47 protein-coding genes and 4 tRNA genes (2 of these 51 running past the window's edge) are annotated in these 57,671 nt (G+C 51.7%); 34 read left to right on the top strand and 17 right to left on the bottom strand.

Annotated features, from left to right (window positions below):
* On the bottom strand, positions 1–1,507 hold the 5' portion of the coding sequence (gene dinG, locus ABNT34_RS05615; RefSeq protein ID WP_348729579.1) for an ATP-dependent DNA helicase DinG. 524 nt of this gene lie to the left of the window's left edge; only the first 1,507 of its 2,031 coding nucleotides appear in the window; it begins with the start codon at positions 1,505–1,507; its stop codon lies off the left edge, out of view.
* A gap of 421 nt (positions 1,508–1,928) precedes the next feature.
* Between dinG and ABNT34_RS05610 the strand changes: the two genes are divergently transcribed.
* The 3 genes from ABNT34_RS05610 to ABNT34_RS05600 all read left to right on the top strand — a co-directional run bounded on the left by ABNT34_RS05610 (position 1,929) and on the right by ABNT34_RS05600 (position 10,065).
* Positions 1,929–4,874 (top strand): TonB-dependent receptor, encoded by a 2,946-nt coding sequence (locus tag ABNT34_RS05610; protein ID WP_348729577.1) that lies wholly within the window; start codon positions 1,929–1,931, stop codon positions 4,872–4,874.
* 593 nt (positions 4,875–5,467) lie between these two features.
* The gene (locus ABNT34_RS05605; RefSeq protein WP_348729575.1) at positions 5,468–8,332 is read left to right on the top strand and encodes a TonB-dependent receptor; all 2,865 of its coding nucleotides are present in this window, start codon (positions 5,468–5,470) and stop codon (positions 8,330–8,332) included.
* Positions 8,333–8,466: 134 nt separating this feature from the next.
* Complete coding sequence (locus ABNT34_RS05600) at positions 8,467–10,065, top strand: sulfotransferase (protein ID WP_348729574.1); 1,599 nt, start codon at positions 8,467–8,469, stop codon at positions 10,063–10,065.
* 6 nt (positions 10,066–10,071) lie between these two features.
* Here the strand turns inward: ABNT34_RS05600 and ABNT34_RS05595 are convergent, their stop codons facing one another.
* Complete coding sequence (locus ABNT34_RS05595) at positions 10,072–11,940, bottom strand: tetratricopeptide repeat protein (protein WP_348729573.1); 1,869 nt, start codon at positions 11,938–11,940, stop codon at positions 10,072–10,074.
* Between the two features lie 90 nt (positions 11,941–12,030).
* Positions 12,031–12,408: a hypothetical protein gene (locus ABNT34_RS05590; RefSeq protein ID WP_348729571.1), complete on the bottom strand. Its 378-nt coding sequence runs from the start codon at positions 12,406–12,408 to the stop codon at positions 12,031–12,033.
* 284 nt (positions 12,409–12,692) lie between these two features.
* Between ABNT34_RS05590 and ABNT34_RS05585 the strand changes: the two genes are divergently transcribed.
* From ABNT34_RS05585 to ABNT34_RS05530, 12 genes are all read left to right on the top strand, one after another.
* Positions 12,693–13,064, top strand: a complete 372-nt coding sequence (locus ABNT34_RS05585; RefSeq protein ID WP_348729569.1) for a hypothetical protein — start codon at positions 12,693–12,695, stop codon at positions 13,062–13,064.
* 1 nt (position 13,065) lies between these two features.
* Complete coding sequence (locus tag ABNT34_RS05580) at positions 13,066–13,896, top strand: DUF692 domain-containing protein (protein WP_348729567.1); 831 nt, start codon at positions 13,066–13,068, stop codon at positions 13,894–13,896.
* Entirely contained in the window at positions 13,896–14,645 is a 750-nt protein-coding gene (locus ABNT34_RS05575; RefSeq protein ID WP_348729565.1) for a putative DNA-binding domain-containing protein, read from the top strand. Before ABNT34_RS05580 ends, ABNT34_RS05575 begins: the two co-directional genes overlap by 1 nt.
* A 315-nt stretch (positions 14,646–14,960) precedes the next feature.
* The gene (gene apt / locus ABNT34_RS05570) at positions 14,961–15,509 is read left to right on the top strand and encodes an adenine phosphoribosyltransferase (protein ID WP_348729563.1); all 549 of its coding nucleotides are present in this window, start codon (positions 14,961–14,963) and stop codon (positions 15,507–15,509) included.
* Positions 15,510–15,562: 53 nt separating this feature from the next.
* Positions 15,563–17,917: a DNA polymerase III subunit gamma/tau gene (gene dnaX / locus ABNT34_RS05565; RefSeq protein ID WP_348729561.1), complete on the top strand. Its 2,355-nt coding sequence runs from the start codon at positions 15,563–15,565 to the stop codon at positions 17,915–17,917.
* Positions 17,918–18,015: 98 nt separating this feature from the next.
* Positions 18,016–18,342 carry a YbaB/EbfC family nucleoid-associated protein gene (locus ABNT34_RS05560; protein WP_208932304.1) on the top strand — a complete coding sequence of 109 codons (327 nt, stop codon included), beginning with the start codon at positions 18,016–18,018 and terminating at the stop codon, positions 18,340–18,342.
* Between the two features lie 23 nt (positions 18,343–18,365).
* Positions 18,366–18,968 (top strand): recombination mediator RecR, encoded by a 603-nt coding sequence (recR, locus tag ABNT34_RS05555; RefSeq protein ID WP_348729558.1) that lies wholly within the window; start codon positions 18,366–18,368, stop codon positions 18,966–18,968.
* A 179-nt stretch (positions 18,969–19,147) separates the two neighbouring features.
* Positions 19,148–21,070, top strand: a complete 1,923-nt coding sequence (gene htpG, locus ABNT34_RS05550; RefSeq protein ID WP_348729556.1) for a molecular chaperone HtpG — start codon at positions 19,148–19,150, stop codon at positions 21,068–21,070.
* Between the two features lie 246 nt (positions 21,071–21,316).
* The gene (gene adk, locus ABNT34_RS05545) at positions 21,317–21,961 is read left to right on the top strand and encodes an adenylate kinase (protein WP_348729554.1); all 645 of its coding nucleotides are present in this window, start codon (positions 21,317–21,319) and stop codon (positions 21,959–21,961) included.
* 240 nt (positions 21,962–22,201) lie between these two features.
* Positions 22,202–23,194, top strand: coding sequence for a ferrochelatase (gene hemH, locus ABNT34_RS05540; protein ID WP_348729552.1), 993 nt, complete (start codon positions 22,202–22,204; stop codon positions 23,192–23,194).
* Positions 23,194–23,571: an MAPEG family protein gene (locus tag ABNT34_RS05535; protein WP_348729550.1), complete on the top strand. Its 378-nt coding sequence runs from the start codon at positions 23,194–23,196 to the stop codon at positions 23,569–23,571. The genes hemH and ABNT34_RS05535 overlap by 1 nt, the downstream gene beginning before the upstream one ends.
* Positions 23,565–24,332, top strand: a complete 768-nt coding sequence (locus ABNT34_RS05530; protein WP_348729548.1) for an alpha/beta hydrolase — start codon at positions 23,565–23,567, stop codon at positions 24,330–24,332. The genes ABNT34_RS05535 and ABNT34_RS05530 overlap by 7 nt, the downstream gene beginning before the upstream one ends.
* A gap of 47 nt (positions 24,333–24,379) precedes the next feature.
* Here the strand turns inward: ABNT34_RS05530 and ABNT34_RS05525 are convergent, their stop codons facing one another.
* Complete coding sequence (locus ABNT34_RS05525; RefSeq protein ID WP_348729546.1) at positions 24,380–24,886, bottom strand: Hsp20 family protein; 507 nt, start codon at positions 24,884–24,886, stop codon at positions 24,380–24,382.
* Positions 24,887–25,031: 145 nt separating this feature from the next.
* Positions 25,032–25,634 (bottom strand): thiol peroxidase, encoded by a 603-nt coding sequence (tpx, locus tag ABNT34_RS05520; protein WP_348729545.1) that lies wholly within the window; start codon positions 25,632–25,634, stop codon positions 25,032–25,034.
* A 136-nt stretch (positions 25,635–25,770) separates the two neighbouring features.
* Between tpx and ABNT34_RS05515 the strand changes: the two genes are divergently transcribed.
* Both ABNT34_RS05515 and ABNT34_RS05510 read left to right on the top strand, forming a co-directional pair.
* The gene (locus ABNT34_RS05515) at positions 25,771–26,805 is read left to right on the top strand and encodes a response regulator (RefSeq protein ID WP_348729543.1); all 1,035 of its coding nucleotides are present in this window, start codon (positions 25,771–25,773) and stop codon (positions 26,803–26,805) included.
* 2 nt (positions 26,806–26,807) lie between these two features.
* Positions 26,808–27,767, top strand: a complete 960-nt coding sequence (locus ABNT34_RS05510) for a diguanylate cyclase (protein WP_348729541.1) — start codon at positions 26,808–26,810, stop codon at positions 27,765–27,767.
* A gap of 45 nt (positions 27,768–27,812) precedes the next feature.
* Here the strand turns inward: ABNT34_RS05510 and ABNT34_RS05505 are convergent, their stop codons facing one another.
* The 4 genes from ABNT34_RS05505 to ABNT34_RS05490 form a co-directional block, all read right to left on the bottom strand.
* Positions 27,813–29,318 (bottom strand): SpoVR family protein, encoded by a 1,506-nt coding sequence (locus tag ABNT34_RS05505; RefSeq protein ID WP_348729539.1) that lies wholly within the window; start codon positions 29,316–29,318, stop codon positions 27,813–27,815.
* Positions 29,319–29,333: 15 nt separating this feature from the next.
* Complete coding sequence (locus ABNT34_RS05500) at positions 29,334–30,602, bottom strand: YeaH/YhbH family protein (RefSeq protein WP_348729538.1); 1,269 nt, start codon at positions 30,600–30,602, stop codon at positions 29,334–29,336.
* A 24-nt stretch (positions 30,603–30,626) separates the two neighbouring features.
* On the bottom strand, positions 30,627–32,549 hold the full coding sequence (locus ABNT34_RS05495) for a PrkA family serine protein kinase (RefSeq protein ID WP_348729726.1): 1,923 nt from the start codon (positions 32,547–32,549) through the stop codon (positions 30,627–30,629).
* Between the two features lie 230 nt (positions 32,550–32,779).
* Positions 32,780–33,364 (bottom strand): Fe-Mn family superoxide dismutase, encoded by a 585-nt coding sequence (locus ABNT34_RS05490; protein WP_348729536.1) that lies wholly within the window; start codon positions 33,362–33,364, stop codon positions 32,780–32,782.
* Positions 33,365–33,599: 235 nt separating this feature from the next.
* Here ABNT34_RS05490 and ABNT34_RS05485 point away from each other — a divergent pair, with 235 nt between their 5' ends.
* Positions 33,600–33,941 carry a Grx4 family monothiol glutaredoxin gene (locus ABNT34_RS05485; RefSeq protein ID WP_348729534.1) on the top strand — a complete coding sequence of 114 codons (342 nt, stop codon included), beginning with the start codon at positions 33,600–33,602 and terminating at the stop codon, positions 33,939–33,941.
* Between the two features lie 52 nt (positions 33,942–33,993).
* Here ABNT34_RS05485 and rnt read toward each other — a convergent pair whose 3' ends face one another.
* The gene (rnt, locus tag ABNT34_RS05480; RefSeq protein ID WP_348729532.1) at positions 33,994–34,662 is read right to left on the bottom strand and encodes a ribonuclease T; all 669 of its coding nucleotides are present in this window, start codon (positions 34,660–34,662) and stop codon (positions 33,994–33,996) included.
* A gap of 268 nt (positions 34,663–34,930) precedes the next feature.
* Here rnt and ABNT34_RS05475 point away from each other — a divergent pair, with 268 nt between their 5' ends.
* Positions 34,931–35,779, top strand: coding sequence for an OmpA family protein (locus ABNT34_RS05475; RefSeq protein ID WP_348729530.1), 849 nt, complete (start codon positions 34,931–34,933; stop codon positions 35,777–35,779).
* Positions 35,780–35,828: 49 nt separating this feature from the next.
* Here the strand turns inward: ABNT34_RS05475 and mnmC are convergent, their stop codons facing one another.
* Positions 35,829–37,709, bottom strand: coding sequence for a bifunctional tRNA (5-methylaminomethyl-2-thiouridine)(34)-methyltransferase MnmD/FAD-dependent 5-carboxymethylaminomethyl-2-thiouridine(34) oxidoreductase MnmC (gene mnmC, locus ABNT34_RS05470; protein ID WP_348729528.1), 1,881 nt, complete (start codon positions 37,707–37,709; stop codon positions 35,829–35,831).
* Between the two features lie 176 nt (positions 37,710–37,885).
* Here mnmC and fabB point away from each other — a divergent pair, with 176 nt between their 5' ends.
* The 10 genes from fabB (at position 37,886) to purF (ending at position 50,927) form a co-directional block, all read left to right on the top strand.
* Entirely contained in the window at positions 37,886–39,100 is a 1,215-nt protein-coding gene (gene fabB, locus ABNT34_RS05465; protein WP_348729526.1) for a beta-ketoacyl-ACP synthase I, read from the top strand.
* 147 nt (positions 39,101–39,247) lie between these two features.
* A complete protein-coding gene (locus ABNT34_RS05460) occupies positions 39,248–40,357 on the top strand; it encodes a 4-phosphoerythronate dehydrogenase (protein WP_348729524.1) in 1,110 nt (369 codons plus the stop codon).
* Between the two features lie 15 nt (positions 40,358–40,372).
* A complete protein-coding gene (locus ABNT34_RS05455) occupies positions 40,373–41,392 on the top strand; it encodes an aspartate-semialdehyde dehydrogenase (protein WP_348729522.1) in 1,020 nt (339 codons plus the stop codon).
* A gap of 255 nt (positions 41,393–41,647) precedes the next feature.
* Positions 41,648–44,668: a FimV/HubP family polar landmark protein gene (locus ABNT34_RS05450; protein WP_348729520.1), complete on the top strand. Its 3,021-nt coding sequence runs from the start codon at positions 41,648–41,650 to the stop codon at positions 44,666–44,668.
* A 137-nt stretch (positions 44,669–44,805) separates the two neighbouring features.
* Positions 44,806–45,579 carry a tRNA pseudouridine(38-40) synthase TruA gene (gene truA / locus ABNT34_RS05445; RefSeq protein ID WP_348729724.1) on the top strand — a complete coding sequence of 258 codons (774 nt, stop codon included), beginning with the start codon at positions 44,806–44,808 and terminating at the stop codon, positions 45,577–45,579.
* A 199-nt stretch (positions 45,580–45,778) separates the two neighbouring features.
* Positions 45,779–46,651 carry an acetyl-CoA carboxylase, carboxyltransferase subunit beta gene (gene accD, locus ABNT34_RS05440; RefSeq protein WP_031571724.1) on the top strand — a complete coding sequence of 291 codons (873 nt, stop codon included), beginning with the start codon at positions 45,779–45,781 and terminating at the stop codon, positions 46,649–46,651.
* Between the two features lie 6 nt (positions 46,652–46,657).
* On the top strand, positions 46,658–47,935 hold the full coding sequence (gene folC / locus ABNT34_RS05435) for a bifunctional tetrahydrofolate synthase/dihydrofolate synthase (RefSeq protein ID WP_348729518.1): 1,278 nt from the start codon (positions 46,658–46,660) through the stop codon (positions 47,933–47,935).
* On the top strand, positions 47,932–48,702 hold the full coding sequence (locus ABNT34_RS05430) for an SPOR domain-containing protein (RefSeq protein ID WP_348729516.1): 771 nt from the start codon (positions 47,932–47,934) through the stop codon (positions 48,700–48,702). Before folC ends, ABNT34_RS05430 begins: the two co-directional genes overlap by 4 nt.
* A gap of 203 nt (positions 48,703–48,905) precedes the next feature.
* A complete protein-coding gene (locus ABNT34_RS05425) occupies positions 48,906–49,409 on the top strand; it encodes a CvpA family protein (RefSeq protein ID WP_031571727.1) in 504 nt (167 codons plus the stop codon).
* A 6-nt stretch (positions 49,410–49,415) separates the two neighbouring features.
* Complete coding sequence (gene purF / locus ABNT34_RS05420) at positions 49,416–50,927, top strand: amidophosphoribosyltransferase (protein WP_348729514.1); 1,512 nt, start codon at positions 49,416–49,418, stop codon at positions 50,925–50,927.
* Between the two features lie 60 nt (positions 50,928–50,987).
* Here purF and ABNT34_RS05415 read toward each other — a convergent pair whose 3' ends face one another.
* The 4 genes from ABNT34_RS05415 to ABNT34_RS05400 form a co-directional block, all read right to left on the bottom strand.
* Entirely contained in the window at positions 50,988–51,587 is a 600-nt protein-coding gene (locus ABNT34_RS05415) for a Yip1 family protein (protein ID WP_348729512.1), read from the bottom strand.
* 134 nt (positions 51,588–51,721) lie between these two features.
* Positions 51,722–52,480 carry a tRNA isopentenyl-2-thiomethyl-A-37 hydroxylase MiaE gene (gene miaE / locus ABNT34_RS05410; protein ID WP_348729510.1) on the bottom strand — a complete coding sequence of 253 codons (759 nt, stop codon included), beginning with the start codon at positions 52,478–52,480 and terminating at the stop codon, positions 51,722–51,724.
* 16 nt (positions 52,481–52,496) lie between these two features.
* Positions 52,497–53,249, bottom strand: a complete 753-nt coding sequence (locus ABNT34_RS05405) for a UDP-2,3-diacylglucosamine diphosphatase (protein WP_348729508.1) — start codon at positions 53,247–53,249, stop codon at positions 52,497–52,499.
* Complete coding sequence (locus tag ABNT34_RS05400; protein ID WP_348729506.1) at positions 53,242–53,736, bottom strand: peptidylprolyl isomerase; 495 nt, start codon at positions 53,734–53,736, stop codon at positions 53,242–53,244. Before ABNT34_RS05400 ends, ABNT34_RS05405 begins: the two co-directional genes overlap by 8 nt.
* Before the next feature lie 163 nt (positions 53,737–53,899).
* On the opposite strand from ABNT34_RS05400, the gene cysS reads away from it, so the two are divergent.
* The gene (gene cysS, locus ABNT34_RS05395; RefSeq protein ID WP_348729504.1) at positions 53,900–55,279 is read left to right on the top strand and encodes a cysteine--tRNA ligase; all 1,380 of its coding nucleotides are present in this window, start codon (positions 53,900–53,902) and stop codon (positions 55,277–55,279) included.
* Between the two features lie 64 nt (positions 55,280–55,343).
* Here the strand turns inward: cysS and folD are convergent, their stop codons facing one another.
* The gene (folD, locus tag ABNT34_RS05390) at positions 55,344–56,201 is read right to left on the bottom strand and encodes a bifunctional methylenetetrahydrofolate dehydrogenase/methenyltetrahydrofolate cyclohydrolase FolD (RefSeq protein ID WP_031571740.1); all 858 of its coding nucleotides are present in this window, start codon (positions 56,199–56,201) and stop codon (positions 55,344–55,346) included.
* Positions 56,202–56,445: 244 nt separating this feature from the next.
* Here folD and ABNT34_RS05385 point away from each other — a divergent pair.
* The 4 genes from ABNT34_RS05385 (at position 56,446) to ABNT34_RS05370 (ending at position 56,851) form a co-directional block, all read left to right on the top strand.
* Positions 56,446–56,522: transfer RNA gene (locus ABNT34_RS05385), tRNA-Pro, on the top strand.
* 35 nt (positions 56,523–56,557) lie between these two features.
* Positions 56,558–56,634, top strand: a tRNA-Arg gene (locus ABNT34_RS05380).
* A gap of 29 nt (positions 56,635–56,663) precedes the next feature.
* Positions 56,664–56,739, top strand: a tRNA-His gene (locus ABNT34_RS05375).
* 35 nt (positions 56,740–56,774) lie between these two features.
* Positions 56,775–56,851 (top strand) — tRNA-Pro (locus tag ABNT34_RS05370).
* 221 nt (positions 56,852–57,072) lie between these two features.
* Here ABNT34_RS05370 and fadE read toward each other — a convergent pair.
* Positions 57,073–57,671, bottom strand: partial view of an acyl-CoA dehydrogenase FadE gene (fadE, locus tag ABNT34_RS05365; protein WP_348729502.1) — the end only. The gene runs 1,864 nt beyond the window's last position; only the last 599 of its 2,463 coding nucleotides appear in the window; its start codon lies beyond the right edge, outside the window; its stop codon occupies positions 57,073–57,075.

Below are 57,671 nucleotides of genomic sequence, written 5' to 3'. Positions count from 1 at the left end.
GTTCGTCAGTAAATGCGTCGTCAGTTGGTTCGGTCGTAAGCCTCGGAATATGAATAAGCCCGCGTTCCCGATAGGCAAAAGGCGAGGCCACTTCAAGCCGGCGTAAACCGGGGTGTTCGGTCAGGCCTAAATCGCGGCTGATGTGGTCAAAACTGCCCAGCGTTTTTAAAGTCGCGGAACAAAGCAACACCGCATGCGCCTGACTGAACAATAAATCTTCCAGCTGAAAGCTGACCGACAGCGGGCTGGCATGGCCGGAAATATGCGGGCCATCGGCCTCCAGCCAGCGCGCCTGACTGACATGTTGCTGGCTTTGCGACCAGCAAGCCCAAAGCTCTGCCTGGCTGCTGAATTTCTGCTGCAACTGACTCAGTTCCTGTTGCAAACCGGCCAGCTGTGTGGTGCTGAGTTTGCCATCGTTGGCGCTTTCCAATAGCAGCTGAAACAGTTTATCAATACAGGTCAGGACTTTTTGACTACTGTCGCGCAGCGGTTCGCTCTGGCGTTGCAGCAGTTCAGGCAGCACGGCATCAGCGAAACGTAAATGGCCTTCGCCTTTACTTTGCTGGCGGAACAACTCAGCGATTTGACGTTGTACCGGTTGAAACTGGCTGAAAAATTCGTCAGTGGCGTCGGCCAGTCTTAATAATTCGCTGATGGCGGCATGTTGAGATAAGGCCTTATTCAGCAATTGCTTCAGCTTTTGCACTTTGTCCTGCCACAGACTGGCTTCACTGGTGAGCAAAGCACGGGCAGAAAAATAGTCGCGACCGACATCGGCCAGATGGTGCGCTTCATCGATGACATAAATGCAGTCTTCCGGTGCCGGTAACACGCTGCTGCCAGCGTCTAAATCGGCCAGCAACAGCGCATGATTGACCACCAGCACCTGGCTATCATCAATTTCAGCCCGAGCCAGATGGAAAGGGCAGTTGCGGTGGGCGGCGTGCTGACGCGGGCAATGATAGGCATCGGCCTGGATCAGCTGCCAGCTCTGTTCAGGCAAAGCTTCTGGCAGAGAATCACGATCGCCCAGCCATTTGCGGCTTTTCCATTGTTCTTGCATCGCAGCAAACTGGCTGAGCTGCGCCTGGGCAAATAATTCGGGCTGCTGGATTTGCTGGGCCAGACGCTGGATACAGGCGTAGCGCTGACGGCCTTTCACCAGACTAAATTGAAAATCGAGCCCACTATGGGCTTGAAAAAACGGCAAGTCTTTGTTGACCAGCTGTTCCTGCAACGCCACTGTGGCAGTGGCAATCACCAGCGTTTTCTTTTGCGCCAGGGCCAGCGGAATTGCTGCCATCAGGTACGCCAGCGATTTGCCGGTGCCGGTGCCGGCTTCAACGAGGCCAATCCGGTCGTAATTGTGATAACTGCCGGCGACAATGTTCGCCATCTCGGCCACCAGCTGATTTTGTCCGGGCCGCGGCTGATAACCCGGCAAATTTGTTTTCATTTGTTGGTGAATAGCCCGGATCTGGGATTTTAGCGCGTCGCTCAGCATCTGAAGATCTGTATGAAATTACAGTGCTGACAGTCTAATGCGTCCGCTTATCTGGCTGCAAACAAAATTCAACGGCTGTAAAGATCGGACCAGCATTGTCACTGGAAATTTTTTGGGACAAAAGTAGTTTAAATGTATAAAAAAAGATAACAAAATTCCAGCGTGTTGCATGCTAACTCTCTGATCCATAATTAGTATTTTTTGTGGTCACGATGAGCTGGGGAAATGTTAATTACCGCTAAAACAAACCGAGCGACCATCTGGCTGCGATGAAGTTCCCGGTAAAAGCATTGACCGACAAAAAAAAATCCGATATTTATGCTGCCAGTATTGTGTTAAGTCCCGATACTTTTCGTTAATACGCCGGTATTAACTTTACAAATAGAATCACTTTCCATAAGTGGTCCAGGGAGAAAAATCGATGTTTACAAATACCAAAGTTACCCACGCGGTTCGGTTGGCACTGGTTTTCGGTGCTGCCTCCACAGCTGCATTGAGCACAACTGCCGTTGCTCAGGAAGCAGAAGAAGCAAAAAAAGTAGAACGCATTGAAGTAACAGGTTCACGTATCAAACGTACTGATATGGAAACTGCTCAGCCTGTTCTGGCGATCAGCCAGGAGGATATCGCTCGTACCGGTCTGGTCAGCGTTGGCGACGTATTAAAAGAAATTTCAACCAACGGTGCCGCTTTAGGTCTGCAGACTAACAACGGTAACACGACAGGCGTTAGCCGCGTCAACCTGCGTAACTGCGGTTCAAACCGTACGCTGGTTCTCGTAAATGGTCGTCGCTGGGTTGCTGACTTAGGCGGCGCAGTTGACGTATCAACTATCCCACTGGCAGCGATCCGTTCTATCGAAGTACTGAAAGATGGCGCATCTTCAGTCTACGGTACTGACGCAATCTGTGGTGTTGTTAACGTTATCACCAAAAACGATTTCGAAGGCGCAGAAGTTTCAGCCTACAATGGTCAGACGTCATTTGAAGACGGCAAACGTGAAACTTACTCAGCCACTTTCGGTACTTCTACCGAAAAATCAAACGTATTACTGAACGTCAGCTACACCAAACAAGAACCAATCATGGGCGGTGACCGCGAGATTTCTTCAGTACCAATCTATGGTCTGCCAGCTGAAGTTTCTGCATCAGGCGGCCGTGCATCACCAACCACGCCATGGGGTCAGTTCACTGTTAACGGTGTATCGTATACCCGTAAACGTGACGCTGCAGGCTGTGCGCCAAATCAAGTTTGCGCAGCTTCAAAAGTATCTGATTTCAAAGCGTATGACCCAAATACAGACGGTTATAACTTTGCACCTGTGAACTATATCCAGCAGCCTTCTGAAACGCTGTCTATGTACGCACAAGGTGCTTATGCCATTACTGATACGCTGAACTGGAAAACCGAGGTGCTGTTTAACGAACGGACTTCTGAAGCACAGTTAGCGGCTCAGCCATTAGGCGGTCTGGCGATTTCTGGTAACAACATCTACAACCCGTTCAAAGTAAACATCGTGGGTGGTTCATTCCGTCCAATCGTTTCTCCGCGCTCTTACGGCGCTGAAGTAGATACTTGGCGTTTTGGCTCCAGTCTGGATGGCGAGTTCGAATTAGTTGACCGCACTTTCACTTGGGATGCTGCTGCAACTTATTCAGACAACTCGTTAATCGCACTGAAAAAAGGTTTCTTCCACTCAACCCGTTTTGCTGAAGCCGTCGGCGCTAGCCGCATCAACAGCTCTGGCGTTGCTGAGTGTTTAACTTCAACTGGTGCTGTTATTGCCGGTTGTGTGCCGTTTAACGTCTTCGGTGGCCCGGAAGGTGTAACTCAGGCGATGCTGGACTACGTAACCGTAGCACCACGTGACCTGGCTTACTCAAAAATGTGGGACTACTCAGCCAACATCTCTACTGACCTGTTTGAATTACCAGCAGGTATGGTTGCTATGAACGTTGGTTCTGAAATCCGCCGTGAATCTGGTTACACCAGTCCAGAACCTTTGACTGTTTTAGGTCAAGTTTTAGGTGATAACGCTGCAACACCAACTGTTGGTGGTTACAGCTTAAAAGAAGTGTACGCAGAAGCCCGTATCCCACTGTTAGCGGATATGGACTATGTGAAGAGCTTAGATTTAGAAGTGTCTACCCGTTATTCAGACTACTCCAGCTTCGGTGATGTGACGAACAACAGTTACAAGCTGACGTATCGTCCAACTGACGAATTGATGTTACGCGCCAGCTTCAACGAAGGCTTCCGTGCACCATCAATCTCTGAATTGTACCAAGGTCAGAACGACAGCCGCCCAACAGCGACTGACCCATGTTCTACTAACTCCCCAGCTTACAAAAACATTCCTGGTGTTGCAGCCCGTTGTGCGGCAGCTGGTATTTCTTCAACTTTCATCCAGAAAGATCCACAAGTTCGGGCGAAAGTCGGTGGTAACCCAGATACTCAGCCTGAATCTTCAGAATCTACTTCTATCGGTTTCGTGTACAGCCCAGAGTTTATCGACGGTCTGAGCATGACATTAGACTGGTACAAAGTTGAAATAGAAAACTTTATCAGCTCTCGCACCGCGGCCAGCATCCTGAGCCGTTGTTATACCCAGGGTATCGCTGCTGACTGTGACCTGATCACCCGTGATTTCACTGGTACTCTGAACGGTAACCCAGGTGAGATTTCAAACATCACATCTCTGGGCATGAACTTCAAAGGTGGTCAACACGTTGAAGGTGTGGACTGGAACGTCGATTACCGTTTCGAGACTGAGATGGGTACCTGGCGCCTGAACTGGGATAACGCTTATTCCATCTATAACGGTGACTTAGGTAAACTGACTCGTGGTGATGTAACATTGGACGGTACTATTTCTGGTGGTAACGGTACAGGTTTCCTGACTGCTGGTGCTTCAGGTGGTGGTACTACTTTCCGTCTGAAGTCTAACCTGACAGCATCATGGTCAAAAGATGACTGGTCAGCGTCTATCACTGCTCAGTATCTGTCTAAGCAAATCGAAGATTGTAGCGGTATCACTTCTGCTGCGGCTGGTCTGAAACGCCCAGAACTGCGTAACCTGTGTTCTGATCCAGATTTCGTGGACACGGCTTATACCTTTGCGCCAGGCTCGACTAACGTAGTCGGAACACCAAATACTCCGTTCCCACGTAACGAACTGGACGCCACAGTGTACTTCGATGGTCAAATCGGCTGGACTTCACCATGGAACAGCGATATCACAGTTGGTGTACGTAACCTGTTTGATAAAGAGCCGCCACTGGCCTTTTCAGCGTTTGCGAACACCTACGACCCGAACTACCGTACTCCGGGCCGTTTCTACTACGTGAGCTTCACTCAGAAATTCTAAGTAGTTGAACAAAAGCAAAAGCCGGCGTTAGCCGGCTTTTTTTATAGTGCAACAGAATCCTAATTAAATGTGGCGATTAAAAAATCTGTCGGTCCGTACCCGGCCCTTATTTAATATGCAATAAGAAGTGTTCTCAGTCACAATTAAGAAATTTAGCGCTTTAAACTCAAAATTGTAACAACTTAGTGCATATTTAACCTGTATCGAAATTTTTACGCGGTTAAAATTCAAGCAAACAGTCATCGGACAAAAAAACTCATTCAGAGGCATGCAAAAGGGGGTAATTTACCAATTCTGAGTTTTTAATTATCACTTGAGTAACATAATCACCTGTTATTGTTTTCCTTTTATTCGAATCTCTGCATATTCCCTGTAAACGGCACGACTACTGGCTTGGCGAATAGTTCCCTGCATCTGAAAAACTCTGCGGGAATTTATGTAAAAGCGGTTGACCCGTTGAAAAAAATGCTCTTATTATCCAATGGTCAGTTTCCGCTCATCGCGGGAAAAATTGCCGAATCACCTAAGTGAAACGCAATATCAGTTGACTTACAGACAACAAAATCACTGCTAAGTGGTCCAGGGAGATAATAATGTTTAGTAACAATAAAACAGCAAATGCCGTGCGTATTGCCCTTGCATTCGGTGCTGCTTCAACTGCGGCTTTTACCTCTGCTGCAGTGTCTGCTCAGGAGCAGACTGAAGAAGCAAAAGATAAAGTTGAACGGATTGAAGTAACAGGTTCGCGGATTAAACGTGTTGACGTTGAAACTGCAAGCCCGGTGCAAATCACTTCATCTGAAGACATTAAACTGTCAGGCTTCACCAAAATCGAAGATCTGATGAACAGCCTGCCACAAATCGAAGCTTCAGAAACTTCTTTCCAGGCAAACGGCGCTTCTGGTAACGCGACTCTGGACTTACGTGGTCTGGGTGCACAACGTACCTTAGTTCTGGTCAACGGCCGTCGTCTGCAACCAGGCGGTATCTACAACGCCGGTGCTGCTGACGTTAACCAAATCCCTTCAGCCCTGGTTGAGCGCGTAGAAGTGCTGACCGGTGGTGGTTCTGCAACTTACGGTGCAGACGCTGTTGCGGGTGTTGTGAACTTCGTAATGAAAAAAGATTTCGAAGGTATGGAACTGACCTTAGGTGGTTCAGGCTACCAGCACGACAACGACAACAAATATATTCAGAGTCTGATGGACAAACGTAAGTTTGAGTACCCTACAGGCAGTTCAGGTATTGACGGTAAAACCGGCAACGTCGATCTGACCATGGGTGGTTCATTAGGTTCTAAAGGCCATATTACCGCTTATGCCACATGGCGTCAGGTTGACGAGCTGCGTCAGGCCGCCCGTGACTACTCAAGCTGTGCGCTGAACGACGCTGGTACTGCCTGTGGTGGTTCTGGTAACGCTGTAGTGCCAAACTTCTATTTCTATCCGGTAGTGAACGGCGAAACTGATTACGATCAGGAGAAATTCTGGACGCTGAACTCAAGCAGCCAGTTCATTCCTTCTTCTGGCAACGTGTATAACTACGCGCCAATCAACCACTTCATGCGTCCGGACGAGCGTTACACCTTAGGTGCGTTCGCCAACTATGAAATCAGTGAATATGTTCGTCCGTACTTAGAAGTGTCGTTCATGAACGACCGTACTGTGGCGCAAATCGCTGAATCAGGTACTTTCTACGCTGAAGAATATCATTTAGATATTAACAACCCTCTGTTCACTGACGCGCAACGTGGTCAATTCCGCACTGCGTTTGGTAACGATGTTGAAACCATCGCGGCATACATCGGTAAACGGAACGTTGAAGGTGGTCCACGTCAGTCAGATCTGGAACACACCTCATTCCGTATCGTGACCGGTACTGAAGGTATCATCAACGATACATGGTCTTATGACGTGTCATTCCAGCACGGCGTCACCACTTCTGGTGTTGCTTACCTGAACGACTTCTTCGGCCCACGTATCGCGCAAGCTTTAGGTGCTGAAGGTGCTGATCCATGTACTGGTTCATGTGTCCCTTACCAAGTGTTCAAATATCAGGGTATTACTGCCGCACAAGCTGGTAACCTGACTGGTACTGCGGTCATGAAAGGTGTGACTTCAGAAACAATCCTGAACGGTTTTGCTTCTGGTGAACTTGGCTTCAACCTGCCATCACACTCTATGCCAGTTGCTGCGGTAATCGGTGTTGAGCACCGTGAAAACAAATTCGAACGTACTGCTGACGAAGTATTTGCCAAAGGCTTACTGTTAGGTCAGGGCGGTCAGACTTCTTCTATCGAAGGTGGTTACACCGTGAAAGAAGTGTTCGGCGAATTAAGCATCCCGCTGGTTGAAGACTTCGGTATTTTCAAAGACGTGACTTTAGGTCTGGGTGGTCGTTATTCAGACTACTCAACTTCAGGCAGTGAGCCAACCTACAAGGCTGAACTGGACTGGACACCAGTTGACGACTGGAAAATTCGCGCCAGCTACAACCGCGCAGTCCGTGCACCAAACGTTGGTGAACTGTTCGCACCACAAACTAACGGTCTGTGGGGCGGTACTGACGGCTGTTCAGGCGCAGCGCCGAAGTACACTGCAGCACAATGTGCTAATACAGGTGTTACTGCTGCGCAATACGGCAAAATCTCTGCCAGCCCGGCCGGTCAGTACAACGGTATTTTCGGTGGTAACTTAGAGCTGAAACCAGAAATCGCTGACACTATGTCATTCGGTGTGGTTGGCCAGCCACTGGACAACCTGAACCTGTCAATCGACTACTGGGATATCCAGCTGGACGAAGTTATCGGTAACGTGTCTGCTCAGCTGACTGTTGACCAATGTGCGCTGACTGGTGTTGCTGCATTCTGTAACAACGTAGTCCGTGCACCAAACGGCAGCCTGTGGTTAGGTACTGCAGGTTACGTTCAGGCGACCAACATCAACTTAGCTAGCCGTCACTGGCGTGGTATTGACGTCAGCTCTAACTACGAACAGGAAGTGTTCGGTGGTAAGCTGACTGTGAAGATGATCGGCTCTATCAACATGAAGAAAGAGTACGAATCTCTGCCAGGTAATGCGTCAGCAACTTACGACTGTTCTGGTAACGTCAGCGTTGACTGTTTCGCCCAGCCGAAATGGCGTCACACACTGTCAGCCAGCTACACCACTGGTGACTGGTGGTCAGCAACTGCAAAATGGCGCTACTACGGCAAAGTTGACTACAAAGGTACAACTGACAAGCTGATCCCGAACGGTATCAGTTCACAGAGCTACCTGGACTTAGTTGGTTCATTTGACCTGAACGACCATGTCAGCTTACTGGCTGGTGTAAACAACGTGCTGGACAAAGAGCCACCAATGGTAGGTCTGACTCTGTCTTCTAACGCGAACACAGTGGCAGGTTACTACGACACGCTGGGTCGTTACCTGCACGCCAGCGTAACAGTTCGCTTCTAATCCGAAGCTGAACCCAAAAAAAGCCGGCTTTAGCCGGCTTTTTTTTAGTTTTTTGAACATCATGGCTCACCTGAGATGTGACACCGGGCCGGCCGTGGTATTTTAAAACTGTATTTTATGCAGTTGGAATTTGTATGTCTTCTGAAGTTTTGTCGTCTTTTTTACACCAATTGCCTCAGGCTTATCAGGCGTTACGCCAACAACAGTTTCAGTGGGTTGGTGGTTTTCTGCAGCATTATGTGCTCGACCATCCGCAGTGGCGGCAGCTGGCGCTGGAACTGGCGCTGCAGCGTCACGATGATGCAGGCGTGCAGCAGTTGTTTGCCTCGATTTGCCGTAATAAAGACGAACAGGCACCCGCAGCACTGCGCCTGGCACAGTATTATCTGGCTGAGCGGCGCCGGCAGGAATGTCGGGAGGCGCTGGCTTTGGTGGCAGAAAGACCAATACAGGATGCCGGTTTTTACCGCGCAGTCGCGGCAGTCTTCAGTGCGCTGGACGACCCGACGGCAGCCTTACCCTGGCTGGAGCAAGCTGTACTTTGGGCACCGCAACATGCTGGTTTGCGCTTTGATTTAGCCCTGGCGCAGTTTTTCCTGAATCACATGAACGAGTCGCGCGCCAACCTCGCCATAGTGCTGGAGCAACTGCCATTGGCCGGCAATGTATTACATTTGCGTTCAGGCACACAGACAGCTACCGCGGAACATAATCATATCGCTGATTTGCAACAGCGGCTGGCCCAGCCGGCGCTACAGCCGCAGGATGCCGTCGGCGCAGGTTATGCGCTGGCGAAAGAGCTGGAAGACACCGGCCAATATGCGGCCTCATTTGCTGCGTTGCGTCAGGCTGCGACCTGTAAGCGCCAGCAGCTGCAATATGATGCTGCGACAGAGTTCGCTACTTTTGCCGCGATGCGTCAGCATTTTACTGCGGAGTTTTTTGCCCAGTCAGACAGCGAAACTGCCGCTGAGACAAATTCAACGCTGCGGCCGATTTTTATTCTGGGCATGCCGCGCACCGGAACAACGTTGGTGGAGCGTATTCTCGGCCAGCATCCGGACGTCGTCTCTATCGGCGAGTTTCCGGACTTCCCGCTGGAAGTGGCACAGGCAGCGCGGCAGGTGCAAGGCCGGCAGTCACTGGTGCAAGCGGCGCTGCTGCTGGATTATCCGGCACTCGGTGCGCGTTATCTGCAACAGGCTGCAGCGATGGCACAAGGCAAACCGATTTTCATCGATAAACTGCCGTTTAACTTTATTTATACCGGTCTGATTAAAAAGGCATTGCCGCAGGCGCGGATCATTCATTTAGTCCGGGATCCGCTCGACACTTGCTTTGCTATTTATAAAACGCTGTTTAATCAGGTTTATTCGTTTTCTTATCAGCTGGACGAACTGGCAGATTATTTTATTGAATATAAAAAGCTGATGGCGCACTGGCATCAGGTGCTGCCCGGGCAGATCCTTGATGTGCATTATGAACAAGTGGTCGCAGAACCTGAGCAACAGGCACAACGCATTCTGGATTGGTGTGGCTTGCCATGGCAGCAGGATTTATTGGCCTTTCACCAGGCGAAATCCGCTTCGACTACGGCCAGTGCCGCCCAGGTACGTCAGCCTATCCATCAAAAATCCGTGCAAAAGTGGCGGCAGTTTGCCGACGAACTGCAACCGGTACGTGAGCGTTTGTTTGCCGCCGGGCTGATTGACGCAGAAGGTCATCCGGTCTGAACGAAATCAGACCGGCATAATATCGCAGGGGGCTGTCATCCGGTAACTGTTGCCGGATCCGGACTGAAACGGACCCGCTGCGCTGTTAAACGGACTCGCTGCGCTGTGAAACGGATAGGTGCCGTGCCAGACAAAACTGGGAAATAACACCACTAGACCCGGCGTCGGGCAAATCGCCTGCGCCACTTCGTCCTGCTCGCCGAGTTGAAGCGATGTTTCGCCAAGCTTTAACCAACCTTGCCGGTGCGGGTCATCTGGTCGGATGCAGTCCGGTAATTCCAGATAAGTGCAGGCCGATAACCAGCCTTGCGGATGCACGTGGTTGGTATGAAACCCGTCATTACCAAGACGTACTGACCAGCTGCCGGAAAAACGGAATTTGCCGCTGTTGCGGCTCAGCAGTGGATGCTGGGCATCAGCGGGCAATCGCTGCAGATACTCATTAATCCGTTGTTCCAGTACGCTGCGAAATTGCTGGATCACCGGGTCTGGCTCCGCTAACAGCCGCCCCAAGGTTTGTGTGCCGCCGCGCACACTTTGGTCTAAAGGTTGTCGTGTACTGGTGTGCAGACGTTGGATAACCGGATTCAGCACTGCCAGAAATTCGGCCAGATTTTGATAACCGGCTGGTGTCGGCAGTGGCCTGGCATCGATCAATGCTGCGTAGTTATTCAGCCAGTGTGTTTTTGTATCACCCTGCAAGCGCCAGCAGGTGCCTAAATAGGCCCAAATTTCCTGGTCATGCGGACTGATTTCCTTGGCTTGTTGCAGCAGCTGTTCAGCCAGTATCAGCTGTTGTTGGCGGATAGCGTAATTGGCCGCGTCAATCAGCGCCCGCACCCGGAATGCTGGTGGCATTTGTTGTTGTAAGGCTTCTGCAGTCAGTGCCGCAGCACGTGGCAAATCACCTTGTTTTGCCAGCTGAACGCCAAGCGCGTGCAACAAATCAGCCTGCCGGCCATGCAAAGCAATGCCGTCCTGTAGCAGCAGAGTGGCAGCAGCATCGTCACCGGACTGGATCAATAAGGTGGCCAGCGCGTAGCGCAGATTTAATGCTGCCGGCTGTGCCGCCAGTATTTGTCTGGTTAGTTGCAGGAATTTCGGCAGATTTTGTTGTTGCCAATACAGCTGGTTCAGCGCTTCGTGTGCGCCGATATGCAAAGGTTGCAGGCTGATCGCCTGTAATAATGCCGCTTCGGCACCTGCGTCATTGCCTAAATCATGTTGCAGGCAACCAGCCATAAAATGAAATTCTGCCTGCGCAGGCGCCGTGGCCAGCAGCTGGCCGACGATGTCTGCCGCAGCTGCGGCCTGTTGTTCGTCCCGCAGCAGCTGAGCTTTTTGCCAGAGCAGCTGGGGCTGTGCCGGCCAGCGTGTCAGTGCCTGGTCTAGCAGCTGCAATGCGGCGTTGACTTGCTCAATTTGGGCCAGAGCATTTGCCAGTGGTGCATAACAACGTGGGTCATCCGGCTTGAGCTGCAGCGCTTTTTGCAGCCGCTCTTTGGCCAACAGTGGTTGTTGCTGACGCAGTGCCAGCAGTCCGGCATTCAGCCAGCTGTCGGCCAGATTCGGTGCTAATTGCAGCGCCTGCTGATAGGCCTGCTCTGCGGTATCATATTGTTCAAGCTGTTGTAATAAATTGCCGTAATTCGACCAGACTGCACTTTGAGACGGTGCAGCCTTGAGACTGCGCCTGAAGTATTGCAATGCCTGATCGGTCTGGCCTTGTTGCCGCGCGGACAGTGCCAGCAGATGCAGCGCATCCGGCTGATCCGGCCGTAGTTGTATGACTTGAAGTGCCAATTGCATGGCGCGGTCAGGTTGGCCCTGATTAAGCGCGGCGATTGCGGCCTGGAGAATTTGTTGAGCGTGCATTATCAAGACTGAGTTCAAAACAGAATGGCGTTAAATTAACAGAAAATCTGCCGCAGCGGCCAGCTCATCGCACCGGCCTTGAAAAGCAGGTCAGCAACAGGCCCGGTTTCTGCTTTCCTGCTGCAAGCGTTCGCAACGTGCGCAACGTTGTCGCGCCGGGTCTTGTTGCAGCAGTTCACGTTCAATACGAGCTTCGCAGTCTGAGCACAGGCCATAGAGCCCCATGTCCATTTGACTGAGGGCGGCCTGTACCAATTCCAGCCGGCGGGTTTTTTGTTCCAGTTCCGGCGTCAGCCAGTGCCGCAATAATTCGGGCCAGTGACTGAGTGCCTGATGCTCCAGTTGCAATAGCAGGTGGTCAAATTCGCCGGCATGGTCACGTTGCAGGTAGGCAAAAATGTCCTGACGCAGCTGCTGAAGTTCCTGCTGTAACTGACCACGTAATTCCGGAATAAGCGACTTAGGCATAACATCCTCAGCGGTGAAAGAAGAATAAGCCTGCAGTGTGGCAAAAGCCGTCCGAAGTTGTGCTGATACAGATCAAAGCTGGTCGTAGTAACTGAAAAATTTCTGCAGTAGCCGTTTGTCACGGCAAGCTCCCCGCTGAGCGCGCGGTAAGGCTTCCTTGCCGAGGAAAATTTTACTATGCTCGGCGGAAATAAATTCCACAGTGCCACGGTCTGGTGTGATATCGGTCGGTAACAAACCGGTAAAGCAAGCCAAATCATTCATACAACAGAAGGATATAACAGATGAATCAACAGCAAAAAGTCAAAGCGGCCTTAGGCGGTCTGATGTTATCGGCTCTGGCCGGTTTAAGTGGTACAGCACAGGCGTTTCAGGCCACTGAACTGAGTGCCGGTTATCAGCAGATGCCGGATGGCGCCGCACAACAGGCGGCAGATCCAAAAGCTGCTGCGGAAAAAGCCAAAGAAGGTAAATGCGGCGAAGGCAAGTGCGGTGAAGGCAAATGTGGTGGCGATAAAAAGGCCGCTGCCGCCAGTGCTGATAAAGCCAAAGAAGGTAAATGCGGTGAGGGCAAATGTGGTGGTGATAAAAAAGCGGCCACAGATAAAGCCAGCACCGATAAAGCAAAAGAAGGCAAATGCGGTGGCATGAACTAACATGCCGAAGCTTGAAGGGGTGGGGCTGGGGCTGCGGCGCGAGCTGCTCGCCCCTTTACAACATGGTGGGCACGACATCGATTTTATCGAAGTGGCGCCAGAAAACTGGATCCCCTTTGGTGGTGCACTGCAGCGCCAGTTTGCCGATGTTGCCACTCAATTTCCGCTGATCTGCCACGGTCTGTCGTTGTCGATCGCCGGGCCAGATCCCTTGGATCTGCAGTTTTTGGCGCAGCTGAAGCAATTTTTCCGGCAACATCAGGTGCAGCTCTATAGCGAACACCTGAGTTACTGCTCTGGCCAAGGCCATTTGTATGATCTGATGCCGGTGCCGTTTTGCCGCCAGGCCATTGATTATCTGGTGCCGCGCATCCGGCAGGTGCAGGACGTGCTGGAACAGGAGCTGGTGCTGGAGAACATCTCTTATTACGCCACGCCAGAGTCGACCATGACTGAGCTGGAGTTTTTGACCGAAGTGCTGGACAGAGCCAACTGTGGCCTTCTGCTGGACGTCAATAATATCTATGTCAATTCCATCAATCATGGTTACGACGCGTCAGCGTTTCTGCGGGCGCTGCCAACCAAGCGTATTCGTTATGGTCATGTCGCCGGCCACCTGAAACAAAGTGCGGATTTGTTAATTGATACCCACGGCAGTGCGGTGACTGACCCGGTCTGGGCATTGCTGGCTGAAGCCTATCGTTGCCATGGCGTGTTTCCGACACTGCTGGAGCGTGATTTTAACTTACCGCCGCTGACCGAATTACTGACTGAACTCGCGCAGATCCGTCAGCTCCAACAGGCAAACGCACTGGGACAGGGGACGGGCTGATGCAGGATTTTCAGCAACAACAACTGGCCTTTATTCGCCGGATTAAAGATCCGTCAGCACCATTGCCGAATGGCATCCGGCCGGAACGGATGGTCGTTTACGAAGAATTGTTTTTTAATAATCTGCAGAATTTTGTCAGCAGCGCTTTTCCGGTGTTGCATTCCTTGTTACCTGAAACCCAATGGCAGGCGTTGTGCCGGCAGTTTTTCCAGGAACAAGCGCTGCATAGCCCGTATTTTCTCGATATTTCCAAAGCTTTTTTGCAGTGGTTACCGCAAGTGGCGCCGCAGTTACCCGGTTTTGCGCTGGAACTGGCCGAATACGAATGGTTGGAACTGGCATTGGCGACAGATCTCGCAGTTGCTTCACCAGCTTGGTCATTTGACCCAAGCAGGGTTTTAGTCGTCTCCCCGTTGGCGCGACTCTGTTGTTATCAATATCCGGTGCAGCAAATTTCTGTCCAGTTTCAGCCCATGGAGCCTGCTGCGCAGCCGGTGTTTTTACTGTTGTACCGCGATGCGCAGGACAGGGTCAGGTTTCTGCAGCTTGATGCCTGGAGCGCAGCTTTGCTGCAGTTGATCAGCACAGAGCCGGGCCAACTGCTTTGCACTCACATAGATTGGCTGCAACCTTATGTCCCCCAGTGGGAGCGTCACCAGTTATTGGCCCAGGCAACCGCTTTGCTGGCCGATTTTGCCGCGCGTGGTATTGTTGTTTCTGATACGGGATCGGAGCCATCCGCCAGCTAAAATCGCTGGCTTATTGCCTGCACTGGTTGCGATAAAAATGCTGCGACAGACAATGACAAGCACTGGCTATTACCTAGGTTTTTCATTAAAATCGAACCCCCTTATTTTGCACTGGAAAGACGTCGATGGCAGACGAGAATTTTAAAGACCCATTTAGCGTGTGGCATTTAATTGGCTTCATCGCTGTGTTTGTGTTGCTGTTGTGCCAGCCGCCTCTGGCGACCTGGATCCGCCTGTTAGGTTAATCCGGGCTGACCAGACCGAAAAACCGCCTGTAGGCGGTTTTTTTATCGAATTTAATATAGAGATTTTTCCATGACCCATACCGAATTAAGCCGCTTGCTTGAACAAGTCATCAAGTCAGTGCAGGACTATCCGAAGCCAGGCATTTTATTTCGCGACGTAACCAGCCTGATGCAGGATGGCGCTGCTTTTGCGGCCGTGATCGACCACCTGAAACAACATTACAGTGGCCATGGCATCACGAAGATAGTCGGCACTGAATCGCGCGGTTTTATTTTTGGCGCGCCACTGGCTTATGCCATGGGCGTGGCTTTTGTACCGGTTCGCAAACCAGGCAAACTGCCGCGTGAAACGATTGCGGAAAGCTATCAGCTGGAATATGGTCAGGACACGCTGGAAATTCATCTGGATGCAATATCGCTAGAAGATAAAGTCCTGTTAGTTGACGATTTATTGGCAACTGGTGGTACTATTGATGCCACAACCAAACTGGTGCGTCGTTTAGGCGGTCAGGTCGCTGACGCGACTTTTGTAGTGAATCTGCCGGACTTAGGTGGCCAACAGCGGCTGGAAGCACTGGGTCTGACCATCCACAGCCTGGTTGATTTTCCGGGCCATTAAACCCGGCCAGGCTGCAGGCGAAACGCTGGCGCAATTTCCGACAAGGTGAACAGATGAGTTATCAGGTGCTGGCGCGTAAATGGCGGCCACAGAATTTTGGTCAGCTGGTGGGGCAGGAGCATGTCAAAACTGCACTGACCCATGCCCTGACCCAAAACCGTCTGCACCACGCTTATTTATTTACCGGCACCCGCGGCGTGGGTAAAACCACCATAGCCCGCATCTTTGCTAAAAGCCTGAACTGCGAACAAGGCGTCACTGCGACGCCTTGTGGCATTTGCAGTGCCTGTACCGAAATCGACAAAGGCTTTTTCGTTGATTTAATGGAAATTGACGCGGCAAGCCGCACCAAAGTCGAAGATACCCGCGACCTGCTGGACAACGTGCAATACGCACCGACCCGTGGTCGTTATAAGGTTTATCTCATCGACGAAGTGCACATGCTGTCCAAACACAGCTTTAATGCGCTGCTAAAAACGCTGGAAGAACCGCCGCCACATGTGAAGTTTTTGCTGGCGACGACAGATCCGCAAAAGTTACCGATCACTGTGTTGTCGCGTTGTCTGCAGTTCAGTTTAAAAGCCTTATCACAAAGCCAGATTAAGCAGCATTTAAGCTTTATTCTGGGCCAGGAAGGCATCGCCGCCGAAGAAGAAGCTTTGGCCTTGCTGGCGCGTGCGGCTAAAGGCAGTTTGCGTGATTCGCTCAGTCTGACCGACCAGGCGATTGCTCAGACCAATGGCGACATCCGCCTCGGTGCGGTGCGCGAGATGCTCGGGTTCCTCGAGCAAAGCTGGGCCGAAATTTTGCTACAGGATGTGCTGAACCGCGATTTAGCTGCGATGCAGGCGCATTTACAACAATTAGTCAGCAGTCACAGCCATTTTCAGGCGGTGCTGGATGACATGTTGTCCTTGCTGCATCTGGCTGCGTTATCACAGTATCAGCTCAGCGCCTCTGAACTCGCTTTGACGGAGTCGGCTTTTGTCCGCGCAGTTGCCAAAACGCATGCGCCGGAATCTATCCAGCTGTATTACCAGTTATTGTTATCCGGCAAACGTGATTTGCCCTACGCGCCAGAGCCACGCATTGGCCTGGAAATGGCGTTATTACGCGCCATTGCTTTTGTGCCTGCCAAAGCCGGTGCTGTGCCGGAGGTCAGTGCAGGGCGCGCGGCAGCGCTGTCTGCTGCACTCGCTGTTTCGTCGCCCGCGGCTCAGGTGATCCCAGCATCAGAGCAGGTATCGGCTGCGCCTCAGTCTGAACCTGTACCGCAGCTCCACGTCGCTCAGTTACAGCCTGAACCGGCACCGCAGCTGCAAGTTGCACAACTTCAGCCTGAACCGGCGGTCGCAGCAACAGCTGCCGTGGTGCCAGTAGCCGCGCGAGCAGCGGAGCCGGTCGCAGCGGCAGAACCAGACAGCGGCATCGATTCGGTCACCGCCAGTATTCTGGCCCGCCGCGGTTTGCAACGCACGGTTTCGAACGAGCCAAAAAAGTCTGAGCGCCAGCAGGCGCCTGTCACATTACCACCCAGAACACCAGCGGTGCCGGTAGCCCCAGAACCTGCAGTGGTTGTGGCTGTGCCGCAGGTGATAGTCGCAGCCCCGGTTCCTGCCGTTGTCAGTGCTGCGGAAATCCCGCCGTGGGAGGATTTGCCGGCCGCGACACCAACACCGGCTGAATCCGGGCCTGTGGCTGAGCTGATGGACGAAGAGGAGCCGCAACCGTCAGCGAGGGTTGATGCAACTTCGACAGAAGATGACACAGATCCAAGCGATGGCACGGACAGTTCTGACAACATTGCACCAGCCGAAAGCACTGAACTGTGGCAGTGGCAGCAGGAATATAACCCGGTGGTGCAGCCCATTCGCCATGCTCTGCTGGAAAGTCTGGCCGTACCGGACGAGCCGGACAACATCGATTTTGCCAGTGAAGCCATCGCCGAAGTAGAAACTGTCGTGACGCACGATGCGGATCTTCGTTTTGATGGCGAGATCCATGCCGGTAATTTTGCCGTCCGCAGCAGCAGCCAGGTGGACGTCTGGGCCCAGCGTATCGACAGCTTGCGCATCGGCGGCCTGATGCGGTTATTTTTACTGCACAGCAGCATGCAGCTGACGGACGATCAATTAGTGCTGCAGGTCAGCGCGACACAAAAACATCTGGATTCAGAGCGCAACAGAGCCCAACTGCAGGCGGTGCTGTCAGAATCTTTTGGCCAGCCGCTCATTGTACAGGTTGAGTTTGTTGACGAAGTGCCGGCCAGCCCGCAGGCGCTACAGCAACGCATCGATGCAGCACGGCGGCGTTATGTGCACCAGCTGTTACAGCAGGATCCGGCGCTGTGTAGCCTGATGCAGGACTTTGGCGGTGAATGGCTGCCCGACAGCCTGGAAGTATTTTAATTCGACAGTCTGTGTCTTGCGCACAGGCGAAATCTTGTAATTTTGCGGCTTTGTGATTATCTTGGCCGCCATTATCAATACAGCTGAGAGTACAGATTATGTTTAAAGGTGGCATGGGTAACATCATGAAACAGGCGCAGGCGATGCAGGAAAAAATGCAGCGCGCGCAGGAAGAAATCGCCCGGCTGGAAGTGACCGGTGAAGCCGGCGCCGGCATGGTGAAAGTGACGATGGCTGGCAATCACAATGTGCGCCGTATCAGCATCGACGACAGTCTGATGGCTGACGACAAAGAAATGCTGGAAGACTTAATCGCCGCCGCGATTAACGATGCGGTACGCCGCGTTGAAGAAACGAGCAAAGAGCGGATGGCCTCTGTCACCGGCGGTATGCAGTTACCACCGGGCTTTAAAATGCCGTTCTAAATTGACGCAGACTGAGGTTATTGATGGGTAAACATACGCCGCTGGTGCAAAAGCTGATTGATGCGTTACGGGTTCTGCCGTCGGTCGGGCCCAAATCAGCGCAGCGGATGGCCTATCAATTGCTGGAACGTAACCGGGAAGCAGGCCTGCAGCTTGCCGATGCGCTGCAGGCGGCCATGAGTAAAGTGGGCCATTGCCAGCGCTGCCGTACTTTTTGTGAGGGCCAGATCTGCCAGATCTGCGCCCATCCCATTCGCGGTCAGAGTTCTGTGCTCTGTATCGTCGCTAGCGCCGCCGACCTTTTTGCCATTGAACAAACTGGTCTATTTGCCGGCCGCTATTTTGTTTTACGCGGGCAACTGTCACCGCTTGATGGTGTGGGGCCGGCGGAGCTTGGCCTCGATGCTTTGTCACAACAACTGGTGCAGGGCAAAATCGAAGAAGTGATTCTGGCGACTAATCCGACAGTCGAAGGCGAAGCCACTGCGTTTTACATTGCCGAGCTGTGCCGCAAACACCACATCCAGGTGTCCCGTCTGGCGCAGGGGATGCCGGTTGGTGGTGAGCTGGAGTATCTCGATGGCAGTACTTTGTCTTATGCACTGAGCGGCCGCAAACCGTTTTAAATCTCCGCCTTCCTGCTGCAGTCGTCCTCGTAGCAGCCAAAAGTTCATCAGCATCTCCTGCACCCTTGAAAAAAAATCGGCCGGCCTCATATCTGAAGCCGAATGAACAGGTTGTCTGGTGTTCAGCAGTTGCAGCTGAAACCGGCAGGCCGAAGAATTGAGTGTGAAAGGAGCGGTAGATGACTGAAACAACACAAAAACAAACCCATGGCTTTCAGGCCGAAGTCAAACAGTTGCTGCAACTGATGATCCATTCTTTGTACTCCAACAAAGAAATTTTCCTGCGTGAACTGATCTCTAACGCGTCTGATGCCGCTGACAAATTACGCTTCCTGGCGTTATCGGACAGCAGCCTGTATAGCAATGACGGTGATTTACGTGTCCGCGTCAGTCTGGACGAAGCAGCCAAAACCATCACTATCAGTGACAACGGTATAGGTATGACGCGGGATGAAGTGATCAGTCACTTAGGCACTATCGCCAAATCCGGCACTAAAGAATTCTTCTCGCAGTTAAGCGGCGACCAGAGCAAAGATTCCAAGTTAATCGGTCAGTTTGGTGTTGGTTTTTATTCGGCCTTTATCGTTGCCGACAAAGTGACAGTGCGCACCTTAAAAGCTGGTGCGGCGCCGGACAGCGCGGTGGAATGGGAATCGGCCGGTGAAGGCGATTACACGCTCGCGCCAGCGGACAAAACCAGCCGCGGTACCGACATTATCCTGCACCTGCGCGAAGGCGAGTCAGAGTTTTTAAGCAAGTGGAAAGTCGAAAGCATTATCACCAAATACTCTGATCACATCTCCATCCCGGTTGAAATGTGGGAAGAAGGCACACCAGCGCGGGAAGAAGACGGCGAGACCATCGCGGCGACTGACGGCAGCTGGAAAGCCGTCAACAAAGCCACTGCACTTTGGATGCGGGATAAATCTGAAATCAGTGACGACGAATACAACGAATTCTACAAGCACATTTCCCACGACTGGACAGAGCCACTGAGCTGGAGCCACAACAAAGTTGAAGGCAATACCAACTACACCAGCCTGTTATATGTGCCGAAAAAAGCGCCGTTTGACCTGTGGAACCGTGACGCCCGTCATGGCCTGAAACTGTATGTACAGCGTGTCTTTATCATGGATGACGCCGAGCAGTTTATGCCAAGCTACCTGCGTTTTATCAAAGGCGTACTGGACTCCAGCGATCTGCCGCTGAACGTATCGCGTGAAATTCTGCAGGATACGAAAGTGACGCAGAGCCTGCGCAAGGGCTGCACTTCGCGCGTGCTGAAAATGCTGGAAAAAATGGCCAAAGCCGAAGACCAAAGCGAATATCAGACCTTCTGGACTGAATTTGGTCAGGTGTTAAAAGAAGGCCCGGCTGAAGATCACGCCAATAAAGAAAGCATCGCCAAGCTGCTGCGATTTGCGTCTACGCACGAAGACAGCGCAACACAAAGCGTTGGCTTAGAAGCCTATATCAGCCGGATGAAAGAAGGTCAGGACGAGATTTATTTCCTGGTTGCTGACAGCTATGAAGCGGCGAAACACAGCCCGCATCTGGAAGTATTCCGCAAAAAAGGCCTGGAAGTACTGCTGTTATCCGATCGCATCGATGAATGGCTGATGCAGCACCTGACCGAATTTGATGGCAAAAAACTGCGTTCAGTGGCCAAAGGTGGGCTGGACTTGTCTAAACTGGACGACGAAGACACCAAAAAAGCGCAGGAAGAGTCAGAAAAACAATTTGCCGCTGTGGCAGAGCGTTTCAAAACGGCGCTGGGCGACCAGGTCAAAGACGTCAAAGTCAGCCATCGCCTGACCGACAGCCCGGCTTGTGTCGTCACCGACGAGTTCGACATGAGCACGCAGATGATCAAACTGATGGAATCTGTTGGTCAGAAAGTACCGGAAGTGAAGCCGATTTTTGAACTGAACCCGGATCATCAGCTGGTACGCCATGTTGCCGACGTGCAGGATGAAGCGCAGTTTAAACAATGGGCCGAAGTGCTGTTTGAACAGGCACTGCTGGCCGAGCGTGGCAGCCTGAAAAACCCGGCGACTTTTGTCACCCGGTTAAACAGCCTGCTGATGTCGCTGGCGAAATAATCAGCAGCGCAGATCAAATAAAACCCGGCTTTTGCCGGGTTTTGTCTATCTGCAGTGCAACTATCGTCGAATAGTGTTTGGCCGGCATTTTTGTGCATACTGCGGTTAGACCGGAGTTAGTACTAAAGTCGGCTTGCAGCTGGCTGCTCTGAGCAGCCGACAAATTCCTTGTCTGCTGACTGACATTATGTAAAGATCCAGCGCTTATAACATTTGGAACCGTTTCTGAAAAACCGAGGTTTTGGTATGCGAATTATTCTGTTGGGTGCACCTGGTGCCGGTAAAGGAACACAGGCACAGTTTTTGATGAACAAGTACGGTATTCCGCAAATCTCCACCGGAGATATGCTCCGTGCCGCCATCAAAGAGGGCACTGCAATGGGCCTCGCTGCTAAGCAGGTGATGGACGCAGGTCAGCTGGTGTCTGATGAAATCATCATCGGCCTGGTAAAAGAGCGCATCGCCAAACCGGATTGTGCCAAAGGCTTTTTGTTAGATGGTTTCCCGCGCACTATTCCGCAAGCGGACGCGATGAAAGACAATGGTGTACTGGTTGACCACGTGATTGAATTTGATGTGCCGGACGATGTGATTGTTGAACGCATGAGCGGCCGTCGTGTGCATCCGGCGTCAGGCCGAGTTTATCACGTCAGCTACAATCCACCTAAAGTGGCTGGTAAAGACGATGTCAGCGGTGAAGATCTGGTGATCCGCGATGACGATAAAGAAGAGACCGTTCGCAAACGTTTAGGTGTTTATCACGAACAGACTGAACCACTGGTCGGTTATTACCGTAACCAAGCCGAGCAAGGCCTGACGCAGTATCATCATCTGGATGGCACTCAGGCGGTGGACGCGGTCAGCAAAATCCTTAGCGAGCTGTTGGGTTAAACCCAGTACCGCAGGATTACGGAATAGAGACAAAGCCCACGACAGTGGGCTTTGTTGTTTTTGCCGACAAGACGCGGTTGCATGCGTGGCCGGGTTGGTTGTCAAACGACCGCCTTGTGCATACTCCGCTTGGTCTGCTGCGCTTTTTGCGCTGCACCTGAGCGGTTTTTTCTGCTTTCTCATTGAGACGGAAATGGTAGACTTTCAGCCAATTTCGCATAATTTCCAAGAGTTTATGCCATGTTAGAACGAGCAGTCTCTGAATACGCCGTGGTACTGGTTAATCTGGGTACGCCGGATGAGCCAACAGTGCCGGCGGTACAGCGTTATCTGAAACAATTTTTATCCGATCAACGGGTGGTCGATTATCCGGCGATTTTATGGCAGTGCATTCTGCGCGGTATCATTCTGCCGTTTCGTGGTCGCCGGGTGGCGAAGTTGTATCAATCGATTTGGTGGGAGCAAGGTTCACCGCTGCGGGTCATCACTGAACGGCAGACCGAAGCGCTGGCCAAAAGGTTGGAATTAAGCGATACGCCGGTTCAAGTGCGTTACGCCATGACTTATGGCTCACCATCTATTGCGTCGGTGCTGGATGATTTAACTGCCCGGGGCGTCAGCCGTTTTGTGGTTATCCCGCTGTATCCGCAGTATTCGGCGACGACCACAGCGGCGATTTCCGACCAAATCGCGTTGTATCAGCAACAACGCCGCGATATTGCCGAAATCCGCCTGGTCAAACACTATCACCACACGGCGATTTATCGCAAAGCACTGGCGGGTTCTGTACAAATGTTCTGGCAACAACATGGTCAGGCTGACAAGTTGCTGTTGTCTTTCCACGGTATTCCGGAGCGTTTTGTCCGTTTGGGCGACCCTTATGAGCAGCATTGCCGGGAAACCGCTGCAAACCTGGCGGCGGACTTGGGCTTAACGCCGGAGCAGGTGCTGGTCAGTTTCCAGTCGCGGGTCGGCAAAGAAAAATGGCTGCAGCCTTACACCGACGAGTTACTTGAGAAATTACCAGCGCAGGGCGAGAAGAAGCTGCAGGTGTTGTGCCCGGCCTTTGCGGCGGATTGCCTGGAAACTCTGGAAGAAATTGCCGTCGAAAATAAAGAAGTGTTTTTGCATGCCGGCGGCACTGATTATCAATATATTCCGGCGCTGAATGCGGCGCCATGTCATATCCGGGTGTTTCAACAACTGGTGCAACAACAATTATCGGGGTGGTAATGATCACGGCAATTTATGCGGCCGCGTTGGCGGTGATGTATGTCGGTCTGGCGTTAGCGGTGGTACGTCAGCGCTTTAAACTACGGGTTGGCTTAGGCGACGGTCAGCAGCCGGAACTGATTAAAGCCATTCGGATCCATGGCAATTTCGCCGAGTATGTCCCGCTTTTGCTAGTGGTGATGTTGATTGCCGAACAGCAGCAGGCTGCCGCCTGGCAAATCCACCTGCTGGGTGTGTTAACTGTGGGCGGCCGTCTGTTGCATCTGACCGGATTGAGCCGTTCCAGCGGCACCTCAATCCCAAGATTCCTCGGCATGATTGCGACTTTCACTGCTTTGCTGTGTGGGGCAGCGTTTTTGCTGAGTCAGGCATGGTAAAACAGCTTGGCAGCGGCAGGCCGGTGTTATTGCTGCACAGCTCGATGTCCAGCCACCGCCAATGGCTGACGCTTGCCAGTGAGCTGGCCGAGCGGCAGCAATGTTTTTTACCGGATTTAACCGGTTATGGTGGGCTGGAACTGCCAAAGCAGCAGCCCTGGTCGCTTGAAGCTGAAGCACAGGCTTTGCTGCAAAAGTTACCGGTGCAGTTACGCCACGAGCCGCTCGATGTGATAGGGCACTCTTATGGCGGCGCGCTGGCTTTGCATCTGGCGCGTTGCCAACAGCTAAAAATCAACAAGCTAGTGTTGTTTGAGCCGGTCGCCTTTCATTTATTGCCACAACTTGCCGATGCCGGCGCGTTATGGCAGGAAGTCCAGACTTTGGCTGACGCCTTGCCTGGCTTGCCAGATGAGGCGGCCGCGCAGCGTTTTATCGACTATTGGCAGCAGGATGGTTTTTTCGCGGCTTTACCACAGCGGATGCAGCAACAACTGGCAAGTCAGGTCGCAAAAGTCACGCTGGATTTTCAGGCGCTCAGTCAGGAACCGGCCAGCTTTGTTGATTATGCCACCACAATACCAGACAAGGTGTTGTTATTGACCGGACTGAGAAGCCGGGCGCCGGCGCAGCGTATTGCGCGGGCTTTAGCCGAAGCTTTGCCGCAGGTCGAATTGGTCACGCTGGATTGCGGTCATATGGGGCCTGTGACGGAGCCTGGGCTCGTCAATCCGCTTATATTGCAGTTTTTGCAGGGATAAAAAACAGATAAAGCCGCATGATGCGGCTTTATCTTTTATGAAACTGTTTAATTGGTGCCGGTAGGCAGTGTCACGGCATCCTGCACCAGTTCTGAGTTTGCAGCTGATTGCTGGGTCAACACAGCAGATGGCTGTCCGGTCTGGATGGCAATCTTGCGTGGTTTTAACGCATCCGGGATTTCGCGCAGCAGTTCAATATGCAATAAACCATGATGCACTGTGGCGCCCGTCACGCGGACATAATCTGATAACTGAAACTTACGTTCAAAATTGCGCTCGGCAATGCCCTGATGCAGGAAACGACGGTCTTCGGTTTTGTCGCTCTTTTGGCCACGCACAAACAGGGTATTGCGTTCAGTGTCGATGCTCAGCTCGTGCGGTTCAAAACCGGCCACGGCCATGGTAATGCGGTACTGATCTTCCCCGGTCACTTCAATATTGTACGGTGGATAGGCCGGTTGTTTTTCGTTGCGGGCGGCGGCATCCATCAGATTGGCCAGGTGATCAAAACCGATAAATGAACGGTAAAAAGGGCTGAAATCAAAAGCGTGCATAGTCAAACCTCACTAATTTCTTTGTTAAGCAAATCAGACAGTTAATGGCCAACCCAACTGGCGGAGGCCGGGATAAAACAACCCGCATTGCGGCGTTGTCCTATCCCTTTAATAAGGTTTGTCAGTCTTTTTTCAAGCGGCCGGATTAAGATTTTTTACCGGCAAATTGTTTCAGCGTGGTCAAAGCCGCGGTGTAATCCGGTTCTTCAGATAATTTAGGCACCAGTTGCTGATAGACCAGTTTACCGTTGCGATCGACAATCAGCACGGCGCGGGTCAATAAACCCATGTCTTTGATCCGCAGGCCATAGCTGGAACCGAAATCGCCCCACACCGCATCGGACAACACCAACAGTTTGTCGACTTGTTCCTTCTGACAGAAACGTTTCTGTGCAAAAGGTAAATCGTTGGAAATGGTCAGGATCACCACGTCAGCTGGTAAGGTGGTGACTTCCTGATTAAATTTCTTGGTCTGGATAGAACAGACACCGGTATCCAGGCTAGGAACTGTGCTGATCAGTACGGTTTTGCCGGCAAAGTCGCTGAGTTTGACCGGTTTAAAGCCGGCGTCGGCCACTTTAAAATCCGGTGCCAGCGTTTGCAGTGCAACAGGCGTGCCCTGTAATTCCAGTGGCCGCTCGCCGGCTTTGACTTCAGACAGCCGGACCGGCAGGCTGGCGGTTAAATCAGCCGCCTGCAGCAGCGGAGTTGCTGACAATAACAGCATGGATGCAATAGCTTTCAACATGGGGTGTTCCTTTTAAAAAAGTATGGAATACAGCGACTAACAGCGAAAAATTCATCCGGCAAAAGCCGGGACAGGTTCGCATATTACGGTCGCAGACGCTACACTGGTTCATATCCCTCAGCCTTGTGAGTCTTGCATGGTAGCAGCTGTCCTAATCTGTGATGATTCAAATTTAGCCCGAAAGCAAATGGCCCGCAGCTTGCCGGCCGACTGGCAGGACAAAGTCAGTTTTGCCGGGCATGGCCAGGAAGCAATGGAAGTGCTGAAACGCCAGCCCGTTGATTTATTATTCCTCGACTTAAATATGCCAATCCTTGACGGTTATGGCGTGTTACAAGCCATTCAGGCGCAACAAATTCCGGTGAAAGTGGTGGTCGTCTCCGGCGACATTCAGCCGGAAGCGCGTGAACGGGTACTGTCATACGGCGCCCTCGATTTTATTAAAAAGCCAGTGTCAGCGGAAAAACTGCAGGAAGTTTTGCAGCAATTCACCTCAGTTCATACCGTGCAGGACAGCCAAAAAGTACTGGATCGCGCTTTTGCCGCCAACCATCACAGCAGTGCCAATTTCGCGCTGGATCCGGTGTTACGTGATGTGTTTCAGGAACTGACCAACGTAGCGATGGGGCAGGCAGGCGACTTGCTGGCGCGGCTGCTGAAAGTCTTCGTGAAACTGCCAATTCCCAATGTCAACGTCATTGAAGTCAGTGAGTTGCATATGGCAATTGCGTCTGTCGAGCAAAAGCAGACCACATCCGCTGTGTGTCAGGGTTTTATCGGCGGCGGCGTGTCCGGTGAAGCGCTGTTGATTTTGAATGACTCCAGCTTCGCTGACATTGCTAAATTGCTGAAATACGAAGGGAAGTTAACTTCTAAAACAGAACTCGAGTTACTGATGGATATCGGCAACATCCTGATCGGTGCTGTACTCAAAGGTCTGGCTGAACAAATTGATATGTCGTTCAGTCAAGGGCACCCGGTGGTGCTGGGCCAACATGCGCCGGTCAGTGAAATGATTAAAGCCAATGCCCGGCGCTGGAAACGCACCCTTGCGATTGAAATCAGCTACGGCATCGAAAACTACAACATCAATTGTGATTTGCTGCTGCTGTTTACCGAAGACAGTATTAAAACATTGAATTACAAAGTCGAATTCCTGTTAGAAGAGTAACTATGCAAAATATCAGTCCCGAAGTTGCCGAGGTGCATTGGCTGCTCGACATGTTTCAGACCGTGGATGTCGGCTTGGTTGTGCTGACCGCTGATTATAAAATTCAGGTCTGGAACGGCTTTATGGAAAACCATAGCGGTCTGACGCCCCGTCAGGTGCGTGACCGTTATCTGTTTGATTTATTCTCAGAAATTGATGAAGACTGGCTCAGACGTAAATGCGACCCGGTGATCCTGCTGAAAAATCGCGCTTTTACGATTTGGGAGCAGCGGCCATTTATCTTTAAGTTCCGTAACTACCGGCCTATTACCGGTGTGGCCGATTATATGTACCAGAACAGCACGATTTTCCCCATCACCGACCTGCGCGGCGTGGTAACGCATCTGTGCATGATTATTTATGACGTGACTGATGTCGCCACCAGCCGGTTAGAACTTGAATCGATGAATGGTCAGCTGCGACAACTGTCAAAAACCGATTTTCTGACCGAACTGAACAATCGCGGTACCTGGGAAGACGCGCTGCAAAATGAGTTTAAACGCTTAAAACGCAGCGGGCATCAGGGCACTTTGCTGATGTGTGACATCGACCATTTTAAGCGCATTAACGATGGTTATGGTCATGCTGCCGGCGACGTAGTGATCCGCCAGGTCGCGCAGGCGGTGAAAAAGAATCTGCGTGAAACCGACGTGGCTGGGCGGTATGGCGGCGAAGAGTTTGCGGTTTTGCTGGTCGATACCTCTGCCGATCAGGCGTTGTATTTCGCCGAACGCTTGCGTAAGACCGTTGAAGCCTTGTCGATGGAGTTTAATCAGCAGTTGCTCAAAGCTACAGTGAGTGTTGGTATTGCTGAATACAACTCCGACATGCTCGAACACCGGCAATGGATTGAAGCGGCAGACAAAGCGCTTTATACCTCCAAGGCTGAAGGTCGCAACCGGGTGACTGTTGCCGGCAAATGATGTGACATCAGCAGAATAAATCAGGCCGGCATTTGCCGGCCTGATTTATTCTGGTGGCATCATGCCTAATATTTTGCTGCTGTTATCGTCACTCAGTTGTTCGAGCCGCACGGTAAAGCCCCACAACCGGTGTAAATGCTTCAGCACTTGTGGAAAATTGTCCGCCAGTGGCACCCGTTGATTTGGCACAAAACGTAGTGTCAGGGAACGGTCACCAGTTACGTCGACGTTATACACCTGAATGTTGGGTTCGATATTACTGAGGTTATATTGGGCTGACAGCATCTGCCGGACCTTCTGATAACCGGCACTGTTGTGGATCGCGGCGACCTCAAGCTGCTGTTCTTTGTCGTCATCAACAATACCAAACAGATGAAAATCCCGGATCACTTTGGGTGACAGATACTGGCTGATAAAACTCTCGTCTTTAAAGTTCTGCATGGCAAAATGCAAAGTTTCCACCCAGTCTGAGCCTGCAATATCTGGGAACCATTCTTTATCTTCGGCGGTCGGTGTTTCACAAATCCGGCGCAGATCAGTAAACATGGCAAAGCCGAGGGCATAAGGGTTGATGCCGGAATAATATTTTGAGTTGTAGGGAGGTTGATACACCACATTGGTGTGGTTATGCAGCACTTCCAGCATAAACTTATCGCTGACCAGCCCCTCGTTGTACAAGTGCTGCAGAATGTTGTAATGCCAGAAGGTCGCCCAACCTTCATTCATCACCTGAGTTTGTTTTTGCGGATAAAAATACTGCGAGATTTTGCGCACTATCCGTACAATTTCGCGTTGCCATGGTTTGAGCAGCGGGGCATTTTTTTCGATAAAATACAGAATGTTTTCCTGCGGCTCTTTCGGATAATGCTGTTCGATGGGCTTGTTAAAAGACTCTTTGTTCGGAATGGTGCGCCACAGCTGATTGACTTGTGACTGCAGATATTTCTCCCTGTCCTGCTGGCGGCGCTGCTCTTCATCCATCGAGATTTTTTGCGGCCTTTTGTAACGGTCGACGCCATAATTCATTAGGGCATGACAAGAGTCCAGGATGTCTTCAACTTCGCTCAGGCCATATTTCTCTTCGCAGTCGCTGATGTATTTTTTCGCGAACACCAGATAGTCGATAATTGATGACGCATCCGTCCATGTCTTGAATAAGTAATTGTTTTTAAAGAATGAATTATGGCCATAACAGGCGTGCGCCATCACCAACGCCTGCATAGTGATGGTATTTTCTTCCATCAGATAGGCAATGCAGGGGTTGGAATTAATCACAATTTCATAGGCCAGCCCCATATTGCCGCGTTTGTAGTTTTGTTCGGTCTGGATAAATTTTTTGCCATATGACCAGTGGTTGTAACCAATGGGCATACCGACGCTGGAGTAAGCATCCATCATCTGTTCGGCGGTGATGATTTCAATCTGATTCGGGTAATAATCCAGTTTGTAAAAACGCGCGACCCGCTCAATTTCAGTCTGATACTGCGTCAGCAGCTCAAAACTCCAGTCCGGGCCATCGGATAAAGGCTGTACTTTCTTTTTTGCCGACATAAAGACTCCTTGTACTCAGGCCGCTTGTTTCTTAAACAGCTGACGAAACACCGGATAAATATCACTGACCTGGCGAATAGGCTGGATGGCAAAGTTATCAAAACTGCTCAGTAGTTTTTCATATTCAACCCACAGGCTCTGATGTGGGCGTTGGGTGATTTCGATATAAGCGTAGTAGCGCACCCACGGCAGTAACTGTTCGGCCAGTAACTGCGAACACTGCGGGCTGTCGTCGGCCCAGTTATCGCCATCTGATGCCTGTGCCGCGTAGATATTCCACTCGGTCGGGTCATAACGTTCTTTGACGACTTCGGCCATCAGCTTCAATGCACTGGAGACAATAGTGCCACCGGTTTCCTGTGAGTAAAAAAACTCGTGTTCGTCGACTTCTTTGGCCTGGGTATGGTGGCGGATATACACCACTTCGACGTTTTTATAGCTGCGGCTTAAAAACATGTAGAGCAAAATATAAAAGCGTTTCGCCATATCTTTAGTGGCCTGATCCATAGAACCCGACACATCCATCAGGCAAAACATTACGGCTTTACTGGTAGGTTCCGGTCTTTTGGCGAAATTGCGAAAGCGCAGGTCAAAGCTGTCAATAAAAGGTACTGCGTCAATGCGGCGGCGTAATTCAGCTGCCTGTGTGTTTAACAGTTGCAACCTTGGCATATCCGGCAGGGCGGACGCTTCAAGTTCGGCAATTTCCTGTTCTATTTCATGCAGTTGTTTCTTCTTTCCCGCTGTCATCGCAACCCGGCGTGCCAGTGAGCCCTGTAAGGACCGGACTATGTCGATATTGCTTGGTACGCCTTCGGATCGATATCCGGCGCGGACATTTTTATACTGCACCAGTTTATCCAGCTGGTTTTTGCGCAGGTTCGGCAGTTCCAGGTCTTCGAACAATAAATCCAGGTATTCGTCTTTTGAAATCGAAAAGACAAATTCGTCTTCGCCTTCACCGTCGGCACTGGCATCGCCCTGTCCAGAACCACCGCCTTGGCCGCCCAAAGGTCTTTTGATGCGGTCACCTTCACTGAACTGATCATTACCCGGATGCACGCGCTCGCGATGACCGCCGCTGCCCTGATGAAAAAACGGCTCGGTGATGTCGCGTCCGGGGATCGAAACACTTTCGCCCTTGTCGATATCAGTGACGCTGCGTTTACTAATCGCATCAGACACTGCTTGTTTGATTTGTTGTTTATAGCGGCGGATGAACCGTTGCCGGTTCACCGCGCTTTTGTTTTTGCCGTTCAGGCGTCGATCGATAAAATGCGCCATAGTACCTCCGGCTCAATTCCGGCCTCATTGTGACTTCCGGACCCGCAGGTACCATTCCGATAACAGCCGGACCTGTTTGCGCGTGTAGCCTTTTTCCATCATCCGATCGACAAAATCGTCGTGTTTTTTCTGATCATCGGTTGAGGTTTTGGCATTAAACGAAATCACTGGCAGCAGCTCTTCGGTACTGGAGAACATTTTTTTCTCGATGACGGTGCGTAGCTTTTCATAGCTGGTCCAGGTCGGATTTTTGCCGTTGTTTTTCGCTTTTGCGCGCAGGACAAAGTTGACTATTTCATTGCGGAAATCTTTTGGATTGCTGATGCCGGCTGGTTTTTCAATTTTTTCCAGCTCAGCATTGAGCGCGGCACGGTCAAACAGCTGACCGGTTTCCGGATCGCGGTACTCCTGGTCTTGGATCCAGAAATCGGCGTAGATCACATAACGATCGAAGATGTTCTGCCCATATTCCGAGTAACTTTCTAAATAAGCCGTCTGAATTTCTTTACCGATAAATTCGACGTATTTCGGGATCAAGTAGCCTTTTAAATGCTCGAGATAGCGTTCTGCGACATCAGCCGGGAATTGCTCCCGTTCAATTTGTTGCTCCAGCACATAAAACAGGTGTACCGGGTTGGCGGCCACTTCAGTGGTATCAAAGTTAAACACTCGGGATAAAATCTTAAAAGCAAAGCGGGTCGACAAGCCGGTCATGCCTTCGTCAACGCCGGCGTAATCGCGATACTCCTGATAGGATTTGGCTTTGGGGTCGGTGTCTTTCAGGCTTTCGCCGTCGTAGACACGCATTTTGGAATACATGCTGGAATTCTCCGGATTTTTCAGCCGGGACAACACAGCAAACTGCGCCAGTGAAGTTAAAGTGCCGGGGGCGCAAGGTGCGGTTTTCAGCTCGCTGTGCTCCAGCAGTTTTTCGTAGATCCGCACTTCTTCCGATACACGCAGGCAATAAGGCACTTTGACGATATAGACCCGGTCGAGAAAGGCCTCATTGTTTTTGTTGTTGCGAAAAGTCTGCCATTCAGATTCATTACTATGCGCCAGAATAATGCCTTCAAATGGCAGCGCGGCGAGTCCTTCGGTGCCGTTGTAATTGCCTTCCTGTGTCGCAGTGAGCAATGGATGCAGCACTTTTATCGGCGCTTTAAACATCTCCACGAATTCCATCAGGCCCTGATTGGCGCGGCATAAAGCCCCGGAGTAGCTGTATGCATCCGGGTCGTTTTGGGCAAAATGCTCCAGCATGCGGATGTCGACTTTGCCGACCAGCGAGGCGATATCCTGATTGTTTTCATCGCCGGGTTCAGTCTTCGCGATGGCGACCTGATCCAGGATCGAAGGATATTTTTTCACCACACGGAACTGGCTGATATCGCCGTTAAATTCGTGTAGCCGTTTACTGGCCCAAGGCGACATAATGGTTTTCAGGTAGCGTTTCGGAATGCCATATTCCTGCAACAGGATGTTGCCGTCTTCGTTGAGGTCAAACAGGCACAACGGGTGGTCGTACACCGGTGAGCCTTTGAGGTAATAAACCGGCACTTGTTGCATCAGGGATTTGAGTTTCTCGGCCAGTGAGGATTTACCGCCGCCGACCGGGCCCAGCAAGTACAGAATTTGCTTACGCTCTTCGAGGCCCTGTGCCGAGTGTTTCAGGTAAGAGACGATTTGTTCCACTGCGTCTTCCATGCCGTAAAACTCGGAAAACGCCGGATAACGGGCGATGACGCGGTTAGAAAATAACCGGCTGAGTTTAGGGTCCTGCGCGGTATCGGTCAGTTCCGGCTGGCCTATTGCCATCAGCAACCGCTCAGCGGCACTGGCATAACAACTTTTGTCGTTTTTGCACAGCTGGAGATACTCCGAAATGCTGTATTCCTCTTCGCGTGCTGCTTCGTAACGAGACTTGTAGTGCTCAAAAATGCCCATCATGCACCTCCACAAACAAACTCATAAAAACGGGTCGCAATTAAAGGTTAGACAGGAAAAAATGAACTCGCCGCTCTAATTACAAGAATTTTCAGCAATTTTCGACGAGATACATTTGCCTGTTTGATTCGCTGCGCTAAGCGTAGTTCAGCAATACGGGCAATTGGGTGGGGCAGATGGAAAAGAAAAACCCGGCAAAAGCCGGGTTTTCAGTAACTGGCAAGGAATCGTTACTTGGCAAAGTTCGCGCTGGCGAATTCCCAGTTGACCAGAGCCCAGAAGGCGTTCAGGTAAGTTGGACGCGCATTGCGGAAGTCGATGTAATAAGCGTGTTCCCACAGATCGACGGTCAGTAGAGCAGTCACGCTGCTGTCGGTCAACGGTGTGCCGGCGTTTGATGTGTTGACCAGATCAACAGTGCCGTCGGCTTTTTTCACCAGCCAGGTCCAGCTTGAACCGAAGTTGTTCACTGCTTTGTCATTAAATGCAGTCTGGAAAGCTGCGAATGAACCCCATTTGGCGTTGATAGCGTCGGCTAATGCGCCTGTTGGCTCACCGCCACCTTGTGGTGACAGGCAGTGCCAGTAGAAAGTGTGGTTCCAGATTTGCGCCGCGTTGTTGAACACCGGGCCTTCTGAAGTTTTGATGATGTCTTCCAGTGATTTACCGGCAAACGCAGTGCCTTCAATCAATGAGTTCAGTTTGACCACGTAAGCGTTGTGGTGCTTGCCATGGTGGAATTCCAGAGTCTCAGCGGAAATGTGTGGTGCTAAAGCGTCTTTAGCATATGGTAATGCTGGTAATTCAAAAGCCATTCTATTTCTCCATCGGCGTTGTTTAGTGGTTCTGCATCGCGTAGACTACAAAACCCGAGTAAATTACTCAAGTTTTACCAGCGGATTGTCTGCACAAATACCCGATGGCCAGCCTCGCGTTGAGGTTTTGTTCTGCAGCCCAAGTTTTTGGGGCAATTCGGCAGATCTCAAGTGGCGACAGACAATTCCTTTGGTAAAATGTGGCAAATTTTTTAGCGCTCCTGCAGAGGTCCTGATGGAAACTATCGACAAAATCAAACAACAACTGGCGGATAACCCAATCATTCTGTACATGAAAGGTTCGCCAAAACTGCCAAGCTGTGGTTTTTCAGCGCAGGCTTCACAAGCGCTGATCGCTTGTGGTGAGCCGTTTGCCTTTGTAGATATTCTGCAAAACCCGGATATCCGCGCTGAATTACCAGCGTACGCTAACTGGCCAACGTTCCCGCAGCTGTGGGTAGAAGGCGAGCTGATTGGGGGTTGTGACATTATGCTGGAGATGTTCCAGCGCGGTGAATTACAACCGCTGATCAAAGAAACAGCGGCCAAATACAAAAAAGACGACAGCGCAGAATAATTTCTAACGCTGATAAAACAAAACCGCCGCGGCGGTTTTGTTGTTTCTGGGGTTATTCGGGGTCAGCGTCCTGCGCTTCGGTGTCGGTATCCAGAAACGGCGGCGGCCAGCCGCCAAGCGTCTGCCAGCGATTGACGATATGGCAAAACAACTCCGCAGTCCGTTCTGTGTCATACAGCGCGCTGTGGGCTTCTTTACCGTCAAATGGGATGCCGGCGGCCTGACAGGCTTTAGCCAGCACGGTTTGACCGAGTGCCAGCGCTGCCAGCGTGGTGGTGTCAAAAGACACAAAGGCGTGGAAGGGGGACCGTTTGATGTTATTGCGCTCGACCGAAGCGTTAACAAAACCCTGATCAAAAGCAGCATTGTGGGCAACCAGCACGGCGCGCTGACAGCCGGCATCTTTTTGGCCTTTACGCACCACTTTAAACATTTCGGTCAGTGCTTCCCGTTCATGCACAGCGCCACGCAACGGGTTGTAGGGGTCTATGCCATTAAACGCCAGTGAGCTGGGGTTTAACACTGAACCTTCAAAAGGCTCCACATGAAAATGTACGGTCTGGTCTATGCTGAGAAAACCTTGCTCGTCCATTTTCAGTGTGCAGGCGGCGATCTCTAACAAAGCATCAGTCTGCGCATTAAAACCGGCTGTTTCAACGTCGATCACGACCGGGTAATAGCCACGAAAACGTTGGGCGAATAAAGTGGTAGTCTGGCTCATGAACCGCATTCAGTCAGAAAAAAGAGCCGCAGTATGCCAAAAAAAATGCATCTCGTCTTGCCGTCGGCATAAGCTTTGCTAATTGTTTTGACAGCGAAGGTGCTGTGGTGTGTGGTTTGCGTTGTTGCGCAAGCAAACAACATCAACAGATTTGCAGGCGAAGTGCTTGTAAAATCAGCAGTTAATTGGTCACTGAATGATGAATACAGCCATAAAACTAGGTTCTTTTTGCTGTGCACTGTTACTGAACAGCGCCAGTGAAGCGGCAATGAGCCGGCAAGATATGCGGCAACAAGTGCGGCAATATGCTGCCACTCTGGATAATTCCGCCTGGGCGGTGAAAACGGCGACGGCACTGCGTTGTGAACTGGTGCATGCAATTCCGCAATTTGGTGAAGCTCGTTTTGTCAGCACTGCCAGTAAAGAATCTAATTTATTGTTTCAGCTGAAAATGCAGCGGCAGCCGGACGGTTACAGTCTGGCCGAAGTGTTGTCAATACCGCCGAGCTGGCGGGCCGGTGAGCAAGCCAAAGCGTTGGCGGATATGAAGCTGTTAAAACAATTTGATGGCGACTTACCAAAACAGCAGGCCTGGACCATGCTGACTGAACTAGAGCAGGGCTTCAGTCCAACCTTTTATTTTGACGACTGGCATAGTCCTTATGACAAAATCGCCGCTCAGCTGAATCCAATCCATTTTGGCATGCCTTATCAGCAATTCAGTGCCTGCATGGCAGGCTTGTTGCGTTTTACTTTTGATGATATTGCGCTGACGGTGCTGAATTACCAAAGCAACAGCGATGCGTTAACGCGGGAATCTGAAGCGCGATTAGCGCAAATCGCGGAGTATCTGAAGCATGACAAAGCGATTTCTGCTGTAGAAATAGATACTTATACCGACAGTTATGGTGGTCGCTGGATCAACGACGAGTTATCGCGCAAAAGAGCCAAGGCATTAAAAGCTTTTTTAGTCAGTGCTGGTATCGATGAAAAAGTGATCCGTACAGAAGGTTTCGGCGAAAAACGCCATGTGGCGCCGAATGACACCTTACGTGGCCGCGCCACCAACCGCCGGGCTGTCGTGCAGCTGATGCGCGCGGAGGCACCAAGGCTCTGATTTATTTAGAGTCTCAATAAAAAGCCCTGACAGTTCAGGGCTTTTTGCTTTATTCAGCGCGTTTCTTCTCAAAGCGGGCCGGACTCACCAGTTGCTGCAATTCATCGGTGAGTGCAAGTGGCTGCTGGCACAGCTTTGCTGCAAGCTGCTCAGCCAATAATGGCGCAAACAACAGCCCACGGGCACCCAGGCCACCAAGCACAAACAGATCTGCGGCAACTTCGCCGGCGATGGGCAGATGATCCGGTACTGTGGCGCGCAGACCGGTTTTCGCTGACTGTACTGTCGCATCAACAAACCAGGCTGGTTGCTGTAGCACTGCATTCACCAGCGCAAGGTTGGCGGTGTCGTCTGCCGCAGTGTTGATGGTATTACGATTGTCCCGGTCGAAAGTGGCGCCAACACAATGCTCGCTTGAAAAGTCTGCCGTATCAACCGGTGTGATATACCCCTGATGACAAATCACAGTGCGAAGTGCAGCCATTTGCGGTGCCTGCACATGGGACACCTGACCCCGCACCTGATTGAGTGGCAAATGTTGGGTCGGGGCGAATTGGGTCAAATCCACACCATTACACAGCACCAGCTGGCGGCTACTCAGCGAGCCGGCCGATGTCACCAGCTCCCATCCATCGGCACCACGTTGTAACTCCTGCACATCAGTATTGGCGGAAAAACTAAAGCCGGGTTGTTGTTTCAGCCAGTTCAGCGCGGCCTGACAAAAGCGCTGTGGCGCGACCCAACCACCATCCGGGTAAAACAACCCGTTATAGGGCAAGGGTAAGCCAGCTATTTCACTGCACCCTTTTGCGTCCAGCGCCTGAAAAAAGCCCGTCGGCCAAGCGTTTTCCTGTTGGATTTTATGCTGGCGCAGCGCGAGCGCTTCGGTACAGGCTAACGTCAACACACCGCAGAACTGGTGAGGGAAATCAAATTGACGGGATAGCTCCCGGTAGCGGCGACAAGCAAAGGCATAAGCACTGGCGTGAAAACGCGACACCGGACTAAAGCTGGTTTGTAGTTGTGGATACAAGGCACCTTGCCGGTTATGCGACGCACCCAAAGCAACGGTTTCGTCTTTACACAGCAAACGCACCTGACGGCCGCGCTGCACCAGCGCCAATGCCGTTAAGAGTGCCGCAATACCACCGCCGACCAATGTGACGATGTCTTCAATCGGCGCGGATGACAACGCCGGTGTTTCTGCAGCGATAACACCCACCGCCATCTCGCGTTTACGGCCAAAACCTTTGACTTTTTTTACACTAAAACCAGCGCTTTGCAGGCCGCGGCGCACAAGGCCGGCGCTGGTAAAGGTCGCGACTGTAGTACCGGGACCGCTTAAGCGTGCCATGCCTTCGAACAAGCTGTCCTGCCACATATCCGGGTTTTTACTGGGCGCAAAGCCGTCGAGAAACCAGGCATCGGCGCGGTTGACCAGCGGCAGTGCTGGCAGATTGTCTTTGATATCACCGAGCCATAAATCCAGCGTCACCGCGCCTTGGTCAAACTGCAGCCGGTGACAGCCGGCAAATGGCCTTGGATATTGCGCCAACAGCTCGGTGACCAGCGGTGCGAGACTTGGCCAGGCGGTTAACGCCTGCGTCAAATCACTGAGAGTTAACGGGAATTTCTCAAAGGTCGAGAAATGCAGCTGCTGGCAAGCGGCGTCCGGCTGCGTCGCGCGAAACTGACGAAACGCCTGCCAACAGACCAGAAAATTCAGCCCGGTGCCAAAACCAGTTTCAATGACATGAAAACAACGTTTGGGCAACTGCAGCCAGCGTTCTGGTAATTGATTGTTGTGCAAAAACACAAACTGCGTCTCGTCGAGGCCACTTTCGTTGGAAAAATACACATCATCAAAGACATTAGAAACCGGCGTGCCTTGTTCGTTGTAACGCAAGGTGGCGGATTGGATCTGACTCATCAACAAGCCCGTATCAGAAAAAATTTGCACAAAGTGGCACATTTTAACTTGTTTGTCATGCTGGCGGCTAATAGTGTGAGCAGGTGAGTGTACAACTGTGCGCTGAAATTGGACCAGTTGACGGGAAAAAGCCCGTACAATGGCCGCGAACACTATTTTTTTACGCTGGAGTCAGAATGAAAAGAGCGGTAATCACCGGATTGGGCATAGTTTCAAGTATCGGTAACAACAAAGCAGAAGTATTGGCCTCCCTGCAGGAAGGCCGTTCCGGTATCAGCTTTGCGCAGGAATTTGCCGATTTTGGGCTGCGTTCTCAGGTCTGGGGTCAAATCAACATTGACACTGCTGCTCTGATTGACCGTAAGGCATTGCGTTTTATGGGTGATGCTGCTGCCTACGCGTACATCTCTATGGCACAGGCCATTGAAGATGCAGGTTTAACGCCCGAGCAAGTCTCCAATCCACGTACCGGCTTGGTCGTGGGCTCTGGCGGTGCTTCCTCGAAAACCCAAATTGAAGCCGCAGACATTCTGCGCGAAAAAGGCGTTAAACGTGTTGGCCCTTATGCCGTGCCAAAAACCATGTCATCGACTTGTTCTGCGTGCCTGGCCACTCCGTTCGAAATCAAAGGCGTGAACTATTCAATTAGTTCTGCTTGTGCCACCAGTGCACATTGTATCGGTCATGCGGTGGAACTGATCCAGCTTGGCAAACAAGACGTGATTTTCGCCGGCGGTGGTGAAGAAGTGCACTGGACCCTGGCAATGGAATTCGACGCTATGGGCGCGTTGTCGAGCAAATACAACGAAACGCCAACTCAAGCTTCACGCACTTATGATGCGAACCGCGACGGTTTTGTCATCTCCGGTGGTGGCGGTATTCTGGTGATTGAAGAGCTGGAACATGCCTTAGCCCGTGGCGCCAAAATTTATGCTGAAGTGGTCGGTTACGGCGCGACTTCAGATGGTTACGACATGGTGGCGCCAAGTGGTGAAGGCGCTGTGCGTTGTATGCAAATGGCGCTGGCCGATGTCAAAGCGCCAATTGACTACCTGAACACCCACGGCACCAGTACGCCGGTCGGTGATGTCAAAGAACTCGGTGCTATCCAGCAAGTGTTTGGCGGGAAGAGCCCGGCGATCAGCGCAACCAAAGCCATGACCGGTCATGCGCTGGGTGCGGCTGGTGTGCACGAAGCGATTTATTCAGTGCTGATGATGGAAAATAACTTTATTGCGCCATCAATCAACATTGGTGAGCTGGATGCGGCGGCTGAAGGCCTGAACATCATCACGAAACCAACTGCAGCGACATTAAACACAGTGATGTCGAATAGCTTTGGCTTTGGTGGCACCAATGCCACGCTGGTGATGCAAAAGTTTAACGGCTAAGCCGCTCAGCACTGTTGTAACAGAGCCACCTGCGGGTGGCTTTGTCGCTTCCGGCGCGATGAAATCTGCCGACTACATGGCGTAAAGTTGGTGTTCTGACATAGAATGCGGCGCAGTTTGCTATGCCTGTGTTAACTGGAGTTGCCGATGAAAATTTATGCCGATGACAATATGCCGCTGGCCCGGGAGTTTTTCGCCGATTTAGGCGATGTCACCTTGTTCTCCGGTCGTCAGGTTCAGGCGGCTGATCTGGCAGATGCTGATATTCTGCTGGTGCGCTCTGTGACCAAAGTCAACGCGGCGCTGCTCGATGCCAATCGCAATCTGCGTTTTGTCGGCACCGCCACCATCGGCACTGATCATCTGGAGCTGGCGTATTTGCAGGCGCGTGGCATTACCCATACCAACGCGCCGGGTTGTAATGCGCAGTCTGTGGTGGAATATGTGCTGAGCTGCTTGTTTATCCAGGCGGAGCAACAGGATAAAGCTCTGACAGACTTTACCGTTGGAGTAATCGGTGTTGGCCAGATTGGGAAACGTCTGGTGGCGGCGTTACAGGCGCTTGGGGTCAGTGTGCTGCAAAATGACCCGCTACGCGCCGCTGAGCCGGACTTTCCACATCTGGAACTGGATACTTTATTGGCCAAGGCTGATGTGGTTAGTTTGCATGTGCCGCTGGTGCGCAGCGGTGCTTATCCGACTTTTCATTTAATCGATGCGACGAGGCTTGCAGCATTACCCGCGACGACAGCGCTGATTAATGCCTGTCGCGGCGAAGTGGTGGATAACCAGGCGCTGTTGGCGCAAGCCCGTGCCGGCGTGCGCCGGCCTTTGTTTCTCGATGTCTGGGAAAACGAGCCGACGATTGAACAGGCGCTGCTGCCGTTTTGTGATATTGCCACGGCGCATATCGCCGGTCACAGTGTTGAAGGCAAAGCCCGCGGCACTGAAATGTTGTATCAGGCGGTTTGTCAGTTGCTGGGAGTGACGCCAACCAAGACCCTGGCCGAGTTTTTACCGGCCGCCGCCATTGAAAAGCTGCAAATTTCGCCAAATTTTAGACTTTCAGATGTCCAAAATTTGTGCCGTATGTTATATGATGTCCGGCGTGACGATGCATTGTTCAGACGGCATCTGGTCACGCACGGGTTTGACTGGCTCAGAAAGACCTACCCGCCACGGCGGGAATTCAGTTCCGTATGCCTGCAGGGGCAGGCAGCCGATTATTTAATTCGTTTAGGTTTTAGCCAGAAATAAAGGGGAACAAACCACATGGCTCAGCAATTTGACGTCGCAGTATTAGGCGCTACAGGTTTGGTCGGTCAGCATTTGATCGAGATTCTGCAACAGCGCGATTTTCCGGTACGCAATCTTTACCCATTGGCCAGTAAACGCTCTGCCGGTGGCACAGTGACATTTCATGGTAAACAGGTAGAAGTGCTGGATGCTGAGACCTTTGACTGGACCAAAGCACAAATTGGTTTGTTCTCAGCCGGTGGCAGTGTGTCGGCAGTTTATGCGCCAAAAGCGGCCGACGCTGGTTGTATCGTTATCGACAACACTTCGCATTACCGCTACGAAGCGGACATCCCGTTAGTAGTGCCTGAAGTCAATGCCCATGCCATTGCCGATTACCGCAACCGCAACATCATTGCCAACCCGAACTGTTCGACTATTCAAATGCTGGTGGCATTAAAGCCAATCCACGATGCAGTGGGCATTACCCGTGTCAATGTCGCCACTTATCAGTCAGTCAGCGGCGCCGGCCAGCAGGGCATTGAAGCCTTAGCCTCTGAAACAGCACAACTGTTAAATGGCCGTCCGATTGAAGCGACTGGCAAATTCTCGCGCCAGATCGCCTTTAACGTCATTCCGCAAATCGACGTCTTTATGGACAACGGTTACACCAAAGAAGAAATGAAAATGCATTGGGAAACCCAGAAAATTATGGGTGATGACAGCATTTCGGTGAATGCGACCGCGGTGCGGGTGCCGGCGTTTTACGGTCATGCCGAAGCTGTGCATATCGAAACCCGCTCGCCAATCAGCGTGGAAGAAGTCAAAGCGCTGCTGGCGCAGGCGCCAGGCGTGGTGTTACTGGAAGACAATGCCGAGTTCCCAACGCAAGTCAGCCATGCACAAGGCCAGGACGATGTGTTTGTTGGCCGCATCCGCAAAGACTTGTCCCACGAACATGGTTTAAATCTGTGGGTGGTGGCGGATAACGTCCGTAAAGGCGCCGCGACCAACAGTATCCAAATTGCTGAACATCTGATCCGCGATTATTTGTAAGAGTGCAACGATGTCTGCGCAAGGGCCCCAATTTGGGGCCCTTTTATTTTCCGTTTCCAAAGTGCTTCGATCCGGCTTTCTGCAGCGCTGGTCTGCACCTTTTTGCCAATCTGGTTTAGAATCTGCTGAAAGAGCCGCAAATTGTGGAACATTGTTTGCAGAGCGACTATATCCAATGGCGGATACAGCACTCAGGCGTTCAGTCCGGATGCAATGGGCATCCAGCTGGATCCAATGGTTGTTAGGGAATATTGCATGCTTCTGATGCGAATTTTGCTCATTCTGTTTACCGTCAATTTTATGACGGCAGCCTGGGCTGAATCGACGGCGCGCTTACGCGGTCCAAAAGAATTTGATACACCGGCAGTGACCCGGCTGGGCCCATTGTCGGCGCAGGACACTTTGTGGCGCCTGGCAGAACAGGCGAGACCAGACAAACGCGTCAACATGTATCAGATGATGTTTGCGCTCTATCAAAATAATCCTGACGCTTTCCTCGACGATAACTTTAACCATCTCAAACCCGGCGCTTTCCTCGAAGTTCCCGGGATACGCGACATTCTGGCCATTGATCCGGTGATGGCGCAGCGCAAATCAGAAAACGACGATCGGGTCTGGGCAGAAAAAATCCGCAAAGCGGCTCAGCAAAAACCGGAAGATCACTCAGCCAAAAAGGTTGATATTGCCAAAGCGCAAGAAGAAATTACAAATGAACTCAATCGGGTAGAAGCACAGCAGACGGAGCAGATGTCTGATTTGCGTGACCGGCTGGGCGCTTCTATGGCCAATGTCGAAACTATAGTGCAGGAAAATACCGCACTGAAGAAACAGCTCGACACTGTGGTCTCCGAACTATCAAACGTGAAGCAGCAGCTGGATAAAGACAGCGAAATCCAGACCCAGCTGCAACAGTTGCTGCAGCAACAAACCGAGATGCTGGATCAACAGCGCGAACAAATCCGCAAACAACAGGAAGGGTTCAACTTTGCCGAAACATGGCAAAATCTTGCCAATAGTCCGGCCGGTTGGATCCTGGCGGCGGCATTACCCGCTGCGCTGGTATTGTTTGGCGTGGTGTTATTGATCCGTCGGAAGAGCAAAAAAGCCGCAGCTGCAGTGTCAGCAGCCACTGCCAGTCCGGCGTTAGATCCAAATTATAAGTCGCCGCTGCCGCCACTGGATGACAGCCTGGATTTTGACGAAAGTAGCCTGATCAATCTGGATGATTCCTTACTCAATGACAATATGAGCAGCGGCATCCGCCTCGACGATGATTTCGACCGGACGCCAGCCAGAAAACCGGCGATGGCCAGTTTTGATGATGATGATTTGCTTGATGATCATCTGGATCTGGGCTCCGATAACAGCAAAACTGCCGGCGCTTTTGATCTGGATGATTTGCTGGACGATCCACTGGAGCCGTCACCGGCCCCAGCCAAAGCTGAACCTTTTGACCCGGACAATATTCTGGCCGGCGATGCGCTGAGTAATCTGCTGGATGCCGATGAGCCTACATTTGAAGCCAAACAAGCCTTTGATCCAAATAATATTCTCTCTGGCAACGAGCTGAGTTCATTGTTCGATAATCTGGTGGACGATGATGAGGATCCGGACGCTATTTTCAATCAGGCATTAGCAGCGCAACAGGCCAAGCCAGAAACGAACAGTGAAGCTGAGGCGGAGTCAGAATCTGACCTGTTGAGCGACCCGCAGGTGTCGGCTGCGGCACTGGCTTACGCCGCGGCGGAGGCGGCTGAATCAGACGAATTACTGGAAGAAATTGAGCTTGATCTGCCAGGTGAAGAGCCGGTGGCGGCCAGTGCCATGACGTTAGACGATGATGATTTTGATATTGACGCACTGGTCGCCCAGACCCAGGCTGGTGCCGATACTGCGTCAGCTACACCTGCCGTGGCCGTGTCGTTACCAGGCGATGACAGCGATGATTTTGATATCGACGCGTTATTGGATATGACCCAGGCTGCTGAATCCAGTGCCAGTGCAACTGAAGTAGAGTTACCTGCAGCGCAGCAGGCCTTTGACAGCTCGGAGTTAGAAGCTTTTGCCGAATCACTGGCCGAGGAGCAACTTGAAGCAGAACAACAGCTTGTTGACTCCGAGAACACAAGCCTCGATCAACAGGATGAAACGCTTGAGGCGGCTGAGGCATTTGAGCCAGACGAGCTGATGGCTGCAGATGATGAATCCGGCCTGCTGGATGAGCTTGATGAGATCCTGAATGAAGTTGCCGAGATCCGTGCGCAATCACAACAGGCGAAACACTCGCTGGCGGAACTTGAATTGCCAGAAGATGCTGTAACACAGGCGTCGGCCGATATCGCAGACGCTGAGCTCAGTATTGCCGATTTCAGCGCGATGTTAACAGAGCCATCTGCAGACACGGCGTCAACCCAACCAGAGCAGGCAGAAGTTGCAGCAGCCGAAGCAGAAGCTGAAGTCACGCAGGCTGATGATTTTATCGATATCGAAGAGCTGATGCTGGACGATGGTGCCGGCACTGACATTGAAGCGGAACTGGCGGCTGAAACTGCTGCCGAAACCGAATATTTGTCGGAATTTGCTGGTCTGGAAGAAACCGCTAAAGAAATGCCGGATCTGGGCCTGTCGGACGATAATTCGGTCGCCCGGGTGTACGAAGGCATCTCGTCGGTGGAAAGACCCAGCAAAGTGCTGGATGAGTATCCGGATTTGCAACTCGATGACACTGATCAGGCAGCGATCTTCCCGGAAGATCTGCTTGAATCTGTGGAAGAAACGGCTTTGACCGCGGAACAGTCTGAGTTGCATCAGCTGGACGATATGAACTTTGACGAGCTGTTATCTGGCCTCGACGACTTCGCAGCTCCGGTCGCAGATCCGCTGGCCGACCAGCACAAAGCCGCAGAAGTGCTGGCTGAACTGGAACAATTGCAGCAAGGTCAAAGCCGCTATAATCCGGATACTGAGCAGGTTGAATTACCGGATTTTGTCAATATCGACAAGTTGTTGGCGGCGACTGAAGATCAGCTGGAGCCTGATGCGGAATTAAAAACGCTGAATATGGATGTAGGGCTGGCCGATTTTGAAGATTTGATTGCCGCTGATGAGGCCGGTGACGTAGACCATGCCGATGGTGGTTTTGCCGGTCAACTGGACTTAGTCCGGGCTTATATTGAAATTGGCGATGCTGACAGTGCGAACCATCTGATTAAAGAGATTATGGCGTCCGATGCGCCAGCACACGTCAAACAGGAAGCGGTGGCGCTGTTGTCGTAAGTCATATCGCTGTTGCAGAAAAGCGCCAATGGCGCTTTTTTGCTTTCTGCAGCCAGATTTTTGCTGCAGTACTGTGGCTTTGTTATACTCGCCGCCGCTGAATGAGTGGGGGCCTTGGAGTCAGAATGCGAATTGCGATGGGGATTGAGTACGACGGTACCGGCTATTTTGGCTGGCAACGTCAGCGGGAAGTGAACAGCATTCAGGGCGAGCTGGAAAAAGCGCTCAGTCAGGTCGCCAACGCGCCGGTGGAGATCTTTTGTGCCGGCCGTACCGATGCTGGCGTACATGGCACCGGCCAGGTGATTCACTTTGATACTGATGCAGTTCGTGATATGCGCGGCTGGATCATGGGCGCCAATTCAAATTTGCCTACCGGCATTGCGGTGCGCTGGGCGCAGCAAGTGTCGGACGATTTCCATGCGCGCTTTTCTGCCACTGCGCGGCGCTATCGGTACGTGATTTATAACCGCAAATTCCGCCCGGCGATTTTAGGCGCGGGCCTTAGTCATTATCATCAGGAGATTGACGTCAGCCTGATGCAGCAGGCGGCACCAGCGCTGCTTGGCGAGCAGGATTTTTCGTCGTTCCGCGCCATTCAATGTCAGTCCAATACGCCATTTCGCAACGTGATGCACCTGCAAATCAACAGATTTGGCGCCTACATTGTGCTGGATATCAAGGCCAATGCGTTTTTGCATCATATGGTGCGTAATATCACCGGCAGCTTGTTAGAAGTCGGCATGGGGCGCCGGCCACCAGAGTGGATCGCCGAATTGCTGGCGGCGAAAGACCGGACTCTGGCTGCTGCGACCGCCAAAGCCGAAGGTCTGTATTTGGTCGATGTCGATTATCCGGCACATTTTGCCATTCCAAAATCGCCGTTAGGCCCGTTATTTTTACCTGATTAACCAGTTGAACTCTGACGTTCGGGTCTTGTCGTATCTGCCGGGCGCACAGCTGCCACGCGCAACTACTAAGACCAGTTTTTGGTATTCTGTGTTTGGGCTTTGTGTTTTAATAACCGCCGTTTGCGTCAATTTCGCTGAAATTCTGTTATTTTCAGCAGAACTGCACAGAAAATAATCGCAGTCAGATATAGGAATTCTTATGAGTTGGTTAGAAAAAATCCTGCCCCGCACTTCGTCATCTGCCCGTCGCAACATTCCGGAAGGGGTCTGGACCAAATGCACCGCTTGTGATGCAGTCTTATATAAAGCCGATTTGGACCGCCAGTTAGGCGTCTGTCCAAAATGTGACCACCATATGCGGGTCAGTGCCCGTACCCGGTTAACCCAATTTTTTGATGTCAACACCACTGTTGAGCTGGCGGCTGAGCTGGAACCACAAGACGTGCTGAAGTTTAAAGACAGTAAACGTTACAAAGACCGGATCGTCGCGGCGCAAAAAGACACCAATGAAAAAGATGCTATGGTAGTGATGCGCGGCTCACTGAAAGGCATGCCGGTAGTCGCTGCCAGCTTTGAGTTCGAGTTTATGGGCGGTTCTATGGCGTCTGTGGTTGGCGCTAAGTTTGTTAAAGGCGTCGAGTTTGCGCTGGAGCATAAAATCCCTTTTATCTGTTTCTCCGCTTCAGGTGGTGCACGGATGCAGGAAGCCTTGTTCTCGCTGATGCAAATGGCTAAAACCAGTGCGGCGCTGGCGAAACTGAGCGAAGCCGGTTTACCGTATATTTCGGTACTGACTGACCCTACGATGGGCGGTGTGTCGGCTTCACTGGCGATGCTCGGTGATATCAATATCGGTGAGCCAAAAGCGCTGATCGGTTTTGCCGGTCCACGTGTCATTGAGCAGACTGTGCGTGAAAAGCTGCCGGAAGGCTTCCAGCGCAGTGAATTCCTGTTAGAGCATGGTGCCATCGACATGATTGTTGACCGTCGGCAAATGCGCGATACAATTGCGCGATTAGTAGCAAAATTCATGCGGCTGCCGGCTCCGGATCAGGAGCATCGCGTCGCTTAAGGCGTTATGACTTCCACTGCGTTACTACAAAGCCAATCGTGCCATAGTCTGGCAGATTGGCTTTGTTACATAGAACAATCTCATCCCATTGAAAAAATTGAACTTGGCCTTGGCCGGGTGCAGTCTGTTGCCGAACGCGCCGCGCTGGCGCAATTGCCTGGTACTGTGATCCTGATTGCCGGGACCAACGGTAAAGGCACCACCGCCCGCACGCTGGAGCAACTGCTTTTAGCGCAGGGGCTGAGTGTTGGTGTCTACAGCTCACCCCATTTACTGCGTTTTAATGAGCGGTTGCGGATCAATGGCGCCGATGTCGCTGATGAGTTGTGGGTTGAAGGCCTCAAACAGGTCGAATCCCTGCGCGCTGACATTGCGCTGACGTATTTTGAATTCACCACTTTGGCAGCCTTTGCCATTCTGAAAACTCAGGCGCCGCAGATTTGTCTGATTGAAGTGGGCTTAGGTGGCCGCCTGGACGCCACCAACATTGTCAATCCGGCGCTGAGTATCATCACGACAGTTGATTTGGATCACCAGGATTGGCTCGGTAATGACCGGGAGACCATAGGCCGGGAGAAAGCCGGGGTATTCAGAGCGGGTCGGCCCGCAGTAGTAGGGGATTTGCAGGTGCCGCAGTCGGTCCGCCAGGTCGCCGCTGAGCTTGGCGCTTTGCTATGCTGTGCCGGTAGCGACTTCCAACTTGATGTTCAATCGAAGACTTTTGCCTGGCGTTATGCCGGCCAACATTATCAGCATCTGCCACTGCCGGGCGTGCCGGTACAGAACGTGGCGACTGCTTTCACAGCGCTTGAGATGCTGGATTTACTGCCAGACGAAGACATCTGCACACAGGTGCTGACTGAACTCAGTTTGCCGGGCCGGCTGCAGTGGTTAAGCCACAAGCCAGCGGTGCTGCTGGATGTGGCGCATAATCCGCAATCAGCGGCTTATCTGGCCGCGCAGGTCGGGCTGTTGAGCTCTGGCTATCGCAAAATCCAGTTGGTTGTCGGGATGCTCAAAGACAAAGACATTCGCGAAGCGCTGAGCTGTTTTATTGGCCAAGGCTATCACTGGCATCTGGTGTCTTTACCTGGTGTACGCGGCGCCGACAGCGATCTGCTGCTACAGGCCTTGCCTTCAACAGAGCAAAGCTGTCAGTATCCGCAGATGTCCGACGTGCTGGCGCGTATCGCCAGTGCGCCGGCAGATGAATTATTTGTAGTATTTGGATCTTTTGTCACGGTCAGCAGCGTGCTGAGTCTGTGGCCACAGGAAAATGTATGACTGCAGTTTTTACCAATCGCCTGATCGGCACCGCTATTCTGATTGTCGCTGCTGTGGTGTTTTTGCCGGATTTACTCGATGGCCGCAAGCAGGTCAGCAAAGATGATTTTAAAGCGATTCCGGAGCGGCCGGAGTTTGCCGAAGTGGCGCAGCCTGCAGTATTTAGCCAAGATCAGCATCAGGCGGCGCAAACCGCTGCGATGGCGCCGGTGACGGATAATAGCCCGGCGCTGGATGTGCCGTCTGCGGCAACACCGGCTGAGCAAACGGCCACTGAGCCGGCTGTGCAAAACGCTGCGACGCCGGCTGACACCGGAACAGATCCGGATCCAATGGCTGATACAAAACCAACGCTGACTGAACAGGCCGCACAAGCGCAGGCTGACACCAATCAGGCAGGCACTAATCAGGCAAAGAATGTCCAGACAGCAACTTTACCAGCCGAGCCATTGCCAGCGGAGAGAACCACCACTGAACCACCGGCACCCGTCAAAGTAGAAAAGCCTTTATCTCAGGCCGCTTATGTAGTCAAAGTGGGCTCATTCAGCAAAGAACAAAATGCCAACGCACTGGTCAGTAAACTCAAAGCGGCCGGACATAACGCTTTTACCCGTAAAATCGTCAACAGCCAGGGCACCACTATGGTCAGCGTGTTGGTGGGGCCGGATCTGAAAAAAGACAAACTTGAAGCCAAGCTTGCTGAGTTACAGCAGCTGGCGCAGGTGCCTAAGCTGAAAGTCAGCAGCTATCAGCCGGTAGAAAATTAAGCAGTTGTGTTCCCGGCTTTGAAGTAATGGGCCTGCCAATGCCGCGTGCAGACTGCAGCCAGGTCAGACTCTGGAGCTTGCCGGCAGCAGCCGGCGGTCACACCAGCGTAAAATTAACGCCGGAATGGTAATTGTCGCTAGGCAGTGCTGCACCGCATTTGGTAGAATGCGCGCCGTCCTCAAGCGTCCTGTTTTGGTAGCAAATGGTTTGGGTTGATTACGCCATTCTGGCAATCATCGGATTATCGACATTGATCAGTCTAATCCGCGGCTTCGTGAAAGAAGCCATTTCGTTGATCATCTGGGTATTGGCGTTTTTTGTAGCCAGTCATTATTATCCCTATCTCTCCCCGTTTTTTTCTAATATAGACAATGCTTTAATCCGCAACGCTGTCGCGATTGGTATATTGTTTGTCTCTTGCCTGCTACTCGGCGGTTTATTGAATTTCCTGATTGGCAAGCTGGTGCAATCCACGGGTTTAAGTGGCACCGACCGGCTGTTAGGCCTGGTGTTCGGCGCCCTGCGTGGTGTGCTGGTGGTCAGCGCGTTGTTATTTTTCCTCGATGCATTTACGCCATCGGCCAGCGCCGAGTGGTGGAAAGCGTCAATTTTGATCCCCGAATTCGATTTTATCATTGAGTGGTTTTTCACTTATCTGAAAGACAACTCGAGTTTTATGCAACAGACATCTGTTCTGACGAGGTAAGGTTCCATGTGTGGTATTGTTGGTATCGTAGGTAAATATCCGGTCAATCAGGCGTTGTACGATGGCCTCACCGTCTTACAGCATCGCGGCCAGGACGCTGCCGGCATCGTCACTGTGGACCAGAATCGTCTGCGTCTGCGTAAAGCCAATGGCCTGGTCAAAGACGTGTTTGAAGCCCGTCATATGCAGCGGCTGGCCGGCAATATCGGCATCGGTCATGTGCGTTACCCGACGGCAGGTTCTGCCAGCACTGCCGAAGCGCAGCCGTTTTATGTCAATAGTCCTTTTGGTATTGCTCTGGCGCACAACGGCAATTTGACCAATGCCGATGAAATCAAAGACCAGCTGTTTAATGACGCCCGCCGTCACGTTAACACCAATTCAGACTCTGAAGTCCTGCTCAATGCCTTTGCCCATGAGCTGCAATGCGACAATGCCTTGCACCTGATGCCGGATGCCATTTTCCGTGCTGTCTCCAGCGTGCACCGCAAAGTGCGCGGCGGTTATGCCGTGGTGGCCTTGATCATTGGCCACGGCCTGGTGGCGTTTCGTGATCCAAACGGCATTCGCCCTCTGGTGATGGGTAAACGCGAAACCGAGCTTGGCACTGAATATATGGTAGCGTCAGAGAGCGTTGCGCTGGATGCGGACGGTTTTGCCGTGCTGCGGGACGTGATGCCGGGTGAAGCGGTGTACATTACTGAAGATGGCCAGTTGTTCAGTCAGCAATGTGCGGAAAATCCGACTTACACGCCTTGTATTTTTGAGTATGTTTATTTCGCCCGGCCGGATTCGACCATCGACAATGTCTCGGTTTATGCGTCCCGCGTCAACATGGGGAAAAAACTCGGTCAAAAGATTAAAAAAGAGTGGGCGCATCTGGATATTGATGTGGTAATCCCCATTCCGGAAACAAGTAATGATGCCGCACTGCAAATAGCTCACGAACTGGGCCTGCCGTATCGTCAGGGCTATGTGAAAAACCGCTATATCGGCCGCACCTTTATCATGCCGGGGCAGGGTGAGCGCAAGAAGTCCGTTAAGCGTAAACTCAACGCCATCAAGCAGGAATTTAAAGGCAAAAATGTACTGCTGGTCGACGACTCTATTGTGCGCGGCACGACTTCAGGTCAAATCATCGAAATGGCGCGTGAAGCTGGTGCGAGCAAAGTTTATTTCGCCTCGGCTGCTCCGGAGATCCGTTTTCCGAACGTGTACGGTATTGATATGCCGTCAGCGAATGAACTGATTGCCCATGGCCATGATGTGGAAAGTATCTGCAAAATCATCGGTGCTGATGGTTTGATTTTCCAATCATTAGAAGACCTGATTGGTGCAGTTCGTGACGAAAACCCGGCGATCAAGAAGTTTGAAACGTCGGTGTTTGACGGTGTTTATGTCACCAACGATATTTCGCAGGAATACCTGAACCGCCTGGACGCCGCGCGCAGCGAAGATTCGAAGGCGTTAAAAGCAGCCGCCATGGCCGCTAATCTGGAACTGTATAACGAAAGTTAATACAGTTTCACCGCGAACAAAAAAAGGAGCCTCGGCTCCTTTTTTGTTATTTGGCAATGCCTAGTGCGTGAACATCGGCGCGAAACCGGAGCTCCACAAAATTGCGGTAGCAGTCAGAATGCACACCAGCAAAATCAACCCACAGGTCACCACAGAACTGGCGTAAATGAAGCCGCGTTCTTCGGGAATGTGCATCAGGATCGGCACGCCGACATACAGCAGATACACTGAATACGACAGCCCGGCTAACCCCACCAACATCACAAACCACAATTCCGGGTACAGCGACGCGATGCCCACCATAAATAATGGTGTCGATGTATAAGAGGCAAGTTCGAGCGTTTGGGTGTAAGTCGGCTCAGAGCCAAAGGTGTGGGCCATCCAATGCGCCAGATAAGCCAGCGCAAAAACACCCGCAATCAGCGCGACATACATCGCCACAGCCAGCATCGATGCGCTTTCCGAGGTCAGACGGATGGGCTCACCGACGCCGATACTCCAGCCGATATTCACGGCAGAAAAATAAGCACAAACGGACGGGATGAGGGAGACCAACAGAATGTGGGTCAGGCTATATTTTAAACTTTCGTGGCGGTTATCGATGGTATGCCACTCTTCTTTCGGATGAGCGTATAAGCCCCATAAGTGGTTTAGAATCATTTTCGTTATCCTTGTCTACTGCTACAGGTGAGGTCTCAGAGTGACAACGGAACACTCATAAATAAGGTATGGCTAACAGACGTAAAGTCGTCAAGTTTGCCTGCAGAGAATACGGATAAAGCACGATTATCGGATCAGATTGGGCTGCCGCTGTGGAATTTAAAATCGGCATCCGGGCTTTGAATCAGCTCAGCTTCAATCTGCAAAAAATGCTGAAGGCGCGGCTGAATATCTGTAGTGGAGATCTGCTGCGCCAATGTCAGATAATCCTCAAAATGGCGGGCTTCAGAGCGCAGCAACGATAAATAAAACTGGCCCAGTTCAGCGTCGACTACTTCGGCAAGCGCCGCAAAGCGTTCACAGGAACGGGCTTCAATCAAAGCGCCGCAAATCAGCTTGTCGACCAGAATTTGCGGTTCATGGGTTTTGCAGGCGCTAATCAGGCCTTTGGCATAACGACCGGCACTGATGTTGGTATAAGGAACGCCACGTGCCTGCATAATTTCCAGCACCTGATAAAAATGGTGCAGTTCTTCGCGGATAAGCAGCACCATTTTCTCAATAATTTCATTGCTGTATGACACATCCGGCCGGCCGGCCAGATTGCGGCTTAATTTGACACTATTGCGTAAAGACGTGGCATCGCCAATAAAACGATAAGCAAAGTCTTCAAATGGTTTCAGCCATTCCAGTAAGGCCAAAGAGCCTTCTTTATCCACTGCATACTTGCGCAGCAGTAACATTGCCGTTTGCGCCGCTTTTAATTCACAGAGCAGATGGTCCTGCAGCAACACAGGCAAATTCGCCGGCTCTTTGGCTTTATCTATCCAGGCCTGTGGCGTGCGGCATAATAAAAATTGATGGACGGGGGTCAGCAGTTCGGCGTAATTCATGGTGATAATCGGCGCTTTAAGATTCAGTAAGAGTCGGCAGTGCGGCAAAATGCAGTTGCCAGCCGGAGGGCCGTACTTCGAGATAAGCACTTTGCTGGTACCAGTCGCCAAGCACATAACGCCAGGCGGGCCTGCCGTCCGGCAGTTGCAATTCGTGTACTGCAGGTCTGTGGGTATGGCCGTGGATCAGATGCTGCACCTGATGCGCCATCAGCACTTTTGGTACTTCGTCAGGCGTCACATCCATAATAGACGAGGACTTGGCCATTTTGTCGCTGGCGCTGACACGACGGGCTTTACGACCCAGATGTTGGCGGTACCACAGCGGCGTATGCAGAATGAGCCATTGCCACCAGGGTTGGTCCCACCACTGGCGGAATTTCTGATAACCAAGATCCAGCGTACACAAACTGTCGCCGTGCATCAGTAAAGTCGGCACACCGTATAAATCCACGACAGTGTGCGGCGCTAGCAATTGCATGCCGGCTTTTTGCGCATAGCGCTGTTTCAGCAGAAAATCGCGGTTGCCGTGGCAAAAATACAACGGGACGCCGGTTGCGCTCAGACTATGCAGTGCTGTTGCTACCTGTTGCAGCAGCGGCTCCGGATTATCATCGCCGATCCAGACTTCAAATAAATCGCCGAGAATATAGAGTGCGTCCGCATCTCGCGCCGTTCCGGCCAGAAAATGCAGAAAGGCCTGAGTGATATCAGGCCTGTCCGGACTTAAATGCAGATCAGCGATCAGCAGGGTCGAGCGCTCAGCCATGTAATTCGGCTTTCTCGAGTACTACGTTTTCAACCGGCACATCGGCGTGGCCGAATTTACGACCGGTCGCGACAGTACGGATCTTGTCAATCACGTCCATACCTTCAACCACTTCACCAAACACACAATAGCCCCAACCGCTGGCGTTTTTGCCGCTGAAATTCAGGAAGCTGTTGTCAGCAACGTTAATAAAAAACTGGCAAGTGGCTGAGTGCGGGTCATTGGTCCGAGCCATAGCAATAGTGCCTTTTTTGTTGGCAACGCCATTATCGGCTTCGTTCTGGATTTGACCTTTGGTTTCTTTTTGTTCCATATCCTGAGTGAAACCGCCACCCTGGATCATAAAGCCGTCGATCACACGGTGAAAAATGGTGCCGTCGTAGAAGCCTTCAGCCACATAAGACTTAAAGTTTTCGACGGTTTTTGGCGCTTTGTCAGCAAACAGATTCAGTTTGATCACGCCAAAATTGGTGTGGAAAGTTACCATATTCAATACTCCGGAAAAAATGTCGGCATAGTTTACCTGAAGGCCCGGCGAACACAAAGCAAGGATAGCCCGGCAACAAGGCTGATGTTACACTGTTGCTTTTTAACGGCGTCTTATTTTTATTCATTTCCAGACGCCCGGTTGCCACCACTCAGAGGACATTATGTTACAGATTTACAATACGCTGACCCGCCAGAAAGAAACTTTTAAACCTTTGGTCCCCGGTAAAGTCGGTATGTATGTCTGTGGCATCACTATTTACGATTTCTGTCACGTCGGTCATGCCCGCACTTATGTCGCTTTTGATGTGATGATTCGTTATTTGCGCTTTTCCGGTTATGACGTGACTTATGTGCGCAATATCACTGATGTCGACGACAAAATTATCCGCCGCGCGAATGAAAACGGTGAAAGCTGCGATGCGTTGACCGCGCGTTACACCGAAGCCATGCACGCCGATTTTAACGCGCTTAGTTTGCTGCCAGCGGACATTGAGCCGCGGGTTACTACACATATGCATGAAATCGTCTCAATGATTGAAACTCTGCTGGCGAAAAAACATGCTTATATCGCTGCTGACGGTGATGTGTTGTTTGATGTCAGCACTTTTGCCGAATATGGCCAGCTCAGCCAGCAGAACTTAGACATGCTGCAGGCTGGCGCCCGGGTCGAAATTGACCAGGCCAAAGACGACCCGCTGGATTTTGTGCTGTGGAAGATGGCCAAACCGGGCGAGCCAAGCTGGCAGTCACCTTGGGGCGCGGGCCGTCCGGGTTGGCATATTGAATGTTCGGCGATGAGTGCCAAGCATTTAGGCATGCACTTTGATATCCATGGTGGTGGTTCTGACTTGCAGTTCCCGCATCATGAAAACGAAATTGCACAAAGCTGCTGTGCGCATGACTCACGGTACGTCAATACCTGGATCCACACTGGGATGGTTCAGGTCGATAAAGAAAAAATGTCCAAGTCATTGGGCAATTTCTTTACTGTCAAAGACGTGCTGGCTGAGTACAACCGCGAATCGGTGCGTTATTTCCTGATCTCCAGCCACTATCGTAGTCAGCTGAATTATTCGGCCGAAAACCTGCTGCAGGCGCATGCTGCGCTGGGTCGACTCTACACGGCACTGCGTGGTGTCACGCCCGCTGCAAGCGTGGACTTGGATAACGATTATGTCCGTCAGTTTAACGCGGCAATGGACGATGACTTTAATACCGCCCTGGCGCTGCCGGTGTTATTTGAACTGGCACGCGAGATCAATAAAGCCAAAGACGAAGACCGCATCAAAGCTGCGCAGTTAGCAGCTTTATTAATCAAGCTGGGCGAAATCCTCGGGATTTTGCAGGGCGACGCGGAGGAGTTCCTCAAGGCCGGTGGTTCGGATGATGATGTCGCTGAAATAGAAGCCTTGATCACCAGCCGTAATGCGGCACGAGCAGCTAAAGATTGGGCTGCTGCGGATGCAGCGCGGGCCGCGTTAACAGCCAAAGGCATTATCGTTGAAGATAAAAACGGCGTGACCAGCTGGCGGCGTGGTTAACTCACGTTATCGTACTAAGAAAAAACGCGGCAAAAGCCGCGTTTTTCATGTCCGGAAACTTACTTTACATATCGTGGAACTGCTCACAGGCTTCCAGCGTATTTTCAATCAGGCAAGCCACAGTCATCGGGCCAACACCGCCCGGCACCGGTGTGATAAACCGGGCGTGTTGCACCGCTTTATCAAATTCTACGTCGCCGACTAATTTGCCGGAATCCAGCCGATTAATACCAACGTCAATCACCAGCGCGCCAGGTTTTACCCAATCGCCCGGGATAAATTCTGGTTTACCAACGGCAACGACCAGCAAATCAGCACGGCGTACCTGTTGTTCCAGGTTTTTGGTGAACTTGTGGCAGACCGTCGTGGTGCAGCCGGCTAATAACAGCTCCAGCGCCATCGGGCGGCCAACAATGTTCGAAGCGCCAACCACCACAGCGTCCATGCCGCGGATTTGCACACCGGTCGATTGCAGCAGCTTAATAATGCCCTTCGGTGTGCAAGGACGCAGGGCAGGCATACGCTGCGCTAAACGGCCGATATTGTACGGGTGGAAGCCGTCGACATCTTTCAGCGGGTTGATGCGTTCGAGAATCGTGGAAGCATCCAGGCCGGCCGGCAATGGCAGTTGCACCAGAATACCGTCAACGCTTGGGTCGGCATTTAACTGGTCAATTAAATCGAATAATTGCTGTTGTGTGGTGTCGGCCGGTAAATCGTGAGAAAACTGCACAAAACCAACTTCTTCACAGGCTTTGCGTTTGCTGCCGACATAGACCTGAGAGGCCGGATCGGCACCGACCAGTACAACGGCGAGACCCGGCGCCCGTTTGCCGGCTGCGAGCCGTTGCTGCACGCGTAACGCGACCTGATTGCGGGTCGCCTGGGCAATTGCTTTACCATCGATAATCTGAGCTGCCATTTGTTCTGCCTGTGATCTGAAAAATATGCTGTAGCGTATTTTCTCACAGGCGATAGGGCAGCGCCAAGCCAAATGCCAGAAGCGTTTCATTTTGTTGATAATTCCAGCGGATCGCCGGCGATTTATCCGGAAAATTCGCAGAAGGTTCAAATAATAAGCAAACGATTCGAAACGGCAAAAAATCGTTTGACGCTGCCTGAGGTGGGTTGTAATATTGCGCCCCGTTGCAGTAGTGTAACGAAGTCGGTGATTAGCGCAGCTTGGTAGCGCACTTGGTTTGGGTCCAAGGGGTCGCAAGTTCGAATCTTGCATCACCGACCATCTTTAAGTAGAGCGCTTCTGTGGCCGCGAGTTCTGCGTCCGTAGCTCAGCTGGATAGAGCAACGGCCTTCTAAGCCGTGGGTCATAGGTTCGAGTCCTATCGGGCGCGCCATTTACTTAAAGAGAACGTTGAAGTCAGCGGTGGCTGTAGCTCAGTTGGTAGAGCCCCGGATTGTGATTCCGGTTGTCGTGGGTTCGAGCCCCATCAGCCACCCCAATTCAGCGTGTTAGTTGGTAAAGAAGTCAAAATGTCGGTGATTAGCGCAGCTTGGTAGCGCACTTGGTTTGGGTCCAAGGGGTCGCAAGTTCGAATCTTGCATCACCGACCATCTTCTCAGAGCCCGCAATAGCGGGTTTTTGCTTTTCTGCAATTCTGCATTCTCCCCAGTCGCTTTTTCGGTTATGCCTGTCACTCATCCTAAACGTTGTTTGTCGCCATTGAGCTTCGACGTCAAAGCCTCGCTGTAACTGGTATTCGGCGTGATACGGATATTGCAGGCAGTAAAAAGCCGGCTGAGTAGCCGGCTTGATAGTACAGAATTGCTGAGGATTAAGCGGCTTGTTCAGCCACTTTGGCGTCTGATTCTAACAGCGATTTGTCGGCCATCAGATCAATAGGGTCAAAGTCATCCACATTGATGGTTTTTAACCGGCCCACTTCCGCCACACGCAGCTTTTCAGCTTCGGCCTGGCTCAGTACACCGAGGCTCAAGCCCAAATCTGCCACTTCATTTAAGCGATAAAACGGTAGCTTTTTGTTGGCAGCGTGCATCACTTTATCAAACAACGGTTCTGCCGCCAGAATATCCGCCAAGGCCTTTTCCAGCTGGCCGAGCAGATTGTTTGGCTCGTCAGTCAGATACAAATGCGTTCCTAAGCGTGAACGGGCTTCACAAGGCGTTTGCATGATGCGCGCGACCTGATGTTCCGTCTGATCGCTTGGACGGCGTAACGAGCGGCCAAACGGGAATACCACACGTTTAAATACTGTGCCGACGATACGGTTAGGGAAGTTATCAAACAACTCATCCAGCGCTTGCTGGGCGCGGAACAGGTTGTCTTCACAGCCCCATTGCACCAGCGCCAAATCCTGCGCCTGCCGGCCCTCGTCGTTGTAACGCTTCAGGATGGAAGATGTGATGTACAACA

This window comes from Rheinheimera texasensis (assembly GCF_964031785.1).
GTDB classification, from domain to species: Bacteria; Pseudomonadota; Gammaproteobacteria; order Enterobacterales; family Alteromonadaceae; genus Pararheinheimera; species Pararheinheimera texasensis_A.
Note: the sequence above shows the minus strand (reverse complement) of the source record. Positions and strands in the feature narration are given on the sequence as shown.

Excerpts from the sequence above, each read along its gene's own strand:
- ABNT34_RS05610 (WP_348729577.1), top strand. The coding sequence starts at position 1,929 with ATGTTTACAAATACCAAAGTTACCCACGCGGTTCGGTTGGCACTGGTT.
- ABNT34_RS05605 (WP_348729575.1), top strand. The coding sequence starts at position 5,468 with ATGTTTAGTAACAATAAAACAGCAAATGCCGTGCGTATTGCCCTTGCA.
- ABNT34_RS05600 (WP_348729574.1), top strand. The coding sequence starts at position 8,467 with ATGTCTTCTGAAGTTTTGTCGTCTTTTTTACACCAATTGCCTCAGGCT.
- ABNT34_RS05595 (WP_348729573.1), bottom strand. The coding sequence starts at position 11,940 with ATGCACGCTCAACAAATTCTCCAGGCCGCAATCGCCGCGCTTAATCAG.
- ABNT34_RS05590 (WP_348729571.1), bottom strand. The coding sequence starts at position 12,408 with ATGCCTAAGTCGCTTATTCCGGAATTACGTGGTCAGTTACAGCAGGAA.
- ABNT34_RS05585 (WP_348729569.1), top strand. The coding sequence starts at position 12,693 with ATGAATCAACAGCAAAAAGTCAAAGCGGCCTTAGGCGGTCTGATGTTA.
- ABNT34_RS05580 (WP_348729567.1), top strand. The coding sequence starts at position 13,066 with ATGCCGAAGCTTGAAGGGGTGGGGCTGGGGCTGCGGCGCGAGCTGCTC.
- ABNT34_RS05575 (WP_348729565.1), top strand. The coding sequence starts at position 13,896 with ATGCAGGATTTTCAGCAACAACAACTGGCCTTTATTCGCCGGATTAAA.
- apt (WP_348729563.1), top strand. The coding sequence starts at position 14,961 with ATGACCCATACCGAATTAAGCCGCTTGCTTGAACAAGTCATCAAGTCA.
- dnaX (WP_348729561.1), top strand. The coding sequence starts at position 15,563 with ATGAGTTATCAGGTGCTGGCGCGTAAATGGCGGCCACAGAATTTTGGT.
- ABNT34_RS05560 (WP_208932304.1), top strand. The coding sequence starts at position 18,016 with ATGTTTAAAGGTGGCATGGGTAACATCATGAAACAGGCGCAGGCGATG.
- recR (WP_348729558.1), top strand. The coding sequence starts at position 18,366 with ATGGGTAAACATACGCCGCTGGTGCAAAAGCTGATTGATGCGTTACGG.
- htpG (WP_348729556.1), top strand. The coding sequence starts at position 19,148 with ATGACTGAAACAACACAAAAACAAACCCATGGCTTTCAGGCCGAAGTC.
- adk (WP_348729554.1), top strand. The coding sequence starts at position 21,317 with ATGCGAATTATTCTGTTGGGTGCACCTGGTGCCGGTAAAGGAACACAG.
- hemH (WP_348729552.1), top strand. The coding sequence starts at position 22,202 with ATGTTAGAACGAGCAGTCTCTGAATACGCCGTGGTACTGGTTAATCTG.
- ABNT34_RS05535 (WP_348729550.1), top strand. The coding sequence starts at position 23,194 with ATGATCACGGCAATTTATGCGGCCGCGTTGGCGGTGATGTATGTCGGT.
- ABNT34_RS05530 (WP_348729548.1), top strand. The coding sequence starts at position 23,565 with ATGGTAAAACAGCTTGGCAGCGGCAGGCCGGTGTTATTGCTGCACAGC.
- ABNT34_RS05525 (WP_348729546.1), bottom strand. The coding sequence starts at position 24,886 with ATGCACGCTTTTGATTTCAGCCCTTTTTACCGTTCATTTATCGGTTTT.
- tpx (WP_348729545.1), bottom strand. The coding sequence starts at position 25,634 with ATGTTGAAAGCTATTGCATCCATGCTGTTATTGTCAGCAACTCCGCTG.
- ABNT34_RS05515 (WP_348729543.1), top strand. The coding sequence starts at position 25,771 with ATGGTAGCAGCTGTCCTAATCTGTGATGATTCAAATTTAGCCCGAAAG.
- ABNT34_RS05510 (WP_348729541.1), top strand. The coding sequence starts at position 26,808 with ATGCAAAATATCAGTCCCGAAGTTGCCGAGGTGCATTGGCTGCTCGAC.
- ABNT34_RS05505 (WP_348729539.1), bottom strand. The coding sequence starts at position 29,318 with ATGTCGGCAAAAAAGAAAGTACAGCCTTTATCCGATGGCCCGGACTGG.
- ABNT34_RS05500 (WP_348729538.1), bottom strand. The coding sequence starts at position 30,602 with ATGGCGCATTTTATCGATCGACGCCTGAACGGCAAAAACAAAAGCGCG.
- ABNT34_RS05495 (WP_348729726.1), bottom strand. The coding sequence starts at position 32,549 with ATGGGCATTTTTGAGCACTACAAGTCTCGTTACGAAGCAGCACGCGAA.
- ABNT34_RS05490 (WP_348729536.1), bottom strand. The coding sequence starts at position 33,364 with ATGGCTTTTGAATTACCAGCATTACCATATGCTAAAGACGCTTTAGCA.
- ABNT34_RS05485 (WP_348729534.1), top strand. The coding sequence starts at position 33,600 with ATGGAAACTATCGACAAAATCAAACAACAACTGGCGGATAACCCAATC.
- rnt (WP_348729532.1), bottom strand. The coding sequence starts at position 34,662 with ATGAGCCAGACTACCACTTTATTCGCCCAACGTTTTCGTGGCTATTAC.
- ABNT34_RS05475 (WP_348729530.1), top strand. The coding sequence starts at position 34,931 with ATGAGCCGGCAAGATATGCGGCAACAAGTGCGGCAATATGCTGCCACT.
- mnmC (WP_348729528.1), bottom strand. The coding sequence starts at position 37,709 with ATGAGTCAGATCCAATCCGCCACCTTGCGTTACAACGAACAAGGCACG.
- fabB (WP_348729526.1), top strand. The coding sequence starts at position 37,886 with ATGAAAAGAGCGGTAATCACCGGATTGGGCATAGTTTCAAGTATCGGT.
- ABNT34_RS05460 (WP_348729524.1), top strand. The coding sequence starts at position 39,248 with ATGAAAATTTATGCCGATGACAATATGCCGCTGGCCCGGGAGTTTTTC.
- ABNT34_RS05455 (WP_348729522.1), top strand. The coding sequence starts at position 40,373 with ATGGCTCAGCAATTTGACGTCGCAGTATTAGGCGCTACAGGTTTGGTC.
- ABNT34_RS05450 (WP_348729520.1), top strand. The coding sequence starts at position 41,648 with ATGCTTCTGATGCGAATTTTGCTCATTCTGTTTACCGTCAATTTTATG.
- truA (WP_348729724.1), top strand. The coding sequence starts at position 44,806 with ATGGGGATTGAGTACGACGGTACCGGCTATTTTGGCTGGCAACGTCAG.
- accD (WP_031571724.1), top strand. The coding sequence starts at position 45,779 with ATGAGTTGGTTAGAAAAAATCCTGCCCCGCACTTCGTCATCTGCCCGT.
- folC (WP_348729518.1), top strand. The coding sequence starts at position 46,658 with ATGACTTCCACTGCGTTACTACAAAGCCAATCGTGCCATAGTCTGGCA.
- ABNT34_RS05430 (WP_348729516.1), top strand. The coding sequence starts at position 47,932 with ATGACTGCAGTTTTTACCAATCGCCTGATCGGCACCGCTATTCTGATT.
- ABNT34_RS05425 (WP_031571727.1), top strand. The coding sequence starts at position 48,906 with ATGGTTTGGGTTGATTACGCCATTCTGGCAATCATCGGATTATCGACA.
- purF (WP_348729514.1), top strand. The coding sequence starts at position 49,416 with ATGTGTGGTATTGTTGGTATCGTAGGTAAATATCCGGTCAATCAGGCG.
- ABNT34_RS05415 (WP_348729512.1), bottom strand. The coding sequence starts at position 51,587 with ATGATTCTAAACCACTTATGGGGCTTATACGCTCATCCGAAAGAAGAG.
- miaE (WP_348729510.1), bottom strand. The coding sequence starts at position 52,480 with ATGAATTACGCCGAACTGCTGACCCCCGTCCATCAATTTTTATTATGC.
- ABNT34_RS05405 (WP_348729508.1), bottom strand. The coding sequence starts at position 53,249 with ATGGCTGAGCGCTCGACCCTGCTGATCGCTGATCTGCATTTAAGTCCG.
- ABNT34_RS05400 (WP_348729506.1), bottom strand. The coding sequence starts at position 53,736 with ATGGTAACTTTCCACACCAATTTTGGCGTGATCAAACTGAATCTGTTT.
- cysS (WP_348729504.1), top strand. The coding sequence starts at position 53,900 with ATGTTACAGATTTACAATACGCTGACCCGCCAGAAAGAAACTTTTAAA.
- folD (WP_031571740.1), bottom strand. The coding sequence starts at position 56,201 with ATGGCAGCTCAGATTATCGATGGTAAAGCAATTGCCCAGGCGACCCGC.